At 71.5% G+C, this 57,671-nt stretch carries 48 protein-coding genes and 2 pseudogenes (2 of these 50 only partly in view); 26 read left to right on the top strand and 24 right to left on the bottom strand.

All coding sequences use genetic code 11. The features are described 5' to 3' along the window. From ACFZDE_RS12960 to ACFZDE_RS12930, 7 genes are all read right to left on the bottom strand, one after another. A protein-coding gene (locus ACFZDE_RS12960; RefSeq protein ID WP_390993711.1) for an oligopeptide/dipeptide ABC transporter ATP-binding protein crosses the window boundary here: on the bottom strand, window positions 1-231 show its 5' end (the start). 828 nt of this gene lie to the left of the window's left edge; 231 of the gene's 1,059 nt are visible here — the first part of the coding sequence; it begins with the start codon at window positions 229-231; its stop codon lies beyond the left edge, outside the window. An 11-nt stretch (window positions 232-242) separates the two neighbouring features. Beyond that, window positions 243-1,205 carry an ABC transporter permease subunit gene (locus ACFZDE_RS12955; protein ID WP_390993710.1) on the bottom strand — a complete coding sequence of 321 codons (963 nt, stop codon included), beginning with the start codon at window positions 1,203-1,205 and terminating at the stop codon, window positions 243-245. Next, window positions 1,198-2,127 (bottom strand): ABC transporter permease subunit, encoded by a 930-nt coding sequence (locus ACFZDE_RS12950; RefSeq protein WP_390993709.1) that lies wholly within the window; start codon window positions 2,125-2,127, stop codon window positions 1,198-1,200. The genes ACFZDE_RS12955 and ACFZDE_RS12950 overlap by 8 nt, the downstream gene beginning before the upstream one ends. Window positions 2,128-2,260: 133 nt before the next feature. After that, complete coding sequence (locus ACFZDE_RS12945) at window positions 2,261-3,874, bottom strand: ABC transporter substrate-binding protein (protein WP_391199773.1); 1,614 nt, start codon at window positions 3,872-3,874, stop codon at window positions 2,261-2,263. A gap of 615 nt (window positions 3,875-4,489) precedes the next feature. Then, complete coding sequence (gene typA / locus ACFZDE_RS12940) at window positions 4,490-6,397, bottom strand: translational GTPase TypA (RefSeq protein WP_390993707.1); 1,908 nt, start codon at window positions 6,395-6,397, stop codon at window positions 4,490-4,492. Between the two features lie 161 nt (window positions 6,398-6,558). Beyond that, window positions 6,559-7,206 (bottom strand): hypothetical protein, encoded by a 648-nt coding sequence (locus tag ACFZDE_RS12935; protein WP_391199772.1) that lies wholly within the window; start codon window positions 7,204-7,206, stop codon window positions 6,559-6,561. Between the two features lie 137 nt (window positions 7,207-7,343). Continuing rightward, window positions 7,344-9,503 carry an ABC transporter substrate-binding protein gene (locus ACFZDE_RS12930; protein ID WP_391199771.1) on the bottom strand — a complete coding sequence of 720 codons (2,160 nt, stop codon included), beginning with the start codon at window positions 9,501-9,503 and terminating at the stop codon, window positions 7,344-7,346. Window positions 9,504-9,791: 288 nt separating this feature from the next. Here ACFZDE_RS12930 and ACFZDE_RS12925 point away from each other — a divergent pair, with 288 nt between their 5' ends. The 4 genes from ACFZDE_RS12925 to ACFZDE_RS12910 are packed head-to-tail and all read left to right on the top strand — an operon-like array spanning window position 9,792 to window position 13,708. Continuing rightward, window positions 9,792-10,082 (top strand): hypothetical protein, encoded by a 291-nt coding sequence (locus ACFZDE_RS12925; protein ID WP_390993704.1) that lies wholly within the window; start codon window positions 9,792-9,794, stop codon window positions 10,080-10,082. 57 nt (window positions 10,083-10,139) lie between these two features. After that, window positions 10,140-10,976: a hypothetical protein gene (locus tag ACFZDE_RS12920; RefSeq protein ID WP_391199769.1), complete on the top strand. Its 837-nt coding sequence runs from the start codon at window positions 10,140-10,142 to the stop codon at window positions 10,974-10,976. Window positions 10,977-10,994: 18 nt separating this feature from the next. Further along, a complete protein-coding gene (locus tag ACFZDE_RS12915) occupies window positions 10,995-12,935 on the top strand; it encodes a fumarate reductase/succinate dehydrogenase flavoprotein subunit (protein ID WP_390993702.1) in 1,941 nt (646 codons plus the stop codon). Further along, a complete protein-coding gene (locus tag ACFZDE_RS12910; protein ID WP_391199767.1) occupies window positions 12,932-13,708 on the top strand; it encodes a succinate dehydrogenase/fumarate reductase iron-sulfur subunit in 777 nt (258 codons plus the stop codon). Before ACFZDE_RS12915 ends, ACFZDE_RS12910 begins: the two co-directional genes overlap by 4 nt. Here ACFZDE_RS12910 and ACFZDE_RS12905 read toward each other — a convergent pair whose 3' ends face one another. The 7 genes from ACFZDE_RS12905 to ACFZDE_RS12875 all read right to left on the bottom strand — a co-directional run bounded on the left by ACFZDE_RS12905 (window position 13,709) and on the right by ACFZDE_RS12875 (window position 20,903). Next, window positions 13,709-14,830: a hypothetical protein gene (locus ACFZDE_RS12905; RefSeq protein ID WP_391199766.1), complete on the bottom strand. Its 1,122-nt coding sequence runs from the start codon at window positions 14,828-14,830 to the stop codon at window positions 13,709-13,711. A 69-nt stretch (window positions 14,831-14,899) separates the two neighbouring features. Then, window positions 14,900-17,536, bottom strand: coding sequence for a SpoIIE family protein phosphatase (locus ACFZDE_RS12900; RefSeq protein WP_390993699.1), 2,637 nt, complete (start codon window positions 17,534-17,536; stop codon window positions 14,900-14,902). Between the two features lie 252 nt (window positions 17,537-17,788). Continuing rightward, the gene (locus ACFZDE_RS12895) at window positions 17,789-18,220 is read right to left on the bottom strand and encodes an ATP-binding protein (protein WP_391199764.1); all 432 of its coding nucleotides are present in this window, start codon (window positions 18,218-18,220) and stop codon (window positions 17,789-17,791) included. Between the two features lie 136 nt (window positions 18,221-18,356). Further along, window positions 18,357-18,803 (bottom strand): NUDIX domain-containing protein, encoded by a 447-nt coding sequence (locus ACFZDE_RS12890; RefSeq protein ID WP_390993697.1) that lies wholly within the window; start codon window positions 18,801-18,803, stop codon window positions 18,357-18,359. Between the two features lie 38 nt (window positions 18,804-18,841). Beyond that, a complete protein-coding gene (locus tag ACFZDE_RS12885; protein ID WP_390993696.1) occupies window positions 18,842-19,036 on the bottom strand; it encodes an SPOR domain-containing protein in 195 nt (64 codons plus the stop codon). Window positions 19,037-19,377: 341 nt separating this feature from the next. Next, on the bottom strand, window positions 19,378-20,130 hold the full coding sequence (locus ACFZDE_RS12880; RefSeq protein WP_390993695.1) for a GntR family transcriptional regulator: 753 nt from the start codon (window positions 20,128-20,130) through the stop codon (window positions 19,378-19,380). Window positions 20,131-20,393: 263 nt separating this feature from the next. After that, window positions 20,394-20,903, bottom strand: coding sequence for a MarR family transcriptional regulator (locus ACFZDE_RS12875; protein WP_391199763.1), 510 nt, complete (start codon window positions 20,901-20,903; stop codon window positions 20,394-20,396). A gap of 88 nt (window positions 20,904-20,991) precedes the next feature. Here ACFZDE_RS12875 and ACFZDE_RS12870 point away from each other — a divergent pair, with 88 nt between their 5' ends. The 8 genes and pseudogenes from ACFZDE_RS12870 to ACFZDE_RS12835 all read left to right on the top strand — a co-directional run bounded on the left by ACFZDE_RS12870 (window position 20,992) and on the right by ACFZDE_RS12835 (window position 31,952). Further along, window positions 20,992-23,121, top strand: coding sequence for an MMPL family transporter (locus ACFZDE_RS12870; RefSeq protein ID WP_391199761.1), 2,130 nt, complete (start codon window positions 20,992-20,994; stop codon window positions 23,119-23,121). A gap of 117 nt (window positions 23,122-23,238) precedes the next feature. After that, entirely contained in the window at window positions 23,239-24,822 is a 1,584-nt protein-coding gene (locus ACFZDE_RS12865) for a DUF2867 domain-containing protein (RefSeq protein ID WP_391199758.1), read from the top strand. A 4-nt stretch (window positions 24,823-24,826) separates the two neighbouring features. Next, window positions 24,827-26,200, top strand: a complete 1,374-nt coding sequence (locus ACFZDE_RS12860; protein WP_391199756.1) for an FAD-binding domain-containing protein — start codon at window positions 24,827-24,829, stop codon at window positions 26,198-26,200. 543 nt (window positions 26,201-26,743) lie between these two features. Then, window positions 26,744-27,145 (top strand): annotated as a pseudogene (locus ACFZDE_RS12855) (polyprenyl synthetase family protein); the annotation flags it as partial. 474 nt (window positions 27,146-27,619) lie between these two features. Next, window positions 27,620-28,342 (top strand): annotated as a pseudogene (locus ACFZDE_RS12850) (polyprenyl synthetase family protein); the annotation flags it as partial. Continuing rightward, entirely contained in the window at window positions 28,339-29,931 is a 1,593-nt protein-coding gene (locus tag ACFZDE_RS12845; RefSeq protein WP_391199754.1) for a phytoene desaturase family protein, read from the top strand. The pseudogene ACFZDE_RS12850 and the gene ACFZDE_RS12845, both read left to right, overlap by 4 nt. Next, window positions 29,918-30,901, top strand: a complete 984-nt coding sequence (locus ACFZDE_RS12840; protein ID WP_391199753.1) for a squalene/phytoene synthase family protein — start codon at window positions 29,918-29,920, stop codon at window positions 30,899-30,901. The genes ACFZDE_RS12845 and ACFZDE_RS12840 overlap by 14 nt, the downstream gene beginning before the upstream one ends. Then, a complete protein-coding gene (locus ACFZDE_RS12835; RefSeq protein ID WP_391199751.1) occupies window positions 30,894-31,952 on the top strand; it encodes a DUF5914 domain-containing protein in 1,059 nt (352 codons plus the stop codon). Before ACFZDE_RS12840 ends, ACFZDE_RS12835 begins: the two co-directional genes overlap by 8 nt. A gap of 172 nt (window positions 31,953-32,124) precedes the next feature. Here ACFZDE_RS12835 and ACFZDE_RS12830 read toward each other — a convergent pair whose 3' ends face one another. From ACFZDE_RS12830 to ACFZDE_RS12815, 4 genes are all read right to left on the bottom strand, one after another. Further along, entirely contained in the window at window positions 32,125-33,711 is a 1,587-nt protein-coding gene (locus ACFZDE_RS12830; protein ID WP_391199749.1) for an FAD-dependent oxidoreductase, read from the bottom strand. Continuing rightward, window positions 33,711-34,424, bottom strand: coding sequence for a class I SAM-dependent methyltransferase (locus tag ACFZDE_RS12825; protein ID WP_391199748.1), 714 nt, complete (start codon window positions 34,422-34,424; stop codon window positions 33,711-33,713). Before ACFZDE_RS12825 ends, ACFZDE_RS12830 begins: the two co-directional genes overlap by 1 nt. Further along, window positions 34,421-35,722 (bottom strand): lycopene cyclase family protein, encoded by a 1,302-nt coding sequence (locus ACFZDE_RS12820; RefSeq protein WP_391199746.1) that lies wholly within the window; start codon window positions 35,720-35,722, stop codon window positions 34,421-34,423. The genes ACFZDE_RS12825 and ACFZDE_RS12820 overlap by 4 nt, the downstream gene beginning before the upstream one ends. Before the next feature lie 237 nt (window positions 35,723-35,959). Beyond that, complete coding sequence (locus ACFZDE_RS12815; RefSeq protein ID WP_391199744.1) at window positions 35,960-37,096, bottom strand: MerR family transcriptional regulator; 1,137 nt, start codon at window positions 37,094-37,096, stop codon at window positions 35,960-35,962. 237 nt (window positions 37,097-37,333) lie between these two features. On the opposite strand from ACFZDE_RS12815, the gene ACFZDE_RS12810 reads away from it, so the two are divergent. From ACFZDE_RS12810 to ACFZDE_RS12780, 7 genes are all read left to right on the top strand, one after another. After that, window positions 37,334-37,927 (top strand): sigma-70 family RNA polymerase sigma factor, encoded by a 594-nt coding sequence (locus ACFZDE_RS12810; RefSeq protein WP_391199925.1) that lies wholly within the window; start codon window positions 37,334-37,336, stop codon window positions 37,925-37,927. A gap of 118 nt (window positions 37,928-38,045) precedes the next feature. Continuing rightward, entirely contained in the window at window positions 38,046-38,873 is an 828-nt protein-coding gene (locus ACFZDE_RS12805) for a DUF4397 domain-containing protein (RefSeq protein WP_391199742.1), read from the top strand. Between the two features lie 190 nt (window positions 38,874-39,063). Then, entirely contained in the window at window positions 39,064-39,507 is a 444-nt protein-coding gene (locus tag ACFZDE_RS12800; protein ID WP_391199741.1) for a sortase domain-bontaining protein, read from the top strand. Then, entirely contained in the window at window positions 39,495-39,884 is a 390-nt protein-coding gene (locus tag ACFZDE_RS12795) for a hypothetical protein (protein WP_390993681.1), read from the top strand. The genes ACFZDE_RS12800 and ACFZDE_RS12795 overlap by 13 nt, the downstream gene beginning before the upstream one ends. Window positions 39,885-40,072: 188 nt before the next feature. Then, window positions 40,073-40,201, top strand: coding sequence for a DUF6408 family protein (locus ACFZDE_RS12790; protein ID WP_390993680.1), 129 nt, complete (start codon window positions 40,073-40,075; stop codon window positions 40,199-40,201). Between the two features lie 163 nt (window positions 40,202-40,364). After that, window positions 40,365-42,422, top strand: a complete 2,058-nt coding sequence (locus ACFZDE_RS12785; RefSeq protein WP_391199739.1) for a DNA/RNA helicase domain-containing protein — start codon at window positions 40,365-40,367, stop codon at window positions 42,420-42,422. Between the two features lie 109 nt (window positions 42,423-42,531). Then, on the top strand, window positions 42,532-44,418 hold the full coding sequence (locus ACFZDE_RS12780) for a DNA/RNA helicase domain-containing protein (protein WP_391199737.1): 1,887 nt from the start codon (window positions 42,532-42,534) through the stop codon (window positions 44,416-44,418). Between the two features lie 66 nt (window positions 44,419-44,484). Here ACFZDE_RS12780 and ychF read toward each other — a convergent pair whose 3' ends face one another. After that, window positions 44,485-45,573 carry a redox-regulated ATPase YchF gene (ychF, locus tag ACFZDE_RS12775; protein ID WP_390993677.1) on the bottom strand — a complete coding sequence of 363 codons (1,089 nt, stop codon included), beginning with the start codon at window positions 45,571-45,573 and terminating at the stop codon, window positions 44,485-44,487. 168 nt (window positions 45,574-45,741) lie between these two features. Between ychF and ACFZDE_RS12770 the strand changes: the two genes are divergently transcribed. Then, window positions 45,742-46,392 carry a DUF6542 domain-containing protein gene (locus ACFZDE_RS12770; RefSeq protein ID WP_391199734.1) on the top strand — a complete coding sequence of 217 codons (651 nt, stop codon included), beginning with the start codon at window positions 45,742-45,744 and terminating at the stop codon, window positions 46,390-46,392. A gap of 216 nt (window positions 46,393-46,608) precedes the next feature. Here the strand turns inward: ACFZDE_RS12770 and ppgK are convergent, their stop codons facing one another. After that, window positions 46,609-47,355: a polyphosphate--glucose phosphotransferase gene (gene ppgK, locus ACFZDE_RS12765; protein WP_391199733.1), complete on the bottom strand. Its 747-nt coding sequence runs from the start codon at window positions 47,353-47,355 to the stop codon at window positions 46,609-46,611. 90 nt (window positions 47,356-47,445) lie between these two features. Continuing rightward, on the bottom strand, window positions 47,446-48,471 hold the full coding sequence (locus ACFZDE_RS12760) for a 4-hydroxy-3-methylbut-2-enyl diphosphate reductase (RefSeq protein WP_391199731.1): 1,026 nt from the start codon (window positions 48,469-48,471) through the stop codon (window positions 47,446-47,448). A 102-nt stretch (window positions 48,472-48,573) separates the two neighbouring features. Between ACFZDE_RS12760 and ACFZDE_RS12755 the strand changes: the two genes are divergently transcribed. From ACFZDE_RS12755 to ACFZDE_RS12740, 4 genes are all read left to right on the top strand, one after another. Continuing rightward, a complete protein-coding gene (locus ACFZDE_RS12755; RefSeq protein ID WP_391199729.1) occupies window positions 48,574-49,971 on the top strand; it encodes an amino acid permease in 1,398 nt (465 codons plus the stop codon). Between the two features lie 303 nt (window positions 49,972-50,274). After that, a complete protein-coding gene (gene xseA, locus ACFZDE_RS12750; protein ID WP_391199727.1) occupies window positions 50,275-51,483 on the top strand; it encodes an exodeoxyribonuclease VII large subunit in 1,209 nt (402 codons plus the stop codon). A gap of 9 nt (window positions 51,484-51,492) precedes the next feature. Next, complete coding sequence (locus ACFZDE_RS12745) at window positions 51,493-51,738, top strand: exodeoxyribonuclease VII small subunit (protein ID WP_391199725.1); 246 nt, start codon at window positions 51,493-51,495, stop codon at window positions 51,736-51,738. A 196-nt stretch (window positions 51,739-51,934) separates the two neighbouring features. Further along, window positions 51,935-52,525: a malonic semialdehyde reductase gene (locus ACFZDE_RS12740; protein ID WP_390993670.1), complete on the top strand. Its 591-nt coding sequence runs from the start codon at window positions 51,935-51,937 to the stop codon at window positions 52,523-52,525. A gap of 70 nt (window positions 52,526-52,595) precedes the next feature. On the opposite strand, the gene ACFZDE_RS12735 is transcribed toward ACFZDE_RS12740, so the two are convergent. Further along, complete coding sequence (locus ACFZDE_RS12735; RefSeq protein WP_390993669.1) at window positions 52,596-53,120, bottom strand: DUF4245 family protein; 525 nt, start codon at window positions 53,118-53,120, stop codon at window positions 52,596-52,598. Between the two features lie 126 nt (window positions 53,121-53,246). Between ACFZDE_RS12735 and glpX the strand changes: the two genes are divergently transcribed. After that, on the top strand, window positions 53,247-54,281 hold the full coding sequence (glpX, locus tag ACFZDE_RS12730; protein ID WP_030842703.1) for a class II fructose-bisphosphatase: 1,035 nt from the start codon (window positions 53,247-53,249) through the stop codon (window positions 54,279-54,281). A 429-nt stretch (window positions 54,282-54,710) separates the two neighbouring features. Here the strand turns inward: glpX and ACFZDE_RS12725 are convergent, their stop codons facing one another. Next, window positions 54,711-55,088 carry a WhiB family transcriptional regulator gene (locus tag ACFZDE_RS12725; protein ID WP_391199723.1) on the bottom strand — a complete coding sequence of 126 codons (378 nt, stop codon included), beginning with the start codon at window positions 55,086-55,088 and terminating at the stop codon, window positions 54,711-54,713. 114 nt (window positions 55,089-55,202) lie between these two features. After that, window positions 55,203-55,970 (bottom strand): DUF1707 domain-containing protein, encoded by a 768-nt coding sequence (locus ACFZDE_RS12720; protein ID WP_391199923.1) that lies wholly within the window; start codon window positions 55,968-55,970, stop codon window positions 55,203-55,205. A 192-nt stretch (window positions 55,971-56,162) separates the two neighbouring features. Here ACFZDE_RS12720 and ACFZDE_RS12715 point away from each other — a divergent pair, with 192 nt between their 5' ends. After that, a protein-coding gene (locus ACFZDE_RS12715; RefSeq protein ID WP_390993666.1) for a FumA C-terminus/TtdB family hydratase beta subunit crosses the window boundary here: on the top strand, window positions 56,163-57,671 show its 5' portion. The gene runs 174 nt beyond the window's last position; 1,509 of the gene's 1,683 nt are visible here — the first part of the coding sequence; it begins with the start codon at window positions 56,163-56,165; its stop codon lies off the right edge, out of view.

The following is a 57,671-nucleotide window of genomic DNA, read 5'->3' as shown; positions in this document are numbered from 1 at the left end:
GAGGATGCCCATGATGGCCTGGGCGGTGACGGACTTGCCGGAGCCGGACTCGCCGAGCACGGCGAGCGTCTCACCGGCGGAGACCGAGTAGTTGACGCCGTTGACGGCCTTGGCGACACCGTCGCGGGTGTGGAACTCCACGTGCAGGTCGCGGACTTCGAGCAGGGGGCGGCCCGTGCCCTCCGAGCCGTCCGGTGCGGGACTCTCGGCCACTTCATCGATGATGGTCACGTACGCCTCCCTCAGCGCAGCTTGGGATCGAGGGCGTTGCGTACCGCATCGCCGAACATCAGGAACGACAGCACCGTGATCGACACCATCACCGAGGGGATGATCAGGGTGTGTGGCGCGATACGGAGCTGCTCACGTCCTCGCGCCACGTCGCCGCCCCAGGATACCGCCGTGTCTCCGAGCCCCACGCCCAGGAAGGACAGAGTGGCCTCGGCCGCGATGTAACCGCCGAGGGCGATGGTCGCGACGACGATGATGGGTGCGAGGGCGTTGGGCAGGATGTGCCGGAACAGGATCCGGGAGGTGGAGGCGCCCAGTGCCTTGGCGGCCACGACGTAGTCCGCCTGCTTGATGGTGATCACGGCACCGCGGGCGACGCGCGCGATCTGGGTCCAGCCGAGGAAGGCCAGGGCCATGATGACGACCCAGACGGTGCGGTTGTCGAAGGAGTTGAGCACGACCAGGGCACCGAGCAGGAACGGGATGCCGAGGAAGATGTCGGTGACCCGCGAGAGCAGGGTGTCGGTCCAGCCGCCGAAGTAGCCGGCGATCATGCCGATGATCGTGCCGATGACGGTGACGGCGAGGGTGACACCCACACCGACGGTGATCGAGGCACGGGCACCGTAGACGACGCGTGCGTAGACGGAACGGCCCTGGACGTCGTAGCCGAGCCAGTCCGGGGCGAAGACATGGCCCCAGTTCGGCTTGCCCAGATAGTGCTTGGCCAGTTCGGCGTCACGGGGCGAGGCGCTGGTGAACAGGCCCGGCCAGATCGACATCACCAGCAGGAACACGATCAGCACGGCCGAGACCAGGAACAGCGGGTTGCGCCGCAGGTCGTGCCAGGCGTCGGACCACAGGCTGCGCGCCTTCTCGGGAGCCGGGCCCGCGTCGCTCACGACGACGCCCGCGGTGCTCACCGTGTCACCGGGAAGGGCTTCGACCTTCTTCTCGACGGTCTTGTCAGGCATACCGGATCCTCGGGTCCAGGACCGCGTAAAGCAGGTCGACGATCAAGCTGGCAACGAGGTAGATGACCACCATGAGCGAGGCGATCCCCACGACGGTAGCGCCCTCACGCCTGCTGAGGGCCTCGTAGATCTCGATACCGATGCCGCGCACGTTGAAGATTCCCTCGGTCACGATGGCGCCGGTCATCAGGCTGCCGATCTCGATGCCGAGGAAGGTGACGACGGGGATCAGCGAGTTGCGCATCAGGTGGACGCCGATGATCCGGCGGCGCGGCAGGCCCTTCGCCACGGCGGTGCGCATGTAGTCGGAGCGCAGGTTCTCCGCGATCGACGTGCGGGTCAGCCGGGCCACGTAGGCCAGGGAGAGCGACGCCAGCACGGTGGCGGGGAGCACGAGCTCGGAGATGTTCGTCGAGTCGCGCACGTTGGGTTCGGTGATCCCCCACTTGAACGCGAGCAGGTACTGCAGCAAGAAGCCCAGCACGAAGGACGGCATCGAGACGAGGACCAGGGTCAGCCCCAGCAGTCCGCGGTCGCGCAGCGTGTCGGGGCGCAGGCCGGCGACGATGCCGAGGCCGATGCCCACGATCGTGACGAAGGTGAAGGCGAAGATCGTCAGTCTGATCGTCACCGGGAACGCATCGGCGATGATGTCCGCGATGGGGCGCTGGCTGGCGATCTGGGTGCCGAAGTCGCCCTGGAACAGACCGGTCATGTAGTTCACGTACTGCTGAAGGAGCGGCTGGTCGAGCCCGAGTTCCTTCTTGATGCTCGCGACCACCGTCGGGTCGTACGCCTGATCCCCCATCATCGCCCGGACGGGATCGCCGGGCAGGGCGTACATCATGCAAAAGATGATCAAGGTTGACCCGATGAACACCGGGATCATCTGGAGCAGTCGTCGTGCGACATAGCGCCCCATAGGTGCCTCCGTGAGGGGTTAACGCAGGTGCGGGGGCCGTCTCCTGGTGACGAGACGGCCCCACGCACCTCCCACCGCCGCCTGAATCGGCGGTGGGCTTACGGCCAAGTGGGAAGAGCCCGAGGGGCTCCTCTTACTTCGTGGTGACGGCCCACACTTCGAGGTCACCGTGGAAGTCGACGTTGACGTTGTCGACGCCCTTACCGTGGCCGCCGTTGATGCGGTAGTACCAGAGCGGGATGGCCGGCATGTGCTCGACCAGCTTCTTCTCGACCTCCTGGAAGGCCTTCACCGACTCGTCGAGGGACTTGGCGTTGTCCGCCTTGTTCATCAGCCCGTCGATCTCCTTGTTGGAGAAGCGACCGTTGTTGGCCTCGGCGGTGGTGTGGTACAGCTCCTTCATGAAGTTGGCGTTGACCGGGTAGTCGGCGACCCAGCCACCGCGGTACATGCCCTTCACCTGGTCGTTGTCACGGGCCTCGAGGTCCGTGGCGAAGTCGGGCTTCGGGTCACCCGTGCAGTCGACGCCGGTGGCCTTGCGGATGGACTCGCAGACCGCGGTCACCCACTCCTTGTGCCCACCGTCGGTGTTGTACTGGATGGTGAACTTGTTGCCCGGGACGCCGCCACCCTCCTTGATGAGCTGCTTGGCCTTCTCCGGGTTGTACGTGAAGACGTCCGTGTCCAGGTTCTGGTAGCCCTTGACACCGGGCGGCGTGAAGCCCTTGGCCGGGGTGCGGGTGTTGTTCAGAACCGTCTTGGTGATCGTGTCGCGGTCGATCGCCATCGACAGACCCTGCAGGACCTTCGGGTCGATGTCCTTGAAGGTCTTGGAGTAGAACGCCGGGGTCAGCGTCTGGAGGGCCGCGTACGGCTGCTCGATGGCACCGTCGCCGAGGTCCTGCTTGTACTTCGGCAGGTCCGTCGGGCCGACCTGGCGGATCATGTCCAGGTTGCCGGAGACGACGTCCTTGTAGGCGGCCTCGAGCGTCGTGTAGGCCTTGAACTGGACGCCCTTGTTCTTCGCCTTGTTCGGGCCCTGGTACTCATCCCAGGCCTTGACCTGGATGAGCTTCTTGTGGTCCCACTTCTCGAACGTGTAGGGACCGTTGCCGACCGGCTTCTGGCCGAAGGCCTTCGGGTCGTCGTAGAAGACCTTGGGCAGCGGGGCCCACGTGGTGTAACCGAGCTTGTAGTTGAAGTACGGCATCGTGTACTTCAGCTCGATGGTGAAGGTGTGGTCGTCCACCGCCTTCAGGCCGGACATGGTCTCGGCCTTCGGGTCGCCCTTCTCCGGGTGGACATCGTCGTAGCCCTTGATGTCCTGGAACCAGAACGAGTTCTGCTGGTTGTTCTTGATGTTGGCGTACCAGTTCCAAGCGTCGATGTACGACTTGGAGGTGACTTCTTCGCCGTTGTGGAACTTCCAGCCCTTCTTGAGCTTGACCGTCCACGTCTTCGAGTCGTCGGTGGTGACCGACTCGGCGTTCGTGTAGACGATGTCACCCTTGGAGTCGAAGTCCAGCAGCTGGGTGAAGAGGGACTGGATGACGTACGAGCCGTTGCTCTCGTTGGTGTCGGCCGGGATGAGCGGCTTCTGCGGTTCACCGACGTCGATCGAGACGTAGCCCGCAGGCCCGGAACCCTTGCTCTCTCCCTCACCATCACCGTTGCCGCCACAGGCAGTGGCAGCCAGGGCGACGACTATCGCACCCGCGACCCACTTGGCGCTCTTGGCACCGCGCATGGGTTCCTCCTATGAAGTCATTGGTTCACCGCGAAGGGAGCACACGACACATCACGGCCCCCGCCCGTCGCCGGTGCCGGAATTCGTCGAGTGCCCCCGCGCTCGTGAGTCGCGCCGCTGCCGGCTACTGACCCGTACATCCGAGCTCTACGCGCCTAACTATCTGCCAAACGCCTGGACCGAACCACACTCTCGAGGTCTCGGTTCGATCACAGCTCTCGCCTACATCTTCCAAAATCCGGACAAAGGGTTTGGTGAAAGATCCCTGCGAAACGGACTTGTTACACATCTATCGGTGTCCACTGTCCGCATTCCGGACGCGAGAGTGAGATAAACCGGTTGCGACGTACCGTGGGTCCCGTGCAGGGTGCCACCGGAGTCTGTCGCCCGCTCAAGAACCTTGTGCGGCAAGGCCGTTGTGCGTTCCCCTGGGTGGGGGACGCCTGGCGCTTCCGGAGCAGGGTAGTGGGAGAAAACCGCCCCTGAGGGCCGTCACCGGCAAATCGAGGGTTTTCCCTACCCCTTCCTTCGGCGTTCCCTCCGCTTTACTCAAACGGCACCGGGGACCCCGCCTGAGCGGGGTCCCCGGTGCCGTTCGGGTACGCGGAGCCGGCGTCAGCCGTGCTTGGCGCGGCTCGCGGCGCGGGCGCGCTCGCGGGCGTCCAGGTTCACCTTGCGGATGCGCACGGCCTCCGGGGTGACCTCGACGCACTCGTCGTCCCGGCAGAACTCCAGGGACTGCTCCAGCGACAGCTTGCGCGGCGGGACGATCGACTCGGTCACATCGGCCGTGGACGACCGCATGTTGGTGAGCTTCTTCTCCTTGGTGATGTTGACGTCCATGTCGTCGGCGCGGGAGTTCTCGCCGACGATCATGCCCTCGTACACCTCGGTGCCGGGCTCGACGAACAGCACGCCGCGCTCCTGGAGGTTGGTCATCGCGAACGCGGTGACCGCACCGGAGCGGTCGGCGACCAGGGAGCCGTTGTTACGGGTCTGGAGCGCGCCGAACCAGGGCTCGAAGCCCTCGTGGATGGAGTGGCCGATGCCGGTGCCGCGGGTCTGCGTCAGGAACTCGGTCCGGAAGCCGATGAGGCCGCGCGAGGGCACCACGAACTCCATACGGACCCAGCCGGAGCCGTGGTTGGACATGTTGTCCATACGGCCCTTGCGGACGCCCATGAGCTGGGTGACCGCGCCCATGTGCTCCTCGGGCACGTCGATGGTCATGCGCTCGACGGGCTCGTACGTCTTGCCGTCGACCTCCTTGGTGACGACCTGGGGCTTGCCGATGGTCAGCTCGAAGCCCTCCCGGCGCATCGTCTCGACCAGGATGGCCAGCGCCAGCTCACCGCGGCCCTGCACCTCCCAGGCGTCGGGGCGCTCGGTGTCGAGCACGCGGAGGCTGACGTTACCGATCAGCTCGCGGTCGAGGCGGTCCTTGACCTGACGGGCGGTGACCTTGCGGTCCTTGACGGCCGCCTTGTTGTCGGCGCCCTTGCCGGTGGCGCCACGGCCGACCAGCGGGGAGGTGTTGGTGCCGATGACCATGGAGATCGCGGGCTCGTCGACCGTGATCAGGGGCAGCGCGACCGGGTTCTCCGGGTCGGCCAGCGTCTCGCCGATCATGATGTCCGGGATACCGGCGACCGCGCAGATGTCACCGGGGCCGGCCACCTCGGCGGGCTTGCGGGTGAGCGCCTCGGTCATCATCAGCTCGGAGATGCGGACGTTGCTGACGGACCCGTCGCGCTTCATCCACGCGACCGTCTGGCCCTTGCGCAGCTCGCCCTGCTCGACGCGGAGCAGCGCGATACGGCCGAGGAAGTTGTCGGCGTCCAGGTTGGTGACGTGGGCCTGGAGCGGGGCGTCCTCGTCGTAGGTCGGGGCCGGGATGTGCTCCAGGATCGTGGAGAAGAACGGCTCCAGGCTGGTGGAGTCGGGCGGGACCGTGCCGTTGTCCGGCTTGGTCAGCGAGGCGATGCCGTCGCGGCCGCAGGCGTAGACGATCGGGAACTCGATCTGCTCCTCGTCGGCGTCCAGGTCGAGGAACAGGTCGTAGGTCTCGTTGACGACCTCGTCGATCCGGGAGTCCGGGCGGTCCGTCTTGTTGATGCAGAGGATGACGGGCAGCCGCTGCTGGAGCGCCTTGCGCAGCACGAAGCGGGTCTGCGGGAGGGGGCCCTCGGAGGCGTCCACGAGCAGGACGACACCGTCGACCATCGACAGACCGCGCTCGACCTCGCCGCCGAAGTCGGCGTGACCGGGGGTGTCGATGATGTTGATGGTGATGACGTCCCCCCCGTCCTTCGGGTGGTACTTCACCGCCGTGTTCTTGGCCAGGATCGTGATGCCCTTCTCACGCTCCAGGTCGTTCGAGTCCATCATGCGGTCGTCGACCGAGTCGAGCTGGTGCGCGGCGAAGGCGCCGGCCTGCTTCAGCATGCCGTCGACGATGGTGGTCTTGCCGTGGTCGACGTGGGCGACGATGGCGACGTTGCGGATGTCGTGGCGCGTGGCCATAAAAGGCTTACTCCCGGAGTAGTGAATGCCCTGCGCGTACGTCAGTGGTGCGCGGGCCCTGCCGGGCTCAACATGCCACGGCCTCACCCCATGGTACGGGGCTGCGGCCGCAGGGGTTAGCCGGGATACGTCGGTGCAGGTCAGACCTTGTTGGAGGCTGCTCAGGGGCAGGCGTGCCGGGCGACCTCCCGGGCGAGGGCCGAGTCGGGGCGTTCATCGCAGTCGGTCAGGCCGGAGATGTCAACCGTCCAGTTCCGGGCGTGGCCCGAGGCCGTCCTGCCGTCCGGGCAGGTGTAGCGGAAGTCCGCCGACACTTCCCGCACCCCCGCGTACTGCACGAACTCTCCGGCCGCGTGGGGCGTGACACGGCCGTCGTCGAGGTCAGGGGCCGGGAGACGGACGTCGGTGAACGCCCAGGTGTCGCCGCCCGCCTCGGCCAGGGTGCGTGCCTCGGAGTCGATCTCGCCGGTCTTCTTGCCGAACGAGAAGAGGATCTCCGCCGGGGAGGGGGCGGGTCCGTCGGCGCGTACCGAGGGGCGGGGGGTGTACACCCGCCGCATCCGGTTCTGCAGGCTGCCGCCACCCTCGCCGAGCCGCTCGGGATCGGAGACCCCGGTCAGCCGGTCCCGCTTCGTGACGCGGGACCAGGCGAACGTGCCGTCCGCGCAGGCCTTCGCCTCGGCCTTGGCGCTCTTGCGGCCCTTTCCGTTCTCGTCGCCGCCCGCGTCCCCCGTACAGGCCGTCAGTCCCGTCACCAGCACCCCGATGACCAGCCCGGCCGTGCAGGCCCGCCCCACCATGCCGCGCATCCGCCGGCTCCCGTCCCCCGGGTACGGACACCGCCCGGCGTCCGCACCATGATCACTGCTGATCTCATGGTGCGGACGCCGGGCGCGGTACGGCAAGGCGTTTGAGCATGTACAGAGCTTGTGAGGCGTTCCCGGAGCTACCGGGCGGGTGAGCCCTTCGCCGACGGGCCGGACGCCGGCTTCGCGCCCTTCTTCAGGAAGCCCATGTCCTCGTAGACCGGGGTGCCGAAGCCGAAGGCGCCGGCGTTGACCAGGTTCTTGCGGGCCGCGAGGAGCTGGGGGCGCTGGAAGAGGGGGATCGAGCCGGCCGCGGCCCAGATGCGGGAGTCGGCCTTGCGGATCAGGGAGCGGGACTCGCCCTCGTCGAGCGTGGCCACGGCCTGGTCGAAGAGCTGGTCGACCTGGTCGGTACCGACGCGGGTGTAGTTCTGCTCGACGTTCAGCGAGCCGTCGGCGGCCGGGACGGGCTTGGAGTAGACGGGCCGGGCGTCGGTGGCGGGGTAGGCCGTGGCGGGCCAGGAGTACAGGGCGAGGTCGTACTGGCCGGAGGCGATGTGGTCCTTGAAGTAGGACTCGTCGGAGACCTTGGAGATCTCGGTGCCGATGCCGACGCGCTCCAGCATCCGGGAGATGCGGTCCGCGACCGTGCGCAGCGTCTTGGAGCCGGGCCCCGAGGGGAGCACGAAGCGCAGGGTGAGGGGCTTGCCGTTCTTGGCGAGCGGGGCGGCGGCCTCCTGCTTCGCCGGGGCGGCGGTGCCCCGGGGGGCGTACGCGCCGGGGGCTCCGCCCTGGTGCGGGGCCTGGTACTGCCTGCCGTCCTGGGCGAGGTGCCCGGCGGGGTCGTGGGCCTTGCTGTCGTCGTTGCCCTGGTCGTCCCCGCCGCCGTCGGCCTTTCCGCCCTCGGGGCCCGCGGCCTTCTCCTTGTCCTTCTTCTTCTCCTCGACCGGGCCGCCGCGTACCCACCCGGCGTCCGCGAGCAGCGCCTGGGCCTCCTTGGTGTCCTGTCCGCCGAGGGCGCCGCTGTTGTCGGCGTAGTGGGCCTGGCCGGACAGGGCGAGGTGGCTGCCGACCGGGACCGTGGGCAGGCCGAGAGGCTTCAGGACGACCTCGGCCAGTTCCTCGCGGTCCAGGGCGCGGGCCACGGCCCTGCGGACCCGCTCGTCGGTGAGCGGGCCCTCGGCGCCGTTCAGGGCGAGCTGGGTGTAGGCCGGCTCCAGGGACTTGCGGACCTCGAAGCCGCCGAGGGCCTGCTGCTGCCGGGCGTACTTGGCGGTGGCCTTGCGCAGCTTCCCGCGGGCGACGGTCTCCTCGTCGGCCGCCTCCTCGTCGGAGCCGTTGGCGACGGCCCAGGACTCCAGGGCGTCCGCGGCGGACCGGTCGGCGCCCGGGCCCATCAGCGGGCTGCCGGAGGGGTGCGGGCGGGCGGCGACGGTGATGCGGCGGGCCGCGGCGGGGTCGATCTCGGCCAGGTCGAGGGTCCCGGCGGCCAGTTCGGCGGCCCGCTTGTCGCGCGGGACGGTGCGCAGCACGATCTGGGAGAGCTTGGCGGGCTCGCCCCACCAGCGCGGGTTGCGGTCGAGGGTGATCTCCCCGTCCTCGCGGTCGGTCTTCTTCACCTTGAAGGGCCCGGCGGTGATCTTGAGCTTCTTGCGGGCCCCGTCGTTGAAGGAGTCCGGGGTGCCCATGACGTCCTTCGGGTACAGCGGCGAGAACAGCGAGCGCCAGTCCGCGTAGGGGCGGGCGAAGGTGACCCGGACCTCCAGGGCGTTGTCGCCGCGCTCGATCTTCTGGATGCGGTCGTAGCCGGCGTTGCGGGCGGTCCAGTACGCGGTGTCCTTGCCGGACAGGGCGCGCCACTGGGCGGCGAAGTCGGCGGCGCCGATCTCCCGGCCGTCGCTCCACACGGCCTGCTGGTTGAGCTTGTACAGGACGACCTGCTTGGGCTCGGTGTCGATGACCTTGGCGGACTCCAGGTAGTCGGCGTTGCGCTCCGGGCGGCCGGAGGCGTCCATGCGGAACATCGACGGCAGGACGGCCTGGGCGACGCGGGTGGTGGTGGCGTCGGCGTCCGACTGGAACGTGTTCAGGGTGTCGGGGACGGAGTCGACGGCCCAGCGCAGGGTGCCTCCGTCGGTGATCCGGTCGCGGGGGGCGGGCTGGATGTCCTGCCCGGCGAGCGGCTTGCCGGACGGGTCCTCGGAGCCGCATCCGGCGAGCGCGGGCACCGCGAGCACCCCCGCGGTGAGGAAGGCGACCGAGCGCGTGACCGCGCGCGGGCCGACGCCGTGCTGGGACATCTGTGCTACCTCCGGGAAGCCGCGGGCGTTATGATCACTTTTGGCGGTATTTGGAGTTCATCTGATGTATGCGGCCACTGAAGAGGAAAGGGTTCGGCAACACAGGGCGACACGGCGGTCACGGGCGGGAAGCCACCCGTGCGGCCCAACGCACCGGACGGTGCACCCATGCGCCTCGGCCAATCGATGCACATCCCTTCACAGCACAAGGTGTGACGCGCAACACTCGCAGGCGCATGAACGTTGCCGCCTTGGGCCACGAAGGACCCGCGGAAGTGAGGGCAAGTCATGTCCGTTCACGACGAACTGACGTCAGTCCAGCGCAGTCTCGACGAAGTGTTCCGCTCGCTGGGACGCCTGGAGAAGCAGCTCGGCACCGGCGGCCTGGAGATGCGCCGCGTCCGTGCCGACGCCAACCACCTGCGCGAGAGCGTCGCCCTGCTGCGCGACGCTGCCGCGGCACCGGCCGCGCCGACCCGCCCCGAGCTGGTCACCATCTCGGACACGCCGTACGACTCCACCCTGTGGAGCGACTCGGACGACGAGGGGCTCGGCGCCCGGGACCGGCGCGCTCCCTGACCCGGGGAGGAGTCGAGCGCGACCGGCACCTCCCCCGAACCCGACCGGAGTCGTCACGTGGCCACTGGTACGGAACCCCCCGCCACCGAACCCAGACCTGAGAGCGGCGGTGTGCGGGGTGCCGCGCGCGCCGCGATCGCCGCCCCGCATCTGCGCACCGACCGCTGGTGGCTGGCCCCGGCCGGCACGGCCGCGGGACTGCTCGCCTTCATCGTCTACTCCACCTGGCGGGCCTTCGCCAACGCCGACTACTACGCGGCGCCGTACGTCTCGCCCTTCTACTCCCCCTGTCTGGCGGAGAACTGCGAGCCGATGCGGGCCGGCCCGAACTGGGAGATCTTCGGGAGCTGGTGGGGCATCTCGCCCGCGATCATCATCCTGATCTTCCCGCTCGGCTTCCGCCTGACCTGCTACTACTACCGCAAGGCCTACTACCGGGGCTTCTGGGCGTCCCCGCCGGCCTGCGCGGTGGCCGAGCCGCACAAGAAGTACACCGGCGAGACCCGCTTCCCGCTGATCCTGCAGAACATCCACCGGTACTTCTTCTACGCCGCGCTCGCCGTCGCCGGGATCCTGACGTACGACACCGTGCTCACCTTCCGCGACGAGAACTACGCCTGGGGCCACATGGGGCTCGGCACGCTCGTGTTCCTGGTCAACATCGTGCTGATCTGGGCGTACACGATCTCCTGCCACTCCTGCCGGCACATCGTGGGCGGCAAGCTCAAGCACTTCTCCAGGCATCCCGTGCGCTACCGGATGTGGCAGTGGGTGGGGAAGCTCAACGCCCGGCACATGCAGCTCGCCTGGGCGTCGCTGGTGAGCGTGGCGGTCGCCGACTTCTACGTCTACCTGGTCGCGTCCGGTGCCTTCGACGATCCGCGCTTCTTCTAGAGGGATGGGGCCTTTTTGATGTCCGTGGTCGACCGGCAGGAGTGGGACGTCGTCGTGGTGGGCGCGGGCGGCGCGGGCCTGCGCGCCGCCATCGAGGCCCGTGAGCGCGGCGCCCGTACGGCCGTGATCTGCAAGTCGCTGTTCGGCAAGGCGCACACGGTGATGGCCGAGGGCGGCATCGCCGCAGCGATGGCCAACGCCAACGAGAACGACTCCTGGCAGGTGCACTTCCGCGACACCATGCGCGGCGGCAAGTTCCTCAACCAGTGGCGGATGGCCGAACTGCACGCCCAGGAGGCGCCGCAGCGGGTGTGGGAGCTGGAGACCTGGGGGGCGCTGTTCGACCGCACCAAGGACGGCCGGATCTCCCAGCGCAACTTCGGCGGCCACGAGTACCCGCGCCTCGCGCACGTCGGCGACCGCACCGGCCTGGAGCTGATCCGCACGCTCCAGCAGAAGATCGTGGCGTTGCAGCAGGAGGACTTCAAGGAGACCGGCGACTACGAGTCCCGGCTGAAGGTCTTCCAGGAGTGCACGGTCACGCGCGTGCTCAAGGAGGACGGGAAGGTCTCCGGGGTCTTCGCCTACGAGCGCGAGTCGGGTCGCTTCTTCGTGCTGGAGGCACCCGCCGTGGTGATCGCCACCGGCGGCATCGGCAAGTCCTTCAAGGTGACGTCGAACTCCTGGGAGTACACCGGCGACGGCCACGCCCTGGCCCTCCTCGCGGGCGCTCCCCTGCTGAACATGGAGTTCGTGCAGTTCCACCCGACCGGCATGGTCTGGCCGCCGTCGGTGAAGGGCATCCTCGTCACCGAGTCGGTGCGCGGCGACGGCGGTGTGCTGCGCAACTCCGACGGCAAGCGGTTCATGTTCGACTACATCCCCGACGTCTTCAAGGAGAAGTACGCCGAGACGGAGGAGGAGGGCGACCGCTGGTACGACGACCCGGACCACAACCGCCGCCCGCCCGAGCTGCTCCCCCGCGACGAGGTGGCACGGGCCATCAACGCCGAGGTCAAGGAGGGGCGGGGCTCTCCGCACGGGGGCGTGTTCCTGGACGTGTCGACGCGGATGCCCGCCGAGGTCATCAAGCGACGGCTGCCGTCGATGTACCACCAGTTCAAGGAGCTGGCCGACGTCGACATCACGGCGGAGGCGATGGAGGTCGGGCCCACCTGCCACTACGTGATGGGCGGTATCGCGGTCGACTCCGACACGGCGGCGGCGCGCGGTGTGCCCGGCCTGTACGCGGCCGGTGAGGTGGCCGGCGGCATGCACGGCTCCAACCGGCTCGGCGGCAACTCCCTGTCCGACCTGCTGGTGTTCGGCCGCCGGGCCGGCTGGCACGCGGCCGAGTACGCGGCGGGGGCGGCCGGGGCGCGGCCGGTGGTGGACGACGTCCAGGTCGACGCGGCGGCGGCGGAGGCGCTGCGGCCCTTCTCGGCCGAGGCGGAGCTCGACGAGCCGAAGGGCGGCCCGCCGGAGAACCCCTACACCCTGCACCAGGAACTCCAGCAGACGATGAACGACCTGGTCGGCATCATCCGCCGGGAGCCGGAGATGGAGCAGGCCCTGGAGAAGCTGGCCGAGCTGCGGCTGCGGGCGCGCCGGGCCGGGGTCGAGGGGCACCGGCAGTTCAACCCGGGCTGGCATCTCGCCCTGGACCTCAGGAACATGCTGCTGGTCAGTGAGTGCGTGGCGCGCGCCGCTCTGGAGCGCACCGAGTCGCGCGGCGGGCACACGCGTGAGGACCATCCGGGGATGGACCGCATGTGGCGCCGGATCAATCTGCTGTGCGCGCTCACCGACCCCACCGGCGGCCTGGCGGCGACGGACCCGGTCCGCGGCCAGATCGCCCTCACCCGTGAGACCACCGAACCCGTCCGTGACGACCTGCTCGCCCTGTTCGACAAGGAGGAGCTGGTCAAGTACCTCGCCGAAGAGGAGCTCCACGAATGAGCGGCTATACGGCCCACTTCAAGGTGTGGCGCGGGGACGTGGGCGGCGGCGGCCTGGAGGACTTCAAGGTCGAGGTCAACGACGGTGAGGTGGTGCTCGACATCATCCACCGCCTCCAGGCCACGCAGGCGCCCGACCTCGCCGTGCGCTGGAACTGCAAGGCGGGCAAATGCGGTTCCTGCTCGGCGGAGATCAACGGCCGTCCGCGGCTGATGTGCATGACCCGCATGTCGGTGTTCGACCGCGAGGAGACCATCACGGTCACCCCCCTGCGCGCCTTCCCCGTCGTCCGCGACCTGGTCACCGATGTCGGCTTCAACTACACCAAGGCCAGGGAGGTCCCGGCCTTCGTGCCGCCGGACGGTCTCGGTCCCGGCGAGTACCGGATGATGCAGGAGGACGTGGACCGCTCGCAGGAGTTCCGCAAGTGCATCGAGTGCTTCCTGTGCCAGGACACCTGCCATGTGGTGCGTGACCACGAGGAGAACAAGCAGGCGTTCGCCGGGCCCCGTTTCCTGATGCGGGTGGCGGAGCTGGACATGCACCCGCTGGACGCGGCGTCGGAGTCGGGCCTGGACCGCAAGACCACCGCCCAGGACGAACACGGCCTCGGCTACTGCAACATCACCAAGTGCTGCACGGAGGTCTGCCCCGAGGGCATCAAGATCACGGACAACGCCCTGATCCCTCTGAAGGAACGCGCGGCCGACCGCAAGTACGACCCCCTGGTCTGGCTGGGCTCGAAGATCAGGAGGCGCTCTTCAGCGGGCTGATCACTCGTTGACCCAGTCTTCCTTGTAGGCACGCCAGTCCGCCTCGGTGGCGGTGAAGTCGATGTAGAGGGCTACGCCGAAGTTGGACCGGTCGGCGTCGGTGCGGGACAGGCCCAGGCGGACGCCCCGGACGGCCGCGGGGACGGTTTCGGCGTGGCCCCAGTGGTCGAAGTTGCTCTCGTAGTAGAAGGGCAGGCCCATCAGGAGGTCGGTGGAGGGCGGGGTGACCTCCAGGGCCAGGGAGGTCTGCTGGGCGACGTAGCCGCCGTAGGTGCCCTCCAGGGGCTGCGCGGTGTCGTACGACATCACGGCGATCTGGTCGACGCGGCGGGCGACTTGGCCGAAGAACTCCTGTGACCACCACTTGGGGTGCTCGGTGAACAGGCCGAACACGGTGTGCAGGTTCGGGAGCGGGTCGATCTGGTGCGCGGCGACGGAGAGTTGCGCGTCCCGGGAGCGGGTCTCGCGGCGCAGGGCGTCGAGAAGGGTGAGGTAGTCGCTGTCGCCGGACGGCATGGGCTCCAGGTCGAGGTGGACGCCCTCGTAGCCGGTGTCCAGGATCTGGCGGGCGGAGCGGACGACTGCGGAGCGGGTGTCCCGGTCCGTCAGGAGCATGCCCTCGGAGTCCTCGTCGGCCAGGACGTCGCCGAGGAAGGCCTGGACGCGGACGCCGGGAATCTTGTCGTGGACGGCGTCGATGAACCAACGCGCCTTCGGATAGACCGACTTCGGGAGTGTCCCGTCGTGCTCCAGCGGGCCCGAGTGGACGTACAGGTCGCGGATGCCGGTGTCGCGCAGGCGCCGGGCCAGGGCATCGACGTCGGCGTCCTTCTTGCGCCCGTCGACCCAGGCGTGGCCGAGCCAGAGGGCGTCGCGGTTCCTGCTGTACGTGCCGTCCGCCGGGTCGCCCGTGTAGTTGACGCGGAGGGCTGTCAGCACCGTGAGGAGGGGGAGCAGGAGGAGCAGCGGGAGGCCGATGGCCGTGCGTCTGATCCAGCGTCGGCGCCGCCCCTTGGGGGCCCCACCCTCCGTGACTTGCGAGTCCCGCGAGTCCTGCGAGTGCTGCGTGTCCTGCGCGCCTTTCGTGTCGTTCGTGTCGTTCGTGGCCTGCGTGTCCTCCATGCCGTCTCCCCCCGGTGGTGCGGTTGATGTTGCCGGGGAGGACGATCGGCACCTGCGTTCGGTTGCGGATCAGAACAGGCTCAGCAGCGCCTCCGCCGGGTCCGTCAGGCTCGTGTCGCCGCCGGGCAGGGGCAGTTCGAACCACACCGTCTTGCCCCGAGGCGTCCGGCGGGAGCCCCACGCCGCGCTGAGGAGGCCGACCAGCTGGAGGCCCCGGCCGCCCTCGTCGGTGTCGCGGGCCCGGCGGCGGCGGGGCTGGACCAGGCCGGAGTCCCAGACCTCGCAGACCAGGGTGCGGTCGAGCAGCAGGCGCAGCCGGATCTCGCCCTCGCCGTAGCGCAGGGCGTTGGTGACCAGTTCGCTGACCAGCAGCTCCGTGGTGTCGACCAGGGGTTCCATGTCCCAGGCGAGCAGCTGGGCGCGGGCGTACTCGCGGGCCCGGCCCACGCTGCGCGGCTCGCGCGGCAGGGTCCAGTCGCCGACGGAATCCGTGGGCAGTCCCTGTACACGTGCCATCAGCAACGCGATGTCGTCCTCGCCGTGATGGGTGTCGAGGGTGTTGAGGACGTGGTCGCAGACGTCCTCCAGCGGCTGGGTCGGGTCGGAGAGCGCGCTGACGAACGCCTGGAGGCCTTCGTCCAGGGGGTGGTCGCGGCTTTCGACCAGGCCGTCGGTGTAGAGGGCGAGCAGGGCGCCTTCGGGCAGTTCGACCTCGACCTCCTCGAAGGGCTCCCCGCCGACGCCGAGCGGCATGCCCGGCGGCACGTCGAGCATCAGCGCCGGTTCGCCCGGCTCGACCAGGACGGGCGGCAGATGGCCCGCGTTGGCGAAGGTGCAGCGCCGGGTGACCGAGTCGTAGACGGCGTAGACGCAGGTGGCGAGGTACACCTCCGACAGGTCGGCCTCGCGGGGGCGGCGGGCCGCCCGGGTCGCCTGCTGGACGCCGCCGGGGGCACCGAGGCCGCGGGCGATCTCGTCCAGCTGGGAGAGCACCTCGGCTGGTTCCAGGTCCAGCTGGGCCAGGGTGCGCACGGCCGTGCGCAGTTCGCCCATGGCGACGGCGGCGCGCAGGCCGCGGCCCATGACGTCCCCGACGACCAGCGCGGTGCGGTGCCCGGGCAGTTCGATGACGTCGAACCAGTCGCCGCCGACCTCGCTGGGCCGGCCGGTGTTGACGTTGCCGGGCAGATAGCGGCACGCGATGTCCAGGCCGGAGGCCTCCGGGTCGCCGGGCGGGAGCAGGGACCGTTGCAGTATCAACGCGCGTTCGTGCTCGCGGCGGTAGAGGCGGGCGTTGTCGATGCAGACCGCGGCCCGCGCGGCCAGTTCCACGGCGAGGTCGCGGTCCCGGTCGCCGAACGGCTCGCTGCCCTTGGTGCGGGCGAACTGCGCGAGCCCGACGACGGTGTCGTGGGCGACCATCGGCACGGCGAGCGTGGACTGCACGAGCCCGCCGTCCTCGCCCGGGACGGTCTGGGGCCGGGCGGTGCGCAGGGCGTCCGCACAGGGCGAGTTGAACGGGTAGTGGTGGACGGCGCCAACCGCGACGGGCACGCCGGTGCCGGTGAAGGGCGCGTCGGAGACGGCGCTGGCGAACGCCACGCGGCGCAGCTCGGCGCTGCCGTCGGCGAGCCCGGGCGGGGTCTCGTCGCCGGCCAGCAGGCCCTGGTAGAGGTCGACGGTGGCCAGGTCGCAGAAGCCGGGGACGACGACGTCGAGGAGCTGACGGGCCGTGGTCTCCAGGTCGAGGGAGTTGCCGATGCGGGCGCCGGCCTCGTTGAGCAGGGCGAGGTTGCGCCGGGCGGCGGCGGCCTCCCGGGCGGCGGCGCGGCGGGCGGTGATGTCGATGCCGAGCCAGGCGATCCCGATGGGGCGGCCCGAACCGCTGTGCACCCGGTAGAGGTTGACGGACCAGTGGCGGCGCTCTTCGGAGCCCGGCACGAAGCCCGTGACGTGCATGTCGGTGATGGAGCTGCCGGTTTCCAGCACCCGGCGCAGCGTGGCGGCGACGCGCTCGGCCTCGCCGCGCTGGAGGTAGTCGTGGACGCCCCGGCCGCGGTGGTCGTCGGGCGCGCCGCCGAAGATGGACGCAAACCTCTGGTTGACGCGACGGACCCGCAGGTCGGGGTCGATCAGCAGGAATCCGAACGGGGATTGACTGAAAATGGCCTGCGAGGCGGCGAGGTCGGTCTCGATGCTGCGCAGGGTGCGTACGTCGACGACGATGCAGACGGCGGCCTTCTCACCCGCGTCGGTGCGCGTCGGCATGACGTACACCTCGGCGAGCCCCTCGTGGCCGCACTCCCCCTCGACGCCCTTCGGCATCCGGAAGGGCACCACGCCGGTCCACTCGCGGCCGTCGAGGATCTCGGCCATCTTGCGCATGCCGCGCTCGTGGTGGCGCGGGTCGATGAACGCCTCGATGGGGTCCATGCCGACGGCGCGGTCGGCGGGGATGCCGAAGAGGTGCTCGGCGCGCAGGCTCCACTGCTCGACCAGTCCGTCGGGGCCGATGGAGAAGGACGCGACCCTGATGTAGTCGTAGATGGAGCCGGGGGGACTGCTCTGCCACATGGCGTCCCCGGTTCGCACCCCGTCGGCCGCGAGCGCACCTCCCACCGCGGAGGCCAGGCCGTCGGTGGCCCTCACCCTCGCGCCCTCCGACGGGTCCTCGGACTCCGTGGCCTTCGCTGGTATCTCGCTCACGCGAACCGTCCCCTCCAGCTCACCGCGTCCGGCACCGGTCACCGGGGGCGGCTGCCCGCAGTATCCAGCACTACGGTGCCGCACAACACGGTGTTCACGATCACAGCACGGTCCCGATGGTTTTCGGTCCGGACCGTGACAACACTTCCAGTCTTCTAACCAGGGGACACCTCGTCGAACCCCGTCCGGTCGCAACCGCCACTGGCCTGAACCAATCGCTCTACAGCGGTAGGACGTACGTACACCGGATTTTCACTCCGGCACCGCGAGTTCGAACCACACGGTCTTGCCTCCGGCGCCGGGCCGGGTACCCCAGCGGCGGGAGGAAGAGGCCACCAGACTCAGGCCGCGGCCGCTCTCGTCCTCCGGGCGGGCGGTGCGCTCGCGGGGCGGGTCCGGCAACGGGTCGGAGACCTCGACCAGCAGGACGCCGCCCAGGCCCGAGGGGCGCACCAGCCGGACCCCGATGGGGCCCGTGGCGTGCCGCAGAGCGTTGGTGACCAGCTCGCTCACGAGCAGGGCGGCGAGGTCGGCGAGGCTTTCGAGGCCCCAGCGGCGGAGTTGGCCGCGCACGGCCTGGCGGGCGGTGCGCACGGCACCCGGGTCGGCGGGGAAGCTCCACTCGGCGCGGTCACCCTCGGTGTCGATCACGCCGATCACTTCCCAGGCAGAGACCTCACCCATGTCCGGTTTCATGGGGTTAATGGGCACATACCCGATATCCGGGGTGGAGTATCGCGTGGGGCGGCGCACGGTGGCACGAAAGGCGCAGTGGCGCCTCCGCGGCGGTGCGACGAGGGCCGCGCGCCCCCGGCCGGCTTCAGCCGCCGGGCAGCTCCGGCCCGCCGGAGCCCGAGGGGCGGGCCTTGAGGGCTCCCAGGTGGGCGAGGGCCTGCCGAACGGCCGGGACGTCCTGGTCGAGCCAGGGCACGTCCCAGATCTCGTCGGGCCCGAGCCAGCGCAGTTCGTCGTGGTCCTGGAGGGGTTCGGGGGCGGCGGAGCCGGGGCGCAGCCGCGCGGTCCACACATGCAGGACGTACGGCGCCCTCAGCGGCCACTCCCCCGGGACGCGCCCGCCGACCTCGGCGTCGACGCCGAGTTCCTCGCGCAGTTCCCGCGCGAGTGCCGCGTCGGCCGTCTCCCCGGGCTCGACCTTGCCGCCGGGCAGCTCCCAGCGCCCGGCCAGCTCGACGGGCGCGCTGCGCCGGGCGGCCAGCAGCCGCCCGTCCTCGACCAGCGCGGCCCCTACGACGATCCGCTCACTCATGCGCGGAGCCTACGGGAGCCCTCCCGGGCGCACCGCGGTCAGTCGTGGGCCATCGCCGATCCGCCCTGACCGAGGCGCTCGACCCAGTACAGCTGCTTGTGGCCGCGACCGTCGAGGCTGTCCGCGATCCTCTGGGCCTCCGCCCGAGTCGCGTACCGGCCCACGCGGTAGCGGTTGCCGCCTTCGTCCTCTCGTATCACGAGCCAGGGAAGAGTGACCGTGCTGTCGTTCATCGCGCCCCTCCACTTCCCATCCGCGGCCTGTGCCGTGCCCCACCCGCTAAGGAAACCGCAATGCGCATATGCCCGACCCTACGCCCAACCTTCACGCAGCGAATACGGCTTTTCACAAAGAGGTACGCAACCAGCCAGAACGCAGGGGGCGCACGCCGATGAACGCGCCGTCGGCGCGCCCCGGCGCAACCCGCGCCGGGCCCATGGCAGATGTCACCGGCGACCTGCGCAAACGGCGGCCGACGGCGGGGCATGCGCCGCCCCGGCCCGTGACCGTCCGCAGGGCGAGCGGGTGAGCGGGGCGCGCGGGGTGCGCGCCGCGGGGGGGATGTGAGCGTGCGCTACTTGACCGGAAGGTGGTAGGCGACCCGGTACCGATCGGCCGGGACGACCACGTCGGCCGTCTCCACGGGGCGGCCGGAGGCGTAGAAGGTGCGCTGGATGACCAGGACGACATGGCCCGGTACACCGCCCAGGACGAGCAGTTCCTCGGCGAGGCCGGGGCGGGCGCCGACCTCCTCCGTGACGTTGTCCACGATCACGTCGATGGCGCGCATGCGCTCGACGACGCCCATGCCGCCGACGGGGCCCTCCTCCGGAAGCATGACCGGTGTGCGTCCCGTGACCGTGAGGGGTTCCCAGGACGTGGAGAGCATCATCGCCTCGCCGGCCTCGCGGTAGAGGTACCGCGTGCACATCACCCGCTCGCCCGGCTCGATGTCCAGCCGCTCGGCGACCGCGACACTCGCCTCGGACTGCTCGCTGCTGGACTCCCAGGTGCCGCGTCCCTCCCCGTCGGCCTGCTCCTGGCGGAACGGGGTGGCGCCTCCGGTCGGTCGGTAGCCGGAGCGGGCGATGCGCCGGGGCACGGGCCGCTCGCGCACATACGTCCCCGAGCCGGAGCGGCCCTCGACCAGGCCTTCCGCCATGAGCACCTTGCGGGCCTCCAGCGCGACCGTGTCCGATACTCCGTACTCCTGGCGGATTCTGGCCTGGGAGGGGAGGCGGGTGTGCGGTGGCAGCTGACCGTCGACGATCTTCTTGCGGAGATCACCCGCGACGCGCAGGTACGCCGGCTGCTCACCGAATGTCACTGGCCGCTCCCATCAGGTTGTACAGACAGCAACAGCGTGGCAACCGTAGGTTGTGCGGTGCAAGCAAAGGCCAGAGAATCACTCGATGTGATGACACGGCGGCCCTGAAGGCTTTACGCAGGCACTTTCTCCCCGCTATGGCCGCCGTCACACCTGCGCTTCGGAGGTGCCCCTCCCGTCCTCCCCGGAGGCGGGCGGGGTGGCGGCCGGACCGAGGGCCTTGCGCGCCGTGACGGTCGCCGGGCCGCCCAGCCACTGAGCCGTCAGCCGGAACCCCGGCGCAGCAGGACCAGTTCCGCGTTCATCTCGGCGAGGAAGCGGACGACCACGTCCAGTTCCTCGCGGCTGAACCGGCCCCGGGCCGCGTCGGTGCTCCGGGCCAGGGGGCGGAACCAGTCGCGGGCCACGACCCGGGCCGTCTCGGCGTAGTGCAGGTGCACCACGCGACGGTCGCCGGCGTCCCGGACCCGGCGGATGTGCCCGGCCCGCTCCAGCCGGTCGAGGCAGGCCGTCACCGCTCCGGAGGTGAGGTTGAGCTGCCCGCGCAGCCGGCCCGGTGTCATGGGCTCGCCCCCCGCGTCCGGGTCGGAGCCGGCGTCGAGGATCGCGATCAGGGCCTGCATGTCGGTGAGGTGCAGGCCCTGCTCCTGGGCGAACTCCTGGGCGATGCGGTTGAACTCGCTGTTCATCCGGCGCAACAAAACGGCGAAGGTCTGCAACCCGGTCGGGTCGTCCGCCGGAAGAGATGCCGTGGGTGTACCGGAGCCGCTCATGGCGCCAGCCTAGTATCTCTCAATGGTTGAGATACTTTAGGAGTGAGTTACTCCTCCGGTGGCTCATTTCCTACGGCTTGGGATGCGCATGAGAACCGCACAGCGTCGGGCCCGGTGGCTCGTACCGCTCGTCCTGCTCCTCGTCTGGCTGGGGGTGGGCGGAGCGACCGGCCCCTACGCGGGCAAGCTCGGCGAGGTCGCCACCAACGACCAGGCCGCCTTCCTGCCGCGAAGCGCCGAGTCCACCCGGGTACTGGAGGCCCGCGAGGCCTTCGACCAGTCCGAGACCGTGCCGGCCATCGTGGTCTGGACGGCGGACGGGGCCCGGTTCACCGAGGAACAGCAGACCGAGGCCACCCGGGCCGTCGCCGCGCTCGCCGGGAAGCCCGGCGTCGTGGGCCGCCCGTCGCCCGCCCTGCTCTCCGAGGACCGCCAGGCGATACAGGCCGTCGTCCAGCTGAAGCCCGACCTGGGCGACGAACTGCCCACCGTGCTCGACACGGTGCGCGAGGCGGCCCGGGCCGTGCCGGACACCACGGCGCAGATCGCCGGGCCCGCGGCCAGCCAGGCCGATCTGTCGGACGCGTTCGCGGGCATCGACGGACTGCTGCTCGGCGTGGCCCTCGGCGCCGTGCTGCTGATCCTGCTGCTGGTGTACCGGAGCGTGCTGCTGCCGTTCCTGATCATCCTGGGGTCGGTCTTCGCACTGGGCCTGGCCTGCGCGGTGGTCTACGCCCTGGCCGATCGGGACGTGGTCCGCGTCGACGGCCAGGTCCAGGGCATCCTGTCGATCCTGGTGATCGGCGCCGCCACCGACTACGCCCTGCTGCTGGCCGCCCGCTTCCGCGAGGAACTCGCCCTGCGCGGGGACCGCTTCGCGGCCGCGGTGGCCGCCGTACGCCGCTCGTTCGGGGCGATCACCGCCAGCGCCGCCACCGTCGCGCTCGGACTGCTGGCCCTGCTCGCCAGCGACCTCACCAACAACCGCGCCCTCGGGCCGGTCGGCGCCATCGGCATCGGCTGCGCCGTGCTCACCACCCTCACCTTCCTGCCGGCCGCGCTGGCCCTGCTGGGCCGCACCGCCTACTGGCCGTCGCGACCCAAGCCCCCGGAGGAGTCCGGGGAGGGAACCGGGGTGTGGCGCCGGGTCGCCCGGACGGTGAACGGCCGGCCGCGGCGCACCTGGGCGGTGACCGCGCTCGTCCTGGCCGTCTTCGCGGCCTTCTCGCCCTCCCTGGCCTCCAAGGGCGTGCCGCTCGACGAGATCTTCGTGAACGACGCCCCCTCGGTGTCCGCGCAGTCCACGCTCGGCGCGCACTTCCCCGGCGGTTCCGGCAACCCGGCCGTCATCATCGCCGACGCCTCCCGGACCGCCGAGGTGACCGCCGCCGCGCGCGGCACCGAGGGCGTGGCCTTCGCCGGCGCCGTCTCCGCCTCCGGCCGCCCCGGGGCGGGCAAGCCGCTCGTCGTCGACGGGCGGGTACGCGTCGACGCCACCCTGAAGGCGGCGGCGGACAGCGACGCCGCCAAGAAGACCGTCGAGCGGCTGCGCGCCGGGGTGCACGCGGTGCCCGGGGCCGACGCGCTGGTCGGCGGGTACACCGCGCAGCAGTACGACACCCAGCAGACCGCCGCCCGGGACCGGACGGTCATCGTGCCGGTCGTGCTCGCCGTCATCCTGCTGATCCTGATGCTGCTGCTGCGTTCCCTGCTGGTGCCGGTGCTGCTGGTGGCGACCGTGGGGCTCAACTTCCTGGCGACGCTCGGGGTGTCGGCGCTGGTCTTCCAGCACCTGCTCGGGTTCAGCGGCACGGACGCCTCGGTGCCGCTGTACGGCTTCGTGTTCCTGGTGGCGCTCGGCGTCGACTACAACATCTTCCTCATGTCGCGGGTCCGGGAGGAGGCACTGACGCACGGCAACCGGCAGGGGGTGCTGCGCGGGCTGACCACCACCGGCGGGGTGATCACCTCGGCGGGTGTGGTGCTCGCCGCGACCTTCGCGGCCCTGATGGTCATCCCGCTGGCGTTCCTGGTGCAGATCGCGTTCATCGTGGCCTTCGGGGTGCTGCTCGACACGCTGGTGGTGCGCTCCCTGCTGGTGCCCGCGCTGATGATCGACATCGGGCCCCGGGCGTGGTGGCCGAGCGCCCTGGCCCGCCAGGGGGTGCACGGGGCCGGTACTCCAACCTCCGGCGAGGCCCGTACTCCCTCCGGCTGAACCGCCGCCGTCGCCCGTGTCGTGCATCCGCGACGGGCCCCGGGCGGGAAGTGTTCGCCTCAGGGCCGGCCGTGATCCGACAGCGCGGCGACGGTGCCGGAGGACGGAGGCGCGACCATGACGACGGACGGGCAGCGGCTGCACTGCCTGGTCACCGGGGCGTCCGGCTACATCGGCGGACGCCTGGTGCCGGAACTGCTGCGGGAGGGCCACCGCGTCCGGTGCCTCGCCCGCTCCCCCGGAAAACTCCGCGACCACCCCTGGGCCGCGCGGGCCGAGACGGTCCAGGGGGACGTCACCGACCCGGAGTCGGTGGCCGCCGCGATGCGCGGGGTGGACGTCGCCTACTACCTGGTGCACGCCCTCGGCTCCGGCTCCCGGTTCGAGGACACCGACCGCGCCGCCGCCCGGGTCTTCGCCGAACAGGCCAGGGCCGCGGGCGTACGGCGGATCGTCTACCTCGGCGGACTGACGCCGCGTGACGTCCCCGCGGCCTCGCTCTCCCCGCACCTGAGGTCCCGGGCCGAGGTGGGGGAGATCTTCCTCGACTCGCCCGTGCCCGCGACCGTGCTGCGCGCCGCCGTCGTCATCGGCTCGGGCTCGGCGTCGTTCGAGATGCTGCGCTACCTCACCGAACGCCTGCCCGTCATGGTGACCCCCAGCTGGGTGCACACCCGCACCCAGCCCATCGGCGTACGGGACGTGCTGCGCTATCTCGCCGGGTCGGCCACCATGCCGGACGACGTCGACCGGGCCTTCGACATCGGCGGCCCGGACGTCCTCACCTACCGCGACATGATGCTGCGCTACGCCGCCGTCGCCGGACTGCCGCGGCGGTTCATCGTGCCGGTCCCGGTCCTCACGCCACGGCTGTCCAGCCACTGGGTCGGCCTGGTCACGCCGGTGCCCGCCTCGCTCGCCCGGCCGCTCACGGAGTCGCTGCGCCACGAGGTCGTCTGCCACGAGCACGACATCGCCCGGTACGTGCCCGACACCCCGGGCCGGCCCCTGCCGTTCGACGAGGCACTCGCCCTGGCGCTGCGCCGGGTGCGTGAGGCGCAGGTCTCCACGCGCTGGTCCTCCGCCGCGGTGCCCGGGGCGCCCAGCGACCCGCTGCCCACCGACCCCGACTGGGCGGGTGGCAGCCTCTACCAGGACGAACGGCAGCGGCCCGTCGACGCGTCACCGGCCGCGCTGTGGAAGGTGATCGAGGGCATCGGCGGCGACAACGGCTGGTACTCCTCCCCGCTCGCCTGGGCGGTCCGGGGGTGGCTCGACCGGTTCGCGGGCGGGGTCGGGCTGCGCCGCGGACGGCGGGACACCGAGCGGCTGCGGGTCGGCGACTCGCTGGACTTCTGGCGGGTCGAGGAGATCGAACCCGGCCGGCTGCTGCGGCTGCGCGCCGAGATGCGGCTGCCGGGGCTGGCCTGGCTGGAGTTGTACGCCGAGACCGACGGGGACGGCCGCACCCGGTACCGGCAGCGTGCCCTGTTCCATCCGCGCGGGCTGCTGGGGCACGCCTACTGGTGGTCCGTCGCCCCGTTCCACTCCGTCGTGTTCGGCGGCATGGCCCGCAACATCGCGCGGGCGGCGTCCGAGGGCGCGAGCGGGCGCCGCAGCGGCTCGCGCATCCGGCGGGCCCGTGAGCGGCGAAGTCTCCGGGAGCAACGCACGCCTTCCGCACCACCGCACCAGGAGTGACGCCATGACCGTCGCGGTCGTCCTGTTCACCTCGGACCTGCGTCTGCACGACCATCCGCCCCTGCACGCGGCGCTGCGATCGGCCGACGAGGTGGTGCCCCTGTTCGTCCGCGACCCCGCCGTGCACGCCGTCGGATTCGACGGCCCGAACCGGGCCGCGTTCCTCGCCGACTGCCTGGCCGACCTCGACTCCTCGCTGCGCCGGCGCGGCGGGCGGCTGGTCGTGCGGACCGGGCCTGTCGCCCGAGAGGTCCGCGCGGTCGCCGCCGCGTGCGGGGCCACCGAGGTGCACATCGCCGCGGGGGTCAGCGGCTTCGCGCACCGCCGTGAGGAGCGGTTGCGCACCGGACTCGGCGCCGACGGTGTCGCGTTGCGGGTGCACGACCGGGTGATCACCGCCGTCGCGCCGGGGGCCGTGACCCCGCAGGGCTCGGACCACTTCGCCGTGTTCACGCCGTACCTGCGCCGCTGGTCCGAGGAGCGGCTGCGCGACCCGCTGCCCGCGCCGCGTGCCGTACGGGTCCCCGAGGCGGTGCGCGGTGAGGAACCGCCGTCCCGTGCCGGGGTGGCGGACGTGTCGCCGGATCTCCCGCCCGGCGGCGAGTCGGCGGGGCGCGACCGGTTCGCGCGGTGGGCGGACAGCGGCCTCGCCCGCTACGAGGACGGGCACGACGACCTGGCCGGTGACGCGACCTCACGTCTGTCGCCCTACCTCCACTTCGGGGCGCTGTCGCCGGTGGAGGTGGTCCGGCGGGCCCGGGCGCGGAGCGGCGCCGGGGCGGAGGCGTTCGTCCGGCAGCTGTGCTGGCGCGACTTCCACCACCAGGTCCTCGCGGCCCGGCCCGAGGCGTCGGTACGGGACTACCGGCCCCGGGGGGACCGGTGGCGGGGCGAGGAGGACGCCGCCGAGGAGATCGCCGCGTGGCGGGAGGGCCGCACCGGCTACCCCGTGGTCGACGCGGGCATGCGCCAGTTGCGGCACGAGGGCTGGATGCACAACCGGGCCCGGCTGCTGGTGGCGAGCTTCCTGACCAAGACGCTCTACGTGGACTGGCGGATCGGGGCCCGGCACTTCCTGCGGTTCCTGGTCGATGGCGACCTCGTCAACAACCAGCTGAACTGGCAGTGGGTCGCCGGCACGGGCACCGACACCCGCCCCCACCGCGTCCTCAACCCCGTCCTCCAGGGCAGGCGTTACGACCCGGACGGCACCTACGTACGCCGCTGGGTACCCGAACTGGCGGACGTCGGCGGGGCAGCGGTGCACGAGCCCTGGCGACTGCCGGAACACGAGCGGTCCCTCCTGCCCTATCCGGAACCACTCCTCGACCTCGCCGAGGGACTGACCCGATTTCGCCGGGCGCGGGGGCGTGATTGAGCGGGCGGGGGTGGTGCGCGCGGCGGGGTGCGGCGGGGTGCGGGGCCGGTGTGTGGCTGGGTGTGTGGCTGGGTGCGGGGCCGGTGTGTGGCTGGGTGCGGGGCCGGTGTGTGGCTGGGTGCGGGGCCGGTGTGTGGCGGGGCGCGGGGCCGGTGTGTGGCGGGGCGCGGGGCCGGTGTGTGGCTGGGTGCGGGGCCCGGGCGCGGGGCCGGGCTCGACTGGCCGCGGGGCCGGTGCGCGATCGGTTGCGGGACCGGTGCGCCGCTGGCCGCGCGCGACCGGCTGCGGAGCCGGTGGCGACCGGCTCCGGGACCGGCGGCGACCGGCTGCGAGGCCCGTGCGCAGCTGGCCGCGGGGCCCGGGCGAGGCCTGCTCCAGGGCTGGTGGCGACCGCCCGCCGGGCCGGTGCGCGGCCGGGCGCGAGGCCCGGGTGCGGCCGGGCGCGAGGCCCGGGTGCGGCCGGGCGCGAGGTGCGGTGCGTCGGCGGGGGCTCGGGGGCGGCGCATCCGAAAGACCTTCGTCTGCGGAAGAACTGATGTGCGGATGACCGGAAGCGAGAAGGGGTTGCGCATGCTTGGACCGCGGCCGATGGTGGCCGGACCGGCGGATACGAACCACGCCCCGCTCACCGCTCCCGGGGCCACCCGGGCCATGGAGGCGGTTCTGGAGCGGGTACTGGAGGCGCGGCTGCGACAGGCCCGCGACACCGACGCGGTGTTCGCCGCCGAGATGGCCGACCGCCTGGCCGCGTACGTCCGGCGGGGCGGCAAGCGGCTGCGGACGGCGTTCGTGTGGTGCGGCTGGCGCGCCGCGGGCGGCTCGGGCGACGCGAGCGCGGTCCTGCGCACGGGCGCCGCGCTCGAACTGCTCCAGGCCTGCGCCCTCATCCACGACGACGTGATGGACGACTCTCCGCTGCGCCGGGGCGCCCCCGCGATGCACGTGGACTTCGCCGAACGGCACCGGGCGGGCCGGCTCGGCGGATTCGTCGAGGCCGCGCAGGGACACCGGGCGGGACGGACTGGGGAGCCGGCCCAGGTGGGTCCGGCCGGACGCACCGACGAGCCCGCGCACGGACACGCGTCCGCCCACACCGGCGAAACCCCCGACTCGGCCCAAGGACACCCGGCCGGAGGCACCGGTGCAGCCCGTGACCCCCGACCCCGGGCCGGCCAGACCGGTGGGCCCACCGACCCGGCCCACCAACCCCCAGCGGGCCACACCGACGGGCCCACCGACCCAGCCCACCAACCCCCAGCCAGCCACACCGACGGGCCCGCCGACCCGGCCCACCAACCCCCGGTCGGCCACACCGGTGGGCCCGCCGAGTCCACCCCCGGGCATCCTGCCGCCACCCACGCCAGCCGAACCCCCGCCCCCGGCCACAGCCACCCGACCGCCCTCACCAGCCAGCCCCCCGAGTCGTTCGGGAAGTCCGCTGCCGTGCTCGTGGGCGATCTCGCGCTGGCGTGGGCGGACGATCTGCTGGCCGAGACGGCGCTCGCGTCGGCGCACGGGCCGAGGCTGTTCGAGGAGTGGCGGGCGATGCGCACCGAGATGGTCGCCGGGCAGTACCGCGATCTGCGTGCGCAGGCGAACGGCTCGTCCGGCGCCGAGGAGGCGCTGACCATCGCCGTGCTGAAGAGCGCCCGGTACACGGTCGCGCGCCCCCTGGCGCTGGGCGCGTCACTGGCCGGTGCCGATGCCCGCACCCTGGGCGCGCTGCGGGCCGCCGGCCGGTGCGCGGGGCTGGCGTTCCAGTTGCGCGACGACCTCCTCGGCGCGTTCGGCGACCCGGCGCTGACCGGCAAACCGGCCGACGAGGACCTGCGCGCCCGCAAGCTCACCCCGCTGCTCGCCGTAGCCGTCCGGCTCGCGGAGGCCACCGGCGACCGGGACGCGGCCGCCGCGCTCGCGCCGGACGCGGACGCCCGGGCCGGGCACCGTGTCGAGCGGATGCGGGCGGCGCTGGAGCGGACGGGCGCCCGGGCCGAGGTGGAGGGGAGGATCGCCGACCTGGCGGCCTCCGCACTGCGGCACTTCGAGGCGACCGGCGCCGCACCCGGCGTACGGCGGGAGTTCGCCGCGCTGGTCGAGCGGGCCTCGGGCGTCACCCCGCGGCAGGCGGAGGAGCTCGTATGAGGACCGTGACGGGGCCGACGGACCATGTCGTCGTGGTGGGCGCCGGCCTGTCCGGGCTCGCGTGCGCCCTGCATCTGCTGGGCGCCGGCCGCCGGGTCACCCTCGTCGAACGGGACGACGGCCCTGGCGGAAGGGCCGGACGGTCGCGGCTCGGCGACTACCTTCTGGACACCGGGCCCACCGTGCTGACGATGCCCCACCTGGCCGACGAGGCGTTCGCGGCGGTCGGCGAGAGCCTCGACCGGCACGTCGAGCTGATGGCCCTGCACCCCGCCTACCGGGCGGGCTTCGCGGACGGGACCTCCCTCGACGTGCACACCGACGGCGACGCCATGGAGGCGGAGGTGCGGCGTTTCGCCGGACCGGCGGAGGCGGCCGGCTACCGCAGGCTGCGGGAGTGGCTGGAGCGGCTGTACCGGGCGCAGATGGGCCGTTTCATCGACACCAACTTCGACTCGCCGCTGCGGCTGGCACACCCGGACCTGGCCCGGCTGGCGGCGCTCGGCGGTTTCGGTCGCCTCGACGCCGCGATCGGCCGGTTCCTCTCCGACGCCCGGCTGCGCCGCGTCTTCTCCTTCCAGGCCCTGTACGCCGGGGTGCCACCGGCCCGGGCGCTGGCGGCGTACGCGGTGATCGCCTACATGGACACCGTGGCCGGGGTCTGGTTCCCCAAGGGCGGCATGCACGCCCTGCCCCGCGCGATGGCGGACGTGGCCGCCGCCGCCGGTGCCGAGCTGCGCTGGTCGGCCGAGGTGAGCGCGCTGGAGCGCTCGGCGGGCCGGGTGCGGGCCGTCCGCCTCGCCTCGGGCGAGCGCATCCCGTGCGACACGGTGGTGCTGACCTGCGAACTGCCCACCGCACACCGCCTGCTGGGCCGGGCCCCCCGGCGCCCGGTACGACTGCGGCACTCGCCGTCCGCGGTGGTCCTGCACGCCGGGACCGACCGCACCTGGCCCCACCTCGCCCACCACACCCTGTCCTTCGGCGCCGCGTGGGAGCGCACCTTCGACGAACTGACCCGCACCGGCACGCTGATGAGCGACCCGTCCCTGCTCATCACCCGCCCGACCACCCACGACCCCTCGCTCGCACCGCCCGGCCAACACCTCCACTACGTCCTGGCGCCCTGCCCCAACACCGACGTCGGCCCCTCCGCCCCCGCGTGGCGCGACCTGGGCCCGCGCTACCGCGACAGCCTGGTCGCCGAGCTGGAACGCCGCGGCCTGGACGGGTTCGGTGACAGCGTCCGGCAGGAAATGCTGGTGACCCCGCTCGACTGGACGGCCCAGGGTCACGCGGCGGGCAGCCCCTTCTCCGTCTCCCACACCTTCGCCCAGACCGGCCCGTTCCGGCCGCGCAACCTGGTGCGCGGGCTGGACAACGTGGTGCTCGCCGGCTGCGGCACCACACCGGGAGTCGGCGTACCGACCGTGCTCATCAGCGGGAAACTCGCCGCCGCCCGTGTCACCGGGGACCGCACCCGGGGTCCGGCCCGGGCGAGCCGGACCCCGGACCGCCGCCCGACCAACGCGACCGCCCCGACCGCCCCGACCGTCCCGACCGGAGCAGGTGCCCATGACCCGTCGTGAACTGGACGCCGCCGGGATCACCGACCCCGGCCTGCGCGCCGACTACGGCGTGTGCCGCGGGCTCAACGCCCGGCACGGCCGGACCTACTTCCTGGCCACGCGTCTGCTGCCGCTGGAACGCCGTTCCGCGGTGCACGCGCTGTACGGCTTCGCCCGCTGGGCCGACGACATCGTCGACGACCTGGACCGGCGTCTGACCCCCGACGAGCGGGACCTGCTGCTGAAGCGGCTGGAGGGCGACCTCGCGCACGCGCTGCGCACCGGCGGCGGGACCGAACCGGTGGTCCGGGCCGTGGCCGACACCGCCGACCGCCACGGCATCGGGGTGGACCTGTTCGCCGACTTCCTCGCCTCGATGCGCGCCGACCTGTCCGTCACGGACTACCCGACCTACGCCGATCTGCGGGCCTATATGCACGGCTCGGCCGCGGTGATCGGCCTGCAGATGCTCCCCGTGCTCGGCACGGTCGTCCCGCGCGAGGAGGCCGCGCCGCACGCGGCGGCCCTCGGGGTGGCGTTCCAGCTGACCAACTTCCTGCGGGACGTGGGCGAGGACCTGGACCGCGGTCGCGTCTATCTACCCGGCGATCTGCTCGCCGCGCACGGCGTGGACCGGCCGCTCCTGGAGTGGAGCAGGCTCAGCGGGCGCGGCGACCCGCGCATCCGGGCGGCGCTCGTCGCCGCCGAGGCCCTGACCAGGGGCGTGTACCGGGAGGCGGAACCCGGCATCGCGATGCTCGACCCGCGGGTGCGCCCCTGCATCAGGACCGCTTTCACGCTGTACGGCGGCATCCTCGACGCGATCGCCCGACACGACTACACCGTGCTGCACCGCCGTGCCGTGGTCCCCCGCCGGCGCCGGGCCGCCACCGCGGCGGCCGGTGTCCTCAAGGTGGCCCGCGCGCGGTGGCGGGCGCATCCCGCGGCGGGCGGCGCCGCACCGGCACGGAAGGGACAGGGCCATGGCTGACCGGGTGGACAAGGCGCGCTGGACCTCACCGCTGCGGCGGCGCCGCGGCCCCGGCTGGGCGGAGCAGAAACCGACCTGGCGCGCGGCCCGCCCGGCGCTGATCGCCGACACCCTCAAACGCGCGTCCGCCCGGCCCTCCGGCAACTGGTTCGTGGCCGGCGCCTCCCGGGACGTGCGCCCGGGCAGCCCCTACGGCAGGACCGTCGCCGGTGTCGAAGTGGTGCTGTGGCGCTCGCCGTCGGGGGAACTCCGCGCCGGGCCCGGGGCCTGCCCCCACCTCGGCGCACCCCTGCGGGACAGCCGCGTGGTGTGCGGCACCCTGGTGTGCCACTGGCACGGACTGGCCCTGGACGGCTCTGCGTTCGCCGACTGGCGGCCGTACCCCGCCCATGACGACGGGGTGCTGGTGTGGGTACGGCTGGACGCGGTCGGCGGTGAGGAGCCGACGGAGCTGCCCTTCGTCCCCGGCCGTCCCGCGCCGGGCAGCGGGGTGGACGCGGTGTACACGGCGTTCGGGCGGTGTGAACCGCAGGACGTGGTGGCCAACCGGCTCGACCCGTGGCACGGCTCCTGGTTCCACCCGTACTCCTTCGTCGATCTGACGGTCGTCAGGCAGCCGCGCGGCGACACGGACGGCCAGGGCGACGAGGGAGACGCGGGGGACGAGGGGGGCGCGGGCGACGCGGGGGACGCCTTCGAGGTGGACGTGTCCTTCCGGGTGGCGGGCCGTCTGGTGGTGCCCGTGCGGGCCGAGTTCACCGCGCCGGAGCCGCGCACCGTCGTCATGCGCATCACCGACGGCGAGGGCGCGACGTCCGTGGTGGAGACCCATGCCACGCCGGTGACCGCCGCGGACGCCGAGCGGCCGCGCACGGCCGTGATCGAGGCGATCGTCGCCGCTTCGGACCGGCCCGGCTTCGCCCTGGCCCGGGCCGCCGCACCCGTGCTGCGCCCCCTGATGCGGCGCACCGCCGGGCGCCTGTGGCGCGACGACCTCGCCTACGCCGAGAGGCGCTGGGAGTTGCGCAGCACCGGGCGGTTCCCCGGCTGACCCGACCCCGCCGGACGGGCCCGCGCGGAGCGGCCCGGGCCCGTCCGGCGGCCCCGCGTCACCGGCGTTCCCGGCGCTGCGCGAGGGCGGCCCGCGTCACCGGCGTACTCGGCGCTGCGCGAGGGCGGCCTGCGTCACCGGCGTTCCCGGCGCTGCGCGAGGGCGGCCTGCGTCACCGGCGTTCCCGGCGCTGCGCGAGGGCGGCCACGGCCCGCAGCACCGGGGAGCGGCCCTTCCTCGGTACGGTCCACAGCACCTGGCCGCGGACGCCCCACCCTGCGAGCAGGGCGTTGGAGGCCAGGAAGCCGGTGGTGGCGGCGCGTTCCATCAGGGCCACGGGCAGGTCGCAGCGCAGTCCGTCGCCGGCCAGGGTCAGCCACGGGTGCGGGGTCCGTACGGTGGGGCGCCGGTGGTGGGTGCCGACCGGGAAGAGCGGGCAGTCCGAGCGCCACTCGTGCCGGGCGTCGACGACCCGTGCCTCGCGCGTCTCCGGGTAGATCCGCCGCAACTGCCCGAGCAGCGCGTCCTGGACGCCCTCCCGGTCCGCGCCGGGGCCGACGGCGTAGGCGTGCAGTTCGACCACGGAACCACCCTGTTTCGCCGCCCAGCGGGCGGCCTCGCCCTCGTAGCGGTCCAGGACGCTGATGTTGTCCAGGCCGTCGTAGCCGCTGGTGCCGAGGAAGCCGGGGCGGTCGGCGTGGACCGGCCGGTCGAGCCAGAGCCGCGAGACGAGGAACGGCGGGGCGGTGCGCAGCGCGGCGATGTCGTCGCGCCAGGGGGCGGTGCCGAGGCCGGGTGACGCGGCCACGACCTGGCGCAGTCCCCCGCTGTCCAGGGCGAGGACCACCGCGTCGTGCCGGTCGATGCCGGTGGCGGCGGCGGTGCCGGTGCCGGAGGCGGTGTGCACCTCGGCGCCTCCCGCGGGCCGGGGCTCCACGCAGTAAACGGCCGTGCCGGTGCGGACGGTCGCGCCGAGGCGCTGGAGGTAGTCGCCGAGCGGTTCCCACAGCGCCTGGGGGAAGGGCTCGTCGGGCACGTCGAAGAGCAGCCCCTCCGAGGAGCCCAGGAAGTAGATGTGGAACATCAGCATCAACTCGGCGGCGGACAGTTCGCGCGGGTCGGCGAAGAAGCTGCGCGAGAACACCTCGAAGGCCAGGTGGTGCGCGGCCTCGGGGAATCGGATGCGCTCAAGGAACTCCGTCGCGCTGACCTGGTCGAAACGCGTAAACACCTCGGGCACGCGCACGTCCGTCAACGGCAGCGCGGCCCGGGCGTCCAGGGCGGCGAGGTCGCGCCGGCCGAAGGTGGGGCTGAGCGCGACGAAGCCGAGGGCGCTGAGGGGCGGGGTGCGCGGGACACGGGCGAAGCTGTCGGTCAGTCCGCCGCTGTGCCGCAGGGGGTAGTCGGGCAGCGGGGTGAGGCGATCGAGGGCGGGGTCGGTACGCCGTAGCAGGCCGCGCAGGTTGTAGTACTGGCGGAAGAAGGCGTGGAAGCCGCGGCTCATGGTCACCTCGGAGCCGTCGGCCAGCCGGGTGGGGTACCCGGCGAGCCGGCCGCCGAGGGACTCCCCGCGTTCGTAGAGGGTCACCCGGGCGCCGCGTTCGGCCAGTCCGGTGGCCGCGGCGAGTCCGGCGATGCCGCCGCCCACCACGGCGACGGACGGCGCGTCCCCGGGCGCGAACCGGTCCCGGCCGGGCACGGGCATCAGGACCTCGGCCTTGCGGTCCCGGCCGCGGCGGGCGGTCTCACGCGTGCTCATCAGGTGGCCTCCCCGGCCGCGGCCAGGAACGTGTGGGTGATGCCGGTCTGCCACCCGGCGAGCGGCAGGGCCCGCGCACCCGTGAACCCCGCGCGGGTCAGCCGCCCGGTGAAGTCGGCGGCGGTGTCGAAGTCGAGGACGCTGTGCCACAGGTGCCGGTACAGGGCCCGGTCCCCGGTGAGCGTGCCGGCCGGGATGATCACTCCCTGGCAGACGGCCGTCCACAGCGCCCGGTGCGCCGGGGAGCCGCCGAGGCTGTACTCGTGCACGGCGAGCCGCCCGCCCGGCCGCAGCAGCCGGCGCACGGTGCGCAGGACGGCGTCCGGGTCGGAGACGTTGCGGAACAGGTAGGCGGCGAAGACGGCGTCGAAGGGGCCGTGGGCGGCCGCGTCGAGTTCCTCGGCGCTCAGATGCAGGAACCGCACGTTGTCGGGCCATGATTTGGCCAGCGCCCGGTGCAGCATGCCCGCGCTGGCGTCCACCGCGGTGATACGCGCCCGGGGTGCGGCCCGCAGCAGGGCCCGGGTGGAGGCACCGGTGCCGCAGCCCAGGTCGAGCAGGCGCAGTCCCGCTCCGTCCCCGGGGAGTCTCAGCCGACGGGCCGAGCGCAGCAGGTCGGCGCGGTAGCCCGGGTTGAGGCCGGTGAGGCGGTCGTAGGTGCGGGACGCGTGGTCGAAGGCGTGGGCCAGGTCGCGGTCGCGCAGCAGGGTCATCGGGGGCTCTCTCCGGTTCCTGGGGCGGGGTGGGGGCGGCGGGGGCTCTCTCCGGTTCCTGGGGCGGAGTGGGGGCGGCGGGGGCTCTCTCCGGTTCCTGGGGCGGGGTGGGGGCGGCGGCGCAGGAAGGGCACTTCGAGTGCGGTGCGGAGCATCGGGCCCACGGGGGTGCGCAGTCCGATGCCCCACTCCTCCCGGATCGAGGTGGCACCGTCGAGGAAGCGCAGCAGCCGCTGCGGGGGCGTACGGCCGAACAGGCCGGTGAAGAACGCGGGGCCGTCGATCCGCCCGGTGTCCAGGGCCCGCAGCAGCACGGCGTCCATGGCGAGCGCCCGGCGCCCGTGCGGTGCGGGCAGGCTGTCGTGGCCGTCCCGCAGGGCGTCGGCGATGGCCCGGCTGTGCCGCTGCACGGCGGCGAAGGTGTAGCCGGTGGCGGGCCGGGTCGCACCGCCCGCCGTCCCGATGCGGTGGACGGCCGCCCCGGCGCGCCGGGGGAAACGGGCGTCGGTCATGGGGATGGCGCCCTGCTCGGCCGACTCCACGGTGAACTCGCCCAGCCGCAGCACCTCGCGGACGTAGTGCCCGAGTGCCGCTTCGTACGCCGTGGTGGTCAGCGGGGCCCGGGAGAACTCGGTGTACTCCACCAGCGCCCGGTCCGGTGCCAGCGGCAGGACGTAGCCGAAGGCGAGCCCGTGCCGCGGCTGGGGGACCCGGAAGTCCATGAGGTCGGCCACCGCCGGGTCGAACCGGCCGGTGCGGGTGCGCACGAACCAGCCGCGGAAGTGCTGGAGCAGGTGCGTACGGGCCGGGGGCAGGGCGGGCAGGGGCCGCGAGTCGAACACACGGCGGGAACGCAGCGTCAGCGTACGGCCGTCGGCCGCGGTGCAGCGGACCTCCGCGCCGCCGGGTACGTCGCACACCGAGTCCGCGGTGGCCCGCAGGATCCGCCCGCCGGGCGAACGCTCCAGCCGGGCGTGGACCAGCCGCTCGAACGCCGTGGAACGCACCATGCGGTAGCGCGAGGGGGCCGGGTCGACGGTGAGCGGGCGGCCGTCGGGCCCGTGCACCCGCAGCAGGGGCCAGGTGGCGGTGACGGCCTCCTGGAAGTCGCCGTGACCCTGGTCCCAGTAGCACCAGGTGCGTTCCGCGGGGCGTGCGGGACCGTCCGGCGGCTCCACCAGGGTCACGGTCGCGACGCCGGTCTCGACCAGCCGGTGCGCGAGGCTGAGTCCGGCGGCTCCGCCCCCGACGACCACCACGTCCGACGTACCGACGACGCCTTGGCTCACCGGGCCCACGCCCCGCTCATCTCCGCACCCCGCTGACTCTGTGTGGTCTGGTTTGTGTGTGGTCTGGATCTGTCGTGTTCCCCACCGGTTCCGGGTCAGGGGTGGTTACGGATGCAGCCGACCGTAGGGCGTATGGCGGGCGACGCCCCGCAGGCCCGCCACGGCGCTAGGGGGTGTCTGACAAATGCCCGCGGCGTTCCGGCGCCTTGCGATCGCACGCACCGGACGCCGCTCCTTCTCCCGCGCTCATTTGTCAGACACCCCCTTGCGCGACACCACCGACTCCAGCAGCGCGACGGCCTCGGCCAGCCCCTTCGGACGCGGCAGACCGGTGACGCCACGGCCGCTCCAGCCGGGCCCGATCGTCAGGACCACCGGCTTGCGGCGGGCGCCCCGCACTCCCCACTCCATCGCCGCCACGTGCTGGGCCAGCGGCCGGCTGGCGGTCGTCCGGGACTGCGCCCACAGCCCCACCGCCGCCGGCCCGGTCCTGCGTACGGCCGTCACCAGCGACTCCACGGGCAGGGCGCCGCCGAACATCCGTACCGGCAGCCCCCGTTCGGCCAGCGCGGCGGCGAGCACCTCCAGGGGCAGCGTGTGGTTCTCCCCCGGCACACAGGCGAGCACGATGGTCGCGCCCGGGCGGTCGGCGGCCGAGGGCGGGGCACCGCGCCGCAGGGCGCCGGAGACGTGCCAGGACAGGAAGTGCTCGACCTCGACGTACTTCTCGCCCGAGCTCTCCCACTTGCGGCCGACCGCCTGGAGGGTCGGCATGATCACCTCGGTCCAGGCGGCGACCAGCCCGTGCTCGGCGATCGCGGCCTCCAGCAGCCCGTCGAGCGCGACGGCGTCGAGGCGCAGAGCGGCACGGGCGATGCCCTTGCACTCCTGACGGACGTCACCGAGACGCAGCCCGCTGCCGGCGCGGCTGCGGGCACGGGCGGACGAGGTCGGTGGCGACGTCGGGGACATGGACGAGGGCGGCGAGGACGGCGAGGGCGCTGGCGCGTCGGAAGCTCGGCGGCCCGGGGCGTTCGTGGGCGGGGACGCGAGTGGGGGCGACGCGGGCACTGCCGAGGCGGCCGGCCCGCCCCCCGGTTCCCTCCCCGCTCCGCCGAGCACCGTACGCGCCGCCTCGGCGGGCGGTATCCCGGTCGCCGTGAGGGCGCACATCCGCTCCAGCCGTGCCACGTCCGTCGCCGTCCACCGCCGGTGCCGGCCACCCGTGTGGACGTCGGGGCCGAGGCCGTAGCGGCGGTCCCAGGTGCGGACCGTCGTCGGCGCGACCCCCAGTCGCCTGGCCACCTCGCCGGTGGTCAGCCCGCCGCCGAGCGGCGCGCCGCCGCGTCCGAGATCGTCACTGTCCCGTTCGTGTGCACCCATACCTCCGACTGTACGACGCACAAACGACGCATGTTGAGATGCGTCGTTTGTGCGCCGAACACTGGCTCCGAGCGCATGGTCGCGGCTCCTGACAGCGCGACCGGTGCGGTTCGGCAGACGGCCTTCCGTCCCCGCGCGACGCACTGCAGGAGGAACCAGGCCATGATCACGAACACCCGACCGACGACCCTCGCCGCATCCACAGCCCCCACCACCCCAGTGGCGCCCACCACCCCGATGGCGCCCACCGCGCCCACCGCGCCCGCGGAGGAAACGCGGTACGAGGAGCAGCTGGCCCGTGGCCTAGTCGCCGCCGACGAGGAGGCGTTCGCCGCGATCTACCGGCGCTGGGGCTCACTCGTCCACACCATGGCCACCCGACTGCTCGGTGACACCTACGAGGCGGAGGACGTGACCCAGCAGGTCTTCCTGGGCGCCTGGCACGGCCGGGCCGGATTCCGTCCCGAACGGGGCCCGCTCGGTGCCTGGCTGGTCGGCATCACGCGCCGCAAGATCGTCGACGCCCTGGCGGCACGGACGCGCCGGCTGACGCTGATCGACTCGGCCGGCCGCGACGCGGACACCACCGGACCCGACGAGGCGGCACCGGAACGCGTCCTGGACCGGGTGCTGCTGGTCGACGCCCTGGCACGGCTGCCACGGCACCAGCGGGAGGTGCTGTGCATGGCGTTCTACGAGGACCTGACCCAGGCGCAGATCGCGGAGCGCACCGGCATGCCCCTGGGGACGGTCAAGAGCCACGCCCGGCGCGGCCTGCACCGGCTGCGCCTGGTGATCGAGCAGCCACCGGTCCCCGAAGCGGATCTGTAGCGGAGACGCCGTACGCGCAAGCGGAGACGCCGTACGCGCATCCGCGGCGGCCCTCACACCTGAACACAGGATCGAGACTCCGCACCGTACGGAGCCTCCGTACGAAGGGATGATTCCCATGCTTTCTCACACCCGTATCGCCCTCGCCGCCTCCGCCGGTGCCTGCGCCCTGGCGCTCGGCGTCTGCGCCCCCGCCCTGGCCGACCAGGAGGACAAGGCGATGGTCTCCGTCTTCCACGGCATTCCCGGCCTGACGGTGGACGTGTACGCCAACGGCGAGGAACTGATCGGCGACTTCAAGCCCGGCACGGTGACGGACCCCCAGTCCCTCGACGCCGGCAGCTACGACATCCAGATCTTCGAGGCAGGACAGGGCCCGGACGGAACTCCGGCCCTGGAGAAGAAGATCGAGGTACCCGAGGGCGCGAACGCCACGGTCGCCGCCCATCTGTCGGCCGAAGGCAAACCGGAGTTGACGGCCTTCACCAACGACGTCTCCCAGGTCGACGCGGGCAAGTCCCGGCTGACGGTCCGCCATGTCGCCGCCGCGCCTGCCGTCGACGTCCGGGCCGGTGGACAGCCGGTCTTCGCCGACCTGACCAACCCCAAGGAGGACATCGCCGAGGTCGACGCGGGCACCCTCAACACCGATGTGGTGCTGGCCGGCACGGACACCGTGGCGATCGGCCCGGCCGACCTGAATCTCGGCGAGGGCACCAGCAACGTCGTCTACGCCTGGGGCAGCGCCGACGACAAGAACCTGGCCCTTGCGACCCAGACGTTCAGCGGCATGGAGTCCTCTCCCCGCGGCGTCCCCGCGGGCGGCAGCGGTGCCGCCGTCGCGGCCAACTCCTCCGACCTGGGACCGGCGTTCGCCGCCGGGGCCGGAGCGGTCGCGGTGACCGGCGTGCTGGTGGCCCGCCGCTTCGCCCGCCGGCGTGGCTGACGGCACACGACGGCTGACGGGACCGACGATGGCGGCTGCCGCCCTGGCAGCCGCCCTCGCCCTCCCGCCCACGCCGTCGCCCCCGTCCGACTCCTCGGCAGCCCCACCGCAACGCGGAACGACGACGACGCAACCCCCGCCGGACTCCGGAACGGCGCAGGCCCCACGTGACCCACCACCCCGGCGCGTAGTGGCCCCCCGCACCGGCCTGGACGCCATGATCGACCCGGTGGGCGTGACGACGCGAGGCGACATGGCCGTCCCCGACGACCCGTCCGAGGCCGGCTGGTACCGCCACGGCCCGGCCCCCGGCAGCGCCCACGGTTCAGCCGTCCTGGTCGGTCACGTCGACACCGACACCGGAGCCCTGGGCGAGTTCCTGGCGCTGTACGGCATGCGGCGCGGAGACCGGGTCGAGGTACACCGCACGGGCGACGAGCCGGTGACGTACCGAGTCACCTCCCGCCACACCGTCCCGAAGGAAGCCCTGCCCCCGACGACCTTCCGCCGCACGGGCCCCCCGGCCCTCACCCTGATCACCTGCGCACCCCCGTACATCCCCGAGCAGGGCGGCTACACATCGAACCTCGTCGTCACGGCGCAACCCGTCGGGAGGACGCAGTGGCCCACGTAGAACCCACACACCTGATGGAACTGGCCCTGCGCAACACCCCCACCCCGACCGAGGCCGACACGGACGCGTTGCGCCACATCGAGAGCTGCCCCGAGTGCCGCGACGAACTCCGCAGCCTGACCCGCCTGGTGACGGCAGCCCGCACCGCACGACTCGCGGACCTGCCCACGCCACCCCCGGCCCACGTCTGGCAACGCATCAACCGCGACCTCTCCCCGGCAATGCCGCCACCACCCCAGCACGCGGCCCACACCCCGAACCACGGGAAACGAATCGTCCTCGCCCTACTCGCCCTCGTAGCCGCCGTCGGCATCGCCCGCCGGTGCACGCACGAGCGCACCGCCCGGCCCCTCAGGCATCCGGTGCCTGGCCGATAACTCCCTGCCCACGCTGCCCACTCGTGGACTACCGTGGCCCCACACCACGTGCCCTCCTCGGAGGGGTGCACGACGTGACCCGGGGAATCACATTCCTTCGGTTCGGTGACACAGCCTCAGGGTGCGCTCCCGGCGGGAGCCAGCCGGCGCCGTCCGTCACCGAACAGAACCGAAGGGGACGCATTCCAATGGTTGCCGTCGAGCACATGCCCAAGCGCCGCACATGGGTTCGTGATGTCCTGGTTGGCATCGCGGCGGGCCTCGGCTCGAACCTGGCGTGGGCTCTGGCGCAGGTCGTGGTGCACCGCCTCGGCTGAGCCCGGGCGACGGGCGGGCCTCCAGGGGCCCGCCCTCCTCCCTTTTGTGACCGGGTAATCTGCAGGACGTCATTGCGGCCCGACGGGCTTCCGCTCCGCTTCGGCGAAGTCACGAAGGACATGCCCCCACCCGCACGAGTCATCTCGTGCCTGGGGACCCTTCGTGCTCCTGCAACTGCCCGCGGCCGAACTCGGCCGACTCATCGAGGCCCGAGCCGGATCTGCCCACCTTCCGCTCACCGAGCAACTCATGCGCGAGCATTGCCGGATCAAGGGAGGAGACGCCGGCCAGGGAGACATCGCTTCCTGGGACAACAGCGTCCCCGTGGTGGTCAAAGCTCTGCTGGACTGCGGCCTCGACGAAGTCGAGGTGCAGGTCGAGGTTGACCTGCCGCACACCAACTCCGCGGTCGACCTCGTACTGTGCGGTCGACGCCCCGGTGCGGACACGGATTCCTATCTCGCGGTCGAGCTGAAGCAAGTGCGGCACGCGACAGTCGACCCTTTGTGTCCCATCGCCGTCGATCTCGGGTTCGGCGACGGGAAGAACAAGCTGCATCCGGTGCGGCAGGTGCAGCGCTACTGCGAATACATGTTGCGCTATCTGCCGCATCTCCGTGAGAACGAAGACCAGTTGATGGGTGTGGCATTGCTCCACAACGCACGTGACGCGGACGTGGAGGCACTGTTCGATCTGCCTGAGACCGACCACGGCTTCCTCTACACGCTCGACGATCTGGCTCGCTTCCGGCGGGTGCTCACCTCGAGATTCGCTGCCGCGTCCGGGAAACGAGCGGCCTCAGCACTGGAGCAGGCCCGCCAGGACCCGTTGCTCAAAGTCACCGATGTGGCCCGTCAGCGGTCTGTCGTCGGCGGCGGTCTCACGCTCCTCGACGAACAGTACGTCGCAGTCGATCGGATCACCCGGCACCTGGAGAAGACCACCCACTTCACCGGCTTCGACGTCGGACTGTTCTACGACGCCGAAGCCGCCCACAAGCCGGCGCCCGCACCGGGCGTCAAGCGGGTCTACATCCTTCGGGGTGGCCCCGGCAGCGGCAAGAGCGCAGTGGCCCTCGAGCTGCAGCGTGCCCTCGGGATCAAGGGTCGCGAAGCCGTGCTGGCAAGCGGCTCCCACGCCTACACGGAGACGCTGCGCGAGATCATGCTCAGCACGGCTCGCCGAGGACAGATGGCCGACAAGCGTCGCGCGGCCAACAGGCTGTACCGCTACTTCAACAGCTTCAGTGAGGCCGAACCGGACAGCATCGATGTCCTCATATGTGACGAGGCCCACCGCATGCGACGCAGTTCGACCTACCGCTGGATGCCCAAGTCCCTGCGCGACGACGACCGGCCACAGGCGACCGAGGTGATAAGAGCCGCAAGAGTGCCGATCTTCCTGCTCGACGATCACCAGTCGATCCGCCCGGACGAGGTGGGCACGGCCACGTACCTGAAAGAGCTCGCCGAGGTCATGGGCTGCGAAGTCGAGGTGACCGACCTGGAGGGCACGTTCCGGGCGGGCGGCAGCAAGCGGTACCAGCGCTGGGTCCAGCAGCTGCTGGGCTTGAACGCCTCGGACCCGGTGGCCTGGCGACCGGACGGCAGGATGACGCTGACGGTCGCGGACTCCCCCGAGCAGATGGAGCAGTTCATCCGGGAGCGCCACGCGCAAGGAGCCACGGCTCGTATCACCGCGGGTTTCTGCTGGCCGTGGAGCAACCCGGACGGAGATCGGCTTGTCGACGACGTACACATCGGGGACTGGCGCTGGCCTTGGAACGTGAAGCCGGAGCACAGCGTTCCGCACGCACCGCGATCGGACCTGTGGTCGACCGATCGCCGCGGTGTCGACCAGATCGGCTGCGTCTATACGGCACAGACCTTCGAGTACGACTGGAACGGCGTCATCATCGGACCCGACCTGCTCTTCCGTGAAGGGAAGTTCACCGTGAACCGGAGTGCTTCTCGCGACCCCGCCTTCCGGGGGCCCGTGGACGACGCGATCATCACGCGGTGCGTCCTCAACGCCTACCACGTCCTTCTGACCCGCGGAGTGGTCGGCACCGTGGTGTACGCGGTCGACCCGGAGACACACAACGCACTGCGTCGGCTCGTCTCCGGCGCGATCGGCATGCAGCACTACGACGGCGCCCAGCCGAAGCTCACCGCCGAGGGATCACAGCTGCCACCTGCCCACCGCAAACGGCACGGGTAACCTTGATCCCGACGTAGCTGCGGCCCGCCGGGCTTCCGTTCCACATAGCGTGGCCACGAAGGAAATGCCCCCACCCGCACGAGATCTTCGTGCTGCCTGGGGGCATGTCTTGCTGTTCCGCGACTCTGCCGCAACGGTCGCCGCCGAGTGCCACTCCGGTGCCCTGTTCTTCCGTCTGACGGAGCAGTTCGTTCACGTGCACGGCCACAAGCCCGGTTCGTCCGAGGTGCGCTCGTGGGAGCGGAGCATCCCCGCGCTGGCGAGCGTGCTCAACGATGCCGGTCTCGGGGACGTGGAGGTGCTCCTGGAGTACGGACTACCGCTGAACAGCAAGCGGGCCGATGCCGTGCTGGCCGGTGTGCACCCCGTTACCGGTCTCCCGTCGTACGTCGTCGTGGAGTTGAAGCAGTGGAGCAGCGCGGAGCCTGACGACGACGATCCCTCGCTGTGCCGCATCGACTCTTTCGCCCGGGCGGTCCTCAATCCGATCGACCAGGTACGCGGCTACTGCGAGTACCTCATCTCCTTCAACGGCACTCTCGCCGCACATCCGGAACGCGTCCACGGTGCCGCATACCTGCACAATGCCACCGAGTTCGGCGTCAATGGGCTGTTCGAGGTCGAGCAGGACCAGTACGGCCAGCTCTTCATCGGGGCACGACGTGGCGAGTTCATCGACTATCTGCGGACGAAGCTGGGGCCGCGGGCCGGCACGTCCGCCGCGGACGAGCTGATCAACGGGAAGGTCGGCCCCTCGAAACAGCTGATGGCCGTGGCCGCTCAAGAGGTTCGAGAGCGTGAGCAGTTCGTGCTGCTGGACGAGCAACGGATCGCGTACCGCACAGTCCTGAACGCCGTACGTCGCGCCAAGCAGTCCGACCACAAGGAGGTCGTGATCGTCACCGGTGGGCCGGGCACCGGAAAGAGCGTCATCGCGCTTTCGCTTCTCGGTGAGCTGTACCGGCAAGGAAGCACCGCGCTGCACGCCACGGGCTCCAACTCGTTCACTACCACCATGAGGAAGGTCGCGGGCTCCCGGAAGCGTGAGGTGAAGGACCTCTTCAAGTACTTCAACAGCTTCATGACCGCCGAACGCAACAGTCTCGACGTCCTGATCTGCGACGAAGCTCACCGCATGCGTGAGACATCCGCCAACCGCTACACACCCGCGTCGAACCGTACCGGCAGAGCCCAGATCGACGAACTCATCGATGCGGCACGCGTCCCGGTTTTCCTGCTCGACGAGCACCAGGTCGTTCGGCCCGGCGAGATGGGCACAGTCGCGGAGATCATGGCGGCCGCCACAGCGAAGGGGCTCGACTGCCGGGTGGTGCACTTGGACAGCCAGTTCCGCTGTGGTGGCAGCGACGCGTATCTGCGCTGGGTAGTGCGGCTGTTGGGGCTTGAGCCAGGCGGCCCCGTGACATGGGAGCCCGACGACAAGATGCAGCTCATGGTCGCGGACAGCCCCCAGGAGTTGGAGGCATTCCTCGACACTCGCCGCTCACGGGGATACAGCGCGCGGATGTCCGCCGGCTACTGCTGGAGATGGACGAAGAAGGTGCCACCCGGGCAGGCGCTGCCGGCCGACGTCGTCATCGGGGACTGGGAACGGCCCTGGAACGTCTTCGGTGACCGGTCCATCGGCGGAGCACCTCCCGCCGCTCTGTGGGCAACCGATCCGGCCGGTTTCGGACAAGTGGGCTGTGTATACACAGCTCAGGGCTTCGAGTACGACTGGAGTGGCGTCATCATGGGTCCCGACCTGGTGTGGCGCGGCGACCGCTGGATCACCGACCGTTCGGCGTCCAAGGATCCGGTGTTCAAGAGGTCCACCCCAGACGCGGATGTGGACCGGCTGATCCGCAACACGTACAAGGTCCTGCTGACGCGAGGGATGATCGGCACGGTGGTGTATTCGACCGATGCCGAAACCCGCCAGAAGCTCAGGACCCTGATCGGCGCAACCTTGAGTGTCCCGGCCGAAACCCGCTGAATCAGCGACGAGGAACGGCAAAGGGCCCGTCTCACTCGACGGGCCCCTTCCTGGTCGCCTCTGCGACTACACGTTGAACCTGAACTCCACCACGTCCCCGTCCTGCATCACATACTCCTTGCCCTCCATGCGGGCCTTGCCCTTTGCTCGGGCCTCCGCCACCGAACCCGTCTCCACCAGGTCGGCGAAGGAGATGACCTCCGCCTTGATGAAGCCCTTCTGGAAGTCGGTGTGGATGACGCCGGCGGCCTCGGGGGCCGTGGCGCCCTTCTTGATGGTCCAGGCGCGGGATTCCTTGGGGCCGGCGGTGAGGTACGTCTGGAGGCCCAGCGTGCGGAAGCCGACGTGTGCCAGGGTCGCGAGGCCCGGCTCCTCCTGGCCGACGGACTGGAGGAGTTCCAGCGCCTCGTCCTCGTCGAGCTCGGCGAGGTCCGCCTCCAGCTTGGCGTTGAGGAAGATCGCCTCGGCCGGGGCGACCAGGGCCCGCTGCTCGTTCTTGAAGTCGTCGTCGGTCAGCTCGTCCTCGTCGACGTTGAAGACGTAGAGGAACGGCTTGGTGGTGAGCAGGTGCAGGTCGTGCAGGAGCTCCTCGTTGCCGGAGCCCTGGACGATGCCCGCGGAGAACAGCGTGTCGCCCTTCTCCAGGATCTCCTTGGCCTCCTCGACGGCCTTGACCTTCGGCGCGATGTCCTTCTTGATGCGCGACTCCTTCTGGAGGCGCGGCAGGACCTTCTCGATGGTCTGCAGGTCCGCGAGGATCAGCTCGGTGTTGATCGTCTCGATGTCGTCCTTCGGCGAGACCTTGCCGTCCACGTGCACGACGTTCTCGTCCTTGAAGGCGCGGATGACCTGGCAGATCGCGTCGGACTCGCGGATGTTCGCCAGGAACTTGTTGCCGAGGCCCTCACCCTCCGACGCGCCGCGCACGATGCCGGCGATGTCGACGAAGTCGACCGTGGCCGGGAGGATCCGCTGGGAGGAGAAGATCTCCGCCAGTTTCGTCAGGCGGGGGTCGGGGACTCCGACCACGCCGACGTTGGGCTCGATCGTGGCGAACGGGTAGTTGGCCGCCAGCACGTCGTTCTTGGTCAGGGCGTTGAACAGGGTCGACTTGCCGACATTCGGCAGACCGACGATTCCGATCGTGAGCGACACGTTGCGACTTCCCGTGAGTGGAGGGCCAGGGGGCCAGGGGACCGGCCGATCCACCAGTCTACGGCGTGTCCGGAACCGCCCGGGCGACCTGTCGAACGCTTGGCCAAGCCGTGTCCGACGGCGTGTCTGAAGGCCTATTCGGCATATTGAACGACCTAAGTTGGTCCAGTGGAGCAATACAGGACGCGATCTCCCCAGTACGGACCGCGACGGGACCGGCCCCGGCCGCCCCGGCAACCCGTGCCGTCCCAGGCGGGACGGGGAGCGGGCGGCGAGCCCGTGCGCGCGGCCCGGCCGCCGGGGCCTCCGGGACCGCGGCGCCGCCCGATGCCGGTACGACGACCCGCGCCCGCTCCGGCACCCGCCGCGGGTGGGCTGCCGAACCCACGGTTGACGGGCCTGGGCAGCGGGCTGTTCTGCGCGCTGGTGATGTTCCTGCTCGGCGCGCTCTGCTCGGCGCTGTTCGGGGCCTCCCTGACGGCGTACGGCGTGCTGTTCCTGCCGGTGAGTGCGCTGACCGCGCTCTGGGTGCGCCGGGGGGACCTGATGACCGCGCCCGTGGTGGTGCCGATCGCGTTCGCCGTGGGGCTGCTGCCGGTGGCCGGCGGCGAGGACGGGACCGGCGGCACGCTGATGGGCCTGGTGACGGCACTCGCCACACAGGCCGGCTGGCTCTACGGAGGCACCCTCATCGCCGGGCTGATCGTGATCGTGCGGCGGATCCGGCTGGTGCATCGGCGGCGGACGGCGCGGTCCGCGTCGGCGTCCGTGTCCGCGTCCTCGTCCGCGCAGACGGCGGGGGCCCGGCCACGGGTGTGACCTCCCGTGGCCCGTCCGGGGTGGTCCCCGCCCATGGGTCCGGGTGACCAGCCCTGTGGTCCGGGGCAGCTAGCCCAGTGGCCCGGGTGACCCCCGACCCACTGGGCCGGGTGACCGACCCCGTGACCCGGGGTGGCCAGCCCCGGGACCGGCCGCCGGTCTGAACTCCTGGCGTCCGAGACGCCGCGCCCCGGCTTCCGTCGCCGCCGGATGCGGCTAGTGTCCGGCCGCCCGCATCGCCGCGCCCACGATCCCCGCGTTGTTCTGCAACTGCGCCGGGACGATCTCCGCCTTGATGCCCTCGATGTGGGGCAGGAACTTGTGGGCCTTGCGGCTGACTCCGCCGCCGATGATGAACAGCTCCGGCGAGAACAGCATCTCGACATGGGCGAGGTACTTGCGCACACGGTGCACCGCCCAGTGCTCCCACGTCATGTCGTGGTCCTCGCGGGCCTTGCTGGAGGCCCGCTTCTCCGCGTCGTGCCCGTCGAGCTCCAGGTGGCCCAGCTCGGTGTTGGGGACGAGTACGCCATCGACGAAGACCGCGCTTCCGATGCCGGTGCCGAGGGTCAGCAGGATCACCGTGCCCCGGCGGTCGCGGCCTGCGCCGAAGTGCATCTCGGCGACGCCCGCCGCGTCCGCGTCGTTGACCACCGTCACCGGCAGTCCGCCCAGCCGTTCGCCGAGCAGCGCGCGGGCGTCGGTGTCGATCCAGCTGTCGTCGACGTTCGCCGCCGTGCGGATCGTGGCGCTGTCCGTGACGACGCCGGGGAAGGTGACCCCGATCGGGCCCGTCCAGCCGAAGTGGTCGACGACCTGCTTGACGCCGTCGGCCACCGCGTCGGGTGTGGCCGGGTGCGGGGTGAGGACCTTGTGGCGCTCCTGGGCCAGGTCGCCCTTGTCCAGGTCCACCGGGGCGCCCTTGATCCCGGATCCGCCGATGTCCACTCCGAAGATCTGCATGGCCCTACGTTACGACGTACGACTGACAGTCACAGGCCGGACAGCGGTGCTGCCCGGCCCGTCCCCGATCACTCCTCGATCACTCCTCGATCACTCCCCGGAATTTTCACCGGTTCCTGCGCCGCCGCGCTCGGCGACCAGCGTCGCGGCTTCCTCGCGCAGGTCGCGGCGGAGCTCCTTGGGCAGGGAGAACGTGATGGACTCCTCGGCCGCCTTGACGATCTCGACGTCCTCGAAGCCGCGCCGGGAGAGGAACTCCAGGACCTGCTCGACCAGGATCTCCGGGACGGAGGCACCCGAGGTGACGCCGACCGTGGTCACGCCCTCCAGCCAGGCCTCGTCGATCTCGTCGGCGAAGTCCACGAGGTAGGCCTCGCGGGCACCGGCGATCTTGGCGACCTCGACGAGCCGCTTGGAGTTGGAGGAGTTGCGCGAGCCGACGACGATGACCAGCTCCGACTCGGCGCCCATCTGCTTCACGGCCAGCTGGCGGTTCTGCGTGGCGTAGCAGATGTCGTCGCTGGGCGGGGAGATGAGCTGCGGGAACTTGTCCTTCAGGGCGTCGACGGTCTCCATGGTCTCGTCGACGGACAGCGTGGTCTGGGAGAGCCAGACGACCTTGGAGGGGTCGCGGACCTCGACCTTGGCCACATCGCCCGGCCCGTCCACGAGCTGGATGTGGTCGGGGGCCTCGCCGGAGGTGCCGATGACCTCCTCGTGGCCCTCGTGGCCGATCAGGAGGATGTCGTAGTCGTCGTTCGCGAAGCGGACGGCTTCCTTGTGGACCTTGGTGACGAGCGGGCAGGTGGCGTCGATGGTGGCGAGCTTGCCGCGCTCGGCCTCTTCGTGGACGACGGGGGCCACGCCGTGCGCGGAGAACATGACGATGTTCCCCGGGGGCACTTCCTCCGTCTGCTCGACGAAGATCGCGCCCTTCTTCTCCAGGGTCTGCACGACGTACTTGTTGTGGACGATCTCGTGCCGGACGTACACCGGAGCGCCGTACTGCTCCAGGGCTTTCTCGACGGCGATCACGGCGCGGTCCACACCCGCGCAGTAGCCACGGGGGGCGGCGAGCAGGACACGGCGGCCAGGCGAAGCAGACATGCGTCCCATCGTAAGGCCGCGTTCGGCGGGTCAAAGATCGCGTCCGTGTGGAGTCCCCGGGAAGACTGAGACGGTGCGGCGCGTGTGACGTACGGCGGGAGCGGAGGCGCGATGTCCGAGGCCGGTCCCACGACCGGAACGCGGGGCCGGGCCAGCGACGGCGAGTCCGCGCTGCGGCGCAGTCTCGGCTTTCGTGACCTGGTCGTCTACGGGCTGCTGTTCATCGCCCCGATGGCCCCGGTGGGCGTGTTCGGCACGCTGGACGCCAAGTCGCACGGCGCGGTCGCGCTGGTCTACGTCGTCGCCACGATCGCGATGGCGTTCACCGCGTTCAGCTACGCGCAGATGGTCCGGGTGGTCCCCCAGGCGGGCTCGGTCTTCGCCTACGCGCGTGCCGGGCTCGGGAACGGGGCCGGGTTCGTCGCGGGCTGGATGGCGATGCTCGACTACGTCCTGATCCCCGCGGTCGCCTATCTGTTCTCCGGGGTCGCGATGAACGCGCTGGTCCCGGAGGTGTCGCGGTGGGTGTGGACGGCACTGGCGGTGGTGCTGACGACGCTGCTGAACCTGTGGGGCGTACGGGCCGCCGCCCAGGTGGGCTTCGTGGTGCTGGCGATGGAGGTCGTGGTCCTGCTCGTGTTCGTGGTGTCGGCGGTCGTGGTGCTGGCCCGGGACGGCACCCAGCGGGACTGGCTGTCGCCGCTGACGGGGGACGGCACGCAGGGGGCGTTCGCGCTGTCGGCGCTGCTCGGGGCGGTGTCGGTGGCGGTGCTGTCGTACCTCGGGTTCGACGCGATCGCCTCCTTCGCTGAGGAGGCCACGGGCGGCTCGGCGAGGATCGCGCGGGCGCTGTTGTTCTGCCTGGTGCTGGCGGGTGTGCTGTTCCTCGCCCAGACGTACCTGGTGGCCCTGCTGGAGCCGGTGTCGTCGGCGCGGCTGGCGGCGGAGCCGGGGCGGCAGGGGTCGGCGTTCTACGACACCCTGGACGCCTCGGTCGGCACCTGGCTGCACGACCTGGTCGCGGTGAGCAAGGCGATCGGTGCGGCGTTCGCGGCGCTGGCGGGGCAGGCCGCGGCGGGCCGGCTGCTGTTCGCCATGGGACGCGACCGGCGGCTGCCGCACGTGCTGTCCCGCACGAGCGATGGGGTGCCCCGGGTGGCACTGCTGTGCGCGGCCGTGGTGACCCTGGCGGCGGCGGTGTGGGCCGCCCGTCACGACGACGGGATGGACCAGCTGGTCTCGGTGGTCGACGTCGGCGCGCTGACGGCGTTCACGTTGCTGCACGCGAGCGTGGTGGGCTGGTTCGCGGTTCGGCGCCGGGGTGGGCCGGTGGTCCTGTGGCGCCATGTGCTGGCTCCGGTGGCGGGAGCGGCGATCACGATCGCCGTGATCGTGGCGGCCTCGGGAGCCGCCCAGGTGGTGGGCGCGGTGTGGCTGGCGGTGGGGTTGGTGGTGCTGGCGGCGCAGGGGAGCCGACGGGACGTGCCGCCGCCCGCGCCGCCCGCGTGACCCGTCGATCGCGTGACCCCTTGATCGCGTGACCCGTTCTATCGCGTGACCTGTCGATCGCGTGACCTGTCGATGCCGGCGGTACACGCGAGATCGCCAGCCCCCTGACGGGCCGACACCGGCAGCACAGGCGAGCCCGCGAGCCCCTGCCGGACCGCGAACCAGCAGCACTGGCAACCCCGCGAGCCCCTGCCCAGCCGCTTTCCGGCAGCACGGCAAGCCCGCGAGCCCGCGAGCCCCTGACGAGCCGATACGGCAACGCGGCTGAGCCTTGTTGTCGGTGGTGCCCACTACCCTCGCGGCATGGCTGTGAACACGACTCCGGAAGCACCGCTGCCCGTCGGCGAGGTGTCGCGGCTCATCGGGGGCTGGATCGACCGGCTCGGGGCGGTGTGGGTCGAGGGGCAGATCACGCAGTTGTCGCGGAGGCCGGGCGCGGGTGTGGTGTTCCTGACGCTGCGGGACCCGTCGTACGACATCTCCGTCGGCGTCACCTGCTACCGGCAGGTGTTCGACGCCGTCGCGGACGTGGTGAGCGAGGGCGCCCGGGTCGTCGTCCTCGCCAAGCCCGAGTGGTACGCCCCGCGCGGGCAGCTGTCGCTGCGGGCCGCCGAGATACGGCCCGTCGGGGTCGGTGAGCTGCTCGCGCGCCTGGAGCAGCTGAAGAAGGCCCTCGCGCGCGAGGGGCTGTTCGCGGCGGAGCGCAAGAAGCCGCTGCCGTTCCTGCCGCAGCTGATCGGGCTGGTCTGCGGGCGGGCATCGGCCGCCGAGCGGGACGTCCTGGAGAACGCCCGGCACCGCTGGCCCGCCGTCCGCTTCGAGGTGCGCAACGTCGCCGTGCAGGGCGTGCACGCGGTGCCGCAGGTCGTGCAGGCGGTGAAGGAGCTCGACGCGATCGACGACGTGGACGTGATCATCGTGGCCCGGGGCGGCGGCAGTGTGGAGGACCTGCTGCCGTTCTCCGACGAGCAGCTGATCCGGACGGTCGCGCAGTGCCGTACGCCCGTGGTGTCCGCGATCGGGCACGAACCGGACAATCCGCTGCTGGACCAGGTCGCCGATGTGCGCGCCTCCACCCCGACCGACGCCGCGAAGAAGGTCGTGCCGGACGTCGGCGAGGAGTACGAGCGGGTGCGGCTGCTGCGGGACCGGGCGCGGCGGTGTGTGGCGGCACTGGTGGACCGGGAGGAGCGGGGGCTGGGGCACGCGCTGGCGCGGCCGTCGATGGAGGATCCGCACCGGATGATCGACGTGCGGGCCGACCAGGTGGCGGATCTGCTCGACCGGGGTCGGCGCTGTCTGCGGCATCAGCTGGACCGCGCCGACTCGGAGCTGGCGCACACGCACGCGCGCGTGGTGGCCCTCTCCCCCGCCGCGACCCTGAAGCGCGGGTACGCCGTGTTGCAGCGGGCGGACGGGCACGCGGTCCGCGACCCGGGCGAGGTGGAGGCCGGCGAGGCCCTGCGCGCGCGGGTCTCCGAGGGTGAGTTCTCCGTACGAGTGGACACATAGGGTGGGTGGATGACCAGCGAGGTTGACGAGACACCGGGCACCGGCGAGGCGCTCGGGTACGAGCAGGCGCGGGACGAGCTGATCGAGGTCGTCCGGCGCCTGGAGGCGGGCGGTACGACGCTGGAGGAGTCCCTGGCGCTCTGGGAGCGCGGCGAGGAGCTCGCCAAGGTGTGCCGGCGCTGGCTGGACGGGGCCCGGGCGCGGCTGGACGCGGCGCTGGCGGAGGAGGCCGCGGAGGGCGAGGTCGCGGAGTAGCGCGGACCTCGCGAACTGCGGAGCAGCCGGCACCGCAGGAGCAGCGGAGCAGCCGGGACCGCAGCAGGGCAGCCGGGACCACGGGAACAGGGGTGACACACGACACCCTCACGTTAGTTGAACGTTGAACTTCACTCGCGTACGGTCGTGAACGTCAGCCGATCTTCCGGACCGACCGTCGCGAGAAAGTGCGCTCATGTCCCTCGTTCTTGACCCCGCCGCCCAGGACCTGCTGTTCCGTGAGGCCCGATCCGCCAACACCTTCACCGACGAGCCGGTGACCGACGAGCAGGTGCAGGCGATCTACGACCTGGTCAAGTACGGTCCGACCGCCTTCAACCAGACCCCGCTGCGCATCACCCTGGTCCGCTCCCCCGAGGCCCGCGAGCGCCTGGTGCCGCACATGGCCGAGGGCAACCGGCCCAAGACGGCGACCGCCCCGCTGGTGGCGATCCTCTCCGCGGACAACGAGTTCCACGAGGAGCTGCCGACGCTGTTCCCGGCCGCGCCGCAGATCAAGGACGTCTTCTTCACCGAGCGCCCGGTCCGCGAGAACGCCGCCGCGCTGAACGCCGCGCTCCAGGCCGCGTACTTCATCGTCGGTGTCCGTGCCGCCGGTCTCGCCGCCGGCCCGATGACGGGCTTCGACTTCGAGGGCGTCCGCAAGGAGTTCCTGGACGACGACCACACCCCGCTGATGGTCGTCAACATCGGCCGCCCCGGCCCGGACGCCTGGCACCCGCGCTCCCCGCGCCTGGACTTCGACCAGGTCGTCACGACCGTCTGACCGACGCCGTCCCAGCAGACGGGTACGAGGAGGGCCCCCGGCAGCTGCCGGGGGCCCTCCTCGTACGCCTCTACTTCGTCTCCAGCGCCTCGGCCATCTTCGTCAGCTGCGCGAACGACGCGGTGCCCGTCACGACCGTCGTGGAGCCCTTGGTGCCCTCCAGGACCAGCGCGTCGTAGCGGCCGCCCTCGTAACGGGTCCAGGTCTCGCCGCGGATCTTCTCGGTCTTCCCGGTCTCGTGCGCGCCCTGTGTCGCCTCGTCCAGGAACACGGGGCGGCGCTGAGTGGACTGCTCGACCGCCACGTACTCCCCTTCGGGGTCGTGGAAGCCGAGGTGCCATGCGTCGAACTTGTCGCCCTGGAAGCGTACGGAGGTGGCCTTCCACGCGTCGGACAGGCCCTCGGGCGCGGCCACGGGGTAGGAGGCCGCGCGGCGTGCCGTGAGCAGTTCGACCCGATAGTCGACGGCCTTCACGTCGGGCGCGCTGTCGTCGTGCGGGATGAAGAGGTACACGAAGCCCGCCACCAGGATGATGACCCCCATGGAGAGGATCATGTCCCGCGCCGTCTTCTGCTTGCCGTTCGTGCCTGCCACGCCCCCTATCGTCGCAGGTGCCTGCCGCGCTCATCCGTGGGGGCCCCTGCTCATTTTGCGGACTCGGAGATATATTCGGGCGACACACCCTCATCCGGCCGTCGTCGTACAGAAAGGTGCGCTCCGATGACCGAGCACCATCATTTGCCGTCCGAACTCGATGTGCCCTCCGAGGCTCCCGACCGCAACCTCGCCCTGGAGCTGGTCCGGGTCACCGAGGCGGCGGCGATGGCCGCGGGCCGTTGGGTCGGGCGGGGTGACAAGAACGGCGCCGACGGTGCCGCGGTGCGCGCCATGCGCACCCTCGTCTCCACCGTCTCGATGAACGGCGTCGTCGTCATCGGCGAGGGCGAGAAGGACGAAGCCCCGATGCTGTTCAACGGGGAGCGCGTGGGCGACGGAACCGGGCCCGAGTGCGACATCGCCGTCGACCCGATCGACGGCACCACGCTGACGGCGAAGGGCATGACCAACGCGATCGCGGTGCTGGCCGCCGCCGAGCGTGGGTCGATGTTCGACCCGTCCGCCGTCTTCTACATGGACAAGCTCGTCACCGGGCCGGAGGCGGCCGACTTCGTCGACATCAACGCCCCGGTGTCGGTGAACATCCGCCGGGTCGCCAAGGCCAAGCGGTCCGCGCCGGAGGACGTGACGGTGGTGATCCTCGACCGGCCGCGGCACGAGGGCATCATCAAGGAGATCCGGGAGACCGGGGCGCGCATCAGGCTGATCTCCGACGGCGACGTGGCCGGGTCGATCCTGGCGCTGCGCGAGGGCACGGGCGTCGACCTGCTGCTCGGCATCGGCGGTACGCCGGAGGGCATCATCTCGGCCTGCGCCGTGAAGTGCCTCGGCGGCACGATCCAGGGCAAGCTGTGGCCCAAGGACGACGAGGAGCGGCAGCGGGCGATCGACGCGGGGCACGACCTCGACCGCGTGCTGACGACCGAGGACCTCGTCACCGGCGAGAACGTGTTCTTCGTGGCCACGGGCATCACTGACGGGGAGCTGCTGCGGGGGGTTCGCTACCGGGCGGAGACCGCCACGACCGACTCGATCGTGATGCGGTCGCGCTCGGGCACGGTCCGCCGGATCTCCTCCGAGCACCGGCTGAGCAAGCTGCGTGCGTACAGCGCGATCGACTTCGACAAGGGCAAGTAGCCTCCGGCGAACCCAGGCCGGCCCGCGAACGCGGGAAGGGCGTCCCCGGTGCGGTGGGGACGCCCTTTCGTTGTGTGCGCGTCCGGCGGTGCTCGCCGTGGGCGGTTCGCGGCACGCGGCACGCCTCTCGTGGCGCGCCCGACGCGACGCTCGTTTCGTCGCGCGCGTTCCAGGTCGCGCCTTAGGCGGCGCGCCTGACGTGACGCTCAGATCCCGGCGCGCGGCTCGTCGGGTTCGTTCCGCAACCGCGATCAACGGCACCCGTTCCGGCGCGCGTTGAAGGACACGCGTTGCGTCGCGCCCGCTTCGCCGCGCCCGCTCCGCGTCGCGCGCTCCACGGCACGTCTTACCCGACGTGACGTTCGGCCGGCTCGCGTTCCGCGGCACGCGGTTCGCCGCGGCCTTGCGCGCTTGCGCGCTACGCCGGAGTCACCCCGCTGCGGCTATCTGGTTCGCCGGGCGGGTGGTTTTCTTCAGTTCCATGTCGCGGCGGCGGCGCCTGGCCAGGACCACTCGGCGTTCGGCGGCGGTGAGGCCGCCCCAGACTCCGTAGGGTTCGGGCTGGAGCAGGGCGTGTTCGCGGCACTCGACCATCACCGGGCAGCGGGCACAGACCCGTTTCGCGGCTTCCTCTCTCGACAGCCGCGCGGCGGTCGGCTCCTTGGAGGGGGCGAAGAACAGCCCCGCCTCGTCACGCCGGCACACCGCCTCGGTGTGCCACGGGGCGTCTTGGTCCCTGTCTCGCGCTGGCACCCGCGGGGCCGGAACGGCAGCTACCTGCACGGACGAATGCGGCGGTTGCAGCACGGTCTACTCCTGACGACGGCTTCGCGAGCGAGAGACGATGCAGCAAGGCCTACCCGCTGTACGCGCGCCTATGCACTGAGTTCCGAACCGCCGGATCGGAGGGATTCGCGACTGTCAATGCCCCAGGTGTTTGCGCAAACTCCTGTCGACCTTGCGGTGCACCCGGTCCAGGATGTCCGCCACGACCTTGCCCCGCCGTGGTCGCGCCTCGACGCTGCCGAGGACGGCCCAGCCGTCGACGTAGACGATGGGGGCCTCCGGGTCGCCCGAGTCGAGGGTGGCCACCTCGAAGCTGCCGAGGACGCCGCCGCCGGTGCCGCGCAGCGACACGTTCTCCGGGACGCGGATGTCGACGCTGCCGAAGATCGCGAACGACTTGACCATGACCTGCTGGTGGTCGAAGAGTGCCTCGCTGAGGTCTATCTCGACGCTGCCGAAGATCGCGTACGCGTGGATCCGGCGGCCCGCGCGCCAACGGCCCTTGCGGACGGCGCTGCTGAACACCGCGACCACGTTGTCGTCCGCGTCGATCGGGAGGGCGCCGGCCGTGGGGCGCAGAGGGGCCCGGGCGTGGGCGGGGCCGGGGCTGTGGTGGTGGGCCGCCGGCAGATCCCGTATGAACGCCTCCAGTTCGCCGACGGTCTTGGCGCGCAGCACCCCTTCGACGCGCTCGGCGTGCTCGTCCGCGGTGAGGCGGCCCTCGGCCAGGGCGTCGTGCAGGATGTCGGCGATGCGGTCGCGCTCGGCGTCGGAGGCACGGAGCGCGGCGCCGTCGGGCTCCTGCTCCTGAAGATCCCGTGCCTGAAGATCCTGTGCCTGAAGATCCCCTGCCTGGAGATTCCCTGCCTGGAGATCGCGTGCCTGAGGGTCCCGCTTCCGCAGGTCCGGCTTCTGAACTTCCCGCTTCTGAAGGTCCACGACAGCAGCGTACCGAAACACGATAGATCGCGACACCCCTCGTTCACACCTCCGGTGTGACGAACTGAGCCTTACCTCACAAGCTCACCCGCAGCGGCAGGTTCTACGCTGGTTGGCGCCCGCCAAAGGAGGCGGGCCGCGTCTGTCGAGTGAGGAATGGGCGAGATGCCTGAGTTCGCGTACACCGATCTGCTCCCCCAGGGAGAGGACACCACCCCCTACCGGCTGGTGACCTCCGAGGGTGTCTCCACGGTCGAGGGGCCGGACGGGCGGACCTTCCTCCAGGTGGAGCCGGAGGCGCTGCGCAAGCTCGCCGAGGAGGCCATCCACGACATCCAGCACTACCTGCGCCCCGCCCACCTCGCCCAGCTGCGCCGCATCATCGACGACCCCGAGGCGTCGGGCAACGACAAGTTCGTCGCGCTGGACCTGCTGAAGAACGCGAACATCGCGGCGGCCGGTGTGCTGCCCATGTGCCAGGACACGGGCACGGCGATCGTGATGGGCAAGCGTGGGCAGAACGTGCTGACGGCCGGTCGTGACGAGGAGGCCCTGAGCCGCGGCATCTACGACGCGTACAAGAACCTGAACCTGCGCTACTCGCAGATGGCCCCGCTCACCATGTGGGACGAGAAGAACACCGGCTCCAACCTGCCCGCGCAGATCGAGCTGTACGCGGCCGACGGCGGCGCCTACAAGTTCCTGTTCATGGCGAAGGGCGGCGGCTCGGCCAACAAGTCGTTCCTGTACCAGGAGACGAAGGCCGTCCTGAACGAGGCCTCCATGATGAAGTTCCTGGAGGAGAAGATCCGTTCGCTGGGGACGGCGGCCTGCCCGCCGTACCACCTGGCGATCGTGGTGGGCGGCACGTCCGCCGAGTACGCGCTGAAGACCGCGAAGTACGCCTCCGCGCACTACCTGGACGAGATCCCGGCCGAGGGTTCCGAGCTCGGGCACGGGTTCCGGGACAAGGAGCTGGAGGAGAAGGTCTTCGAGCTGACGCAGAAGATCGGCATCGGTGCGCAGTTCGGCGGCAAGTACTTCTGCCACGACGTGCGTGTGGTGCGCCTGCCGCGGCACGGCGCGTCCTGCCCGGTGGCCATCGCCGTGTCCTGCTCGGCCGACCGGCAGGCCGTCGCGAAGATCACCGCCGAGGGTGTCTTCCTGGAGCAGCTGGAGACGGACCCGGCGCGGTTCCTGCCGGAGACGACGGACGAGCACCTGTCCGCCGGCGACGACGACGTGGTGAAGATCGACCTCAACCAGCCGATGGACACGATCCTCGCCGAGCTGACCAAGTACCCGGTGAAGACCCGCCTGTCCCTGACCGGTCCGCTGGTCGTGGCCCGTGACATCGCGCACGCCAAGATCAAGGAGCGGCTGGACGCGGGCGAGGAGATGCCGCAGTACCTGAAGGACCACCCGGTGTACTACGCCGGTCCGGCCAAGACGCCCGAGGGTTACGCGTCGGGGTCCTTCGGCCCGACCACGGCCGGGCGGATGGACTCCTACGTGGAGCAGTTCCAGGCGGCGGGCGGTTCCAAGGTGATGCTGGCCAAGGGCAATCGCAGCAAGCAGGTCACGGCCGCGTGTGACGCCCACGGCGGCTTCTATCTCGGCTCGATCGGCGGGCCTGCGGCTCGTCTGGCCCAGGACTGCATCAAG

The organism is Streptomyces sp. NPDC007929 (assembly GCF_042959065.1).
In the GTDB taxonomy this organism is placed as follows: Bacteria; Actinomycetota; Actinomycetes; order Streptomycetales; family Streptomycetaceae; genus Streptomyces.
This window is presented reverse-complemented; position numbering and strand designations above follow the sequence as displayed.

Bases quoted from the DNA above. Each gene is read 5' to 3' on its own strand.
- ACFZDE_RS12925 (WP_390993704.1), top strand. From the start codon at position 9,792: ATGTCCGTTCACGACGAACTGACGTCAGTCCAGCGCAGTCTCGACGAA.
- ACFZDE_RS12870 (WP_391199761.1), top strand. From the start codon at position 20,992: ATGAGAACCGCACAGCGTCGGGCCCGGTGGCTCGTACCGCTCGTCCTG.
- ACFZDE_RS12935 (WP_391199772.1), bottom strand. From the start codon at position 7,206: ATGCGCGGCATGGTGGGGCGGGCCTGCACGGCCGGGCTGGTCATCGGG.
- ACFZDE_RS12835 (WP_391199751.1), top strand. From the start codon at position 30,894: ATGGCTGACCGGGTGGACAAGGCGCGCTGGACCTCACCGCTGCGGCGG.
- ACFZDE_RS12825 (WP_391199748.1), bottom strand. From the start codon at position 34,424: ATGACCCTGCTGCGCGACCGCGACCTGGCCCACGCCTTCGACCACGCG.
- ACFZDE_RS12950 (WP_390993709.1), bottom strand. From the start codon at position 2,127: ATGGGGCGCTATGTCGCACGACGACTGCTCCAGATGATCCCGGTGTTC.
- ACFZDE_RS12865 (WP_391199758.1), top strand. From the start codon at position 23,239: ATGACGACGGACGGGCAGCGGCTGCACTGCCTGGTCACCGGGGCGTCC.
- ACFZDE_RS12945 (WP_391199773.1), bottom strand. From the start codon at position 3,874: ATGCGCGGTGCCAAGAGCGCCAAGTGGGTCGCGGGTGCGATAGTCGTC.
- ACFZDE_RS12755 (WP_391199729.1), top strand. From the start codon at position 48,574: ATGTCCGAGGCCGGTCCCACGACCGGAACGCGGGGCCGGGCCAGCGAC.
- ACFZDE_RS12875 (WP_391199763.1), bottom strand. From the start codon at position 20,903: ATGAGCGGCTCCGGTACACCCACGGCATCTCTTCCGGCGGACGACCCG.
- ACFZDE_RS12840 (WP_391199753.1), top strand. From the start codon at position 29,918: ATGACCCGTCGTGAACTGGACGCCGCCGGGATCACCGACCCCGGCCTG.
- ACFZDE_RS12815 (WP_391199744.1), bottom strand. From the start codon at position 37,096: ATGGGTGCACACGAACGGGACAGTGACGATCTCGGACGCGGCGGCGCG.
- ACFZDE_RS12885 (WP_390993696.1), bottom strand. From the start codon at position 19,036: ATGAACGACAGCACGGTCACTCTTCCCTGGCTCGTGATACGAGAGGAC.
- ACFZDE_RS12805 (WP_391199742.1), top strand. From the start codon at position 38,046: ATGCTTTCTCACACCCGTATCGCCCTCGCCGCCTCCGCCGGTGCCTGC.
- ACFZDE_RS12915 (WP_390993702.1), top strand. From the start codon at position 10,995: ATGTCCGTGGTCGACCGGCAGGAGTGGGACGTCGTCGTGGTGGGCGCG.
- ACFZDE_RS12810 (WP_391199925.1), top strand. From the start codon at position 37,334: ATGGCGCCCACCGCGCCCACCGCGCCCGCGGAGGAAACGCGGTACGAG.
- ACFZDE_RS12740 (WP_390993670.1), top strand. From the start codon at position 51,935: ATGTCCCTCGTTCTTGACCCCGCCGCCCAGGACCTGCTGTTCCGTGAG.
- ACFZDE_RS12905 (WP_391199766.1), bottom strand. From the start codon at position 14,830: ATGGAGGACACGCAGGCCACGAACGACACGAACGACACGAAAGGCGCG.
- ACFZDE_RS12790 (WP_390993680.1), top strand. From the start codon at position 40,073: ATGGTTGCCGTCGAGCACATGCCCAAGCGCCGCACATGGGTTCGTGAT.
- ppgK (WP_391199733.1), bottom strand. From the start codon at position 47,355: ATGCAGATCTTCGGAGTGGACATCGGCGGATCCGGGATCAAGGGCGCC.
- xseA (WP_391199727.1), top strand. From the start codon at position 50,275: ATGGCTGTGAACACGACTCCGGAAGCACCGCTGCCCGTCGGCGAGGTG.
- ACFZDE_RS12910 (WP_391199767.1), top strand. From the start codon at position 12,932: ATGAGCGGCTATACGGCCCACTTCAAGGTGTGGCGCGGGGACGTGGGC.
- ACFZDE_RS12930 (WP_391199771.1), bottom strand. From the start codon at position 9,503: ATGTCCCAGCACGGCGTCGGCCCGCGCGCGGTCACGCGCTCGGTCGCC.
- ACFZDE_RS12745 (WP_391199725.1), top strand. From the start codon at position 51,493: ATGACCAGCGAGGTTGACGAGACACCGGGCACCGGCGAGGCGCTCGGG.
- ACFZDE_RS12955 (WP_390993710.1), bottom strand. From the start codon at position 1,205: ATGCCTGACAAGACCGTCGAGAAGAAGGTCGAAGCCCTTCCCGGTGAC.
- ACFZDE_RS12830 (WP_391199749.1), bottom strand. From the start codon at position 33,711: ATGAGCACGCGTGAGACCGCCCGCCGCGGCCGGGACCGCAAGGCCGAG.
- glpX (WP_030842703.1), top strand. From the start codon at position 53,247: ATGACCGAGCACCATCATTTGCCGTCCGAACTCGATGTGCCCTCCGAG.
- typA (WP_390993707.1), bottom strand. From the start codon at position 6,397: ATGGCCACGCGCCACGACATCCGCAACGTCGCCATCGTCGCCCACGTC.
- ACFZDE_RS12890 (WP_390993697.1), bottom strand. From the start codon at position 18,803: ATGAGTGAGCGGATCGTCGTAGGGGCCGCGCTGGTCGAGGACGGGCGG.
- ACFZDE_RS12845 (WP_391199754.1), top strand. From the start codon at position 28,339: ATGAGGACCGTGACGGGGCCGACGGACCATGTCGTCGTGGTGGGCGCC.
- ACFZDE_RS12860 (WP_391199756.1), top strand. From the start codon at position 24,827: ATGACCGTCGCGGTCGTCCTGTTCACCTCGGACCTGCGTCTGCACGAC.
- ACFZDE_RS12760 (WP_391199731.1), bottom strand. From the start codon at position 48,471: ATGGGACGCATGTCTGCTTCGCCTGGCCGCCGTGTCCTGCTCGCCGCC.
- ACFZDE_RS12895 (WP_391199764.1), bottom strand. From the start codon at position 18,220: ATGGGTGAGGTCTCTGCCTGGGAAGTGATCGGCGTGATCGACACCGAG.